The sequence below is a fragment of the Adlercreutzia agrestimuris genome (genome assembly GCF_943193125.1).
Classification (GTDB): Bacteria; Actinomycetota; Coriobacteriia; order Coriobacteriales; family Eggerthellaceae; genus Xiamenia; species Xiamenia agrestimuris.
The window spans coordinates 1-57,671 of sequence record NZ_CALPCX010000001.1 but is presented as its reverse complement, the minus strand read 5'-3'; the positions used below and the strand labels follow the sequence as shown (position 1 = coordinate 57,671).

Here is a 57,671-nt window from a genome sequence, read left to right as displayed (position 1 = left end):
GCGGCGGTGTAGCATTGTGGGTGGTGTGAGATATGCGAGGAGAAACGCGATTTGAATGAAGGGTGATATCCACGGACTAAACCTTTCCTCTGACAAGCATGCACGCTGGAGCGTGAGGGTTGCTCGCTATAATACACTTTCGTTTGGGAAAATTGCGCGAAAGGGAACGGTCACATGAATGTGAACAAGCACGCAAAGAAACAGTTGCCTGTTGATGTTGGATTGCGCATTTCTGAAGACGAGAGAAAATCGTGGGGCTCTATTGCACTGGTTCGAGCAGGTGCCATGTTTAGTGCGCCCACGCTTATGGTTGGTGCAGCCTTAGGGATTGGCATGGCGCTTTCAGGAGCAGCGCTTGCGGTGCTGTGCGGCTACGGGTTTGTTGTCTGTTATATGAGCTTTATTGCCATGCAAGCAAGCGATTTGGGTCTACCCACGGCGGTGTTGACCGCCCCTGGTCTTGGTAAGGCTGGTGCGCGCTATATAGTAGCGCTCATTGTGGGTGTTGTGACCATTGGGTGGTTTGGCGTACAGACAGCCGTTTGCGGCGCGTCGCTTTCGTTTATGCTCAATGATGTATGCGGGATATCGCTTGCTCCACAGATATGTTCAATAGCGCTTGGGGCACTTATGCTGATCACGGCGGTGATTGGTTTTGATGGCTTGAAATGGGTGAGCGCCATTGCGGCACCATTGCTTATGGCGGTGTGCATATATGGTGTGGCATATGCGCTAATACAAGCTGGTTCGGTAGATGTTCTTTTTGGTTATGTGGTAGCTCCCAGTGATGCCATCGGCTTTATAGCAGGGGTACAAATGGCAATTGGTCTCTACGCTTTTGCTGGATGTACTGCGGGCGACTTCGCTCGTTTTGCACCCTCTCGAAAGGCTGCGGTACTTTCTACGGTTTTAGGTGTGCTTCCCGCTGGCTTTGTCGCGCTTATGGCAGCTGCAGCATTGGCAATTGTGACAGGAATTGATGATGTAGCAGTTCTTATGAACTCAATTGGTTTGCCCTTGATTGGTCTCATTGCTCTGGTTCTTTCTGCTTGGACTGTTAACGCAGGTAATGTGTATTCGGCAGGTCTTGGTTTTGCGGTCATGTTGGGACAAGATGAGAGCGGCTCAAAAATAACTACGCTGGTGTCAGGTTTGGTGGGCATTGTCCTTGCAATTGGAGGAATTCTGGATCAGTTTCAAACATGGTTGTCCGTGCTCTCAGCAATTGCTCCGGCGTTGGCTGGTGTAATGATTGCTGATTACTGGATCATTCGCAAAGCTTGCCCAAGTCATGTGCAGGCGTGTGAGGGAGTGTCTTTGCCGGGTGTTTGTGCTTTGGTGCTCGGACTATTTGGCGCACTTGTTACAGGAGGCGCATTTGAGGCTTTCCCCGGTTTGGTGTGGCTCAGTCATCCATTTTTGATAGGGCCTGTTAATGGTCTCATAATTTCAATAGTTACCTATGTGGTGGTTTATAAGCTGAGTGGCCAAACCACCTATTCGGGCTCGGTGTGTATTCGCACGCCAAAACAATAAGAGCGACAAGCGAAAGGATTGCGCCATGCGCTTCATTGATTGCGAAGATGTGGTTGACATTGCTACTGGATCTGCACTTCTTGGTGCGGGCGGTGGTGGAGATCCTTACATGGGTAAGCTTGAAACCATAACGGCAATTCGCGAATGTGGACCGGTGCAACTTCTTGATGCTGAGGAGGTGCCAGATGAGTGGACGGTTGCCTCCATTGGAAGCGTCGGGGCGCCGTCGGTGGTGCTTGAGAAGGGTGTCAATGGAAAAGAGTATGCAATAGCGCATGACTTTTTGCAGCGTATTTTAGGCAAGAAAATTGATGCCTTTGTGCTTGCTGAAGCGGGCGGTCTTAATTCGCTCGTGCCAATTGCGGCAGCTGCGCGCGTTGGCATTCCGGTGGTAAATGTTGATGGAATGGGTCGTGCATTTCCAGGGCTGCAGCAGGACACTTACTGCTTAAACGGCGTTCCTACAACACCGATGGTTTTTGTGGACGAAAAGGGAAATAGAAGCGTTATTGAGACTATTGATAATGATTGGACCGAGACCATTGGCAGAGCTATAACATCAGCATCGGGTGGCGCAATTATCAATATGGGAGCGTCTATGACTGGCGCAAAAATGAAGCAATGCGCGGTGCGCGGAACGGTTGATTTAGCGCAGCGTTTAGGTGCAATTATTCGCCAAGCTAAAAGCGCATCGGAGGTGCATGGCTTAAGTCCAAGAGAGTATTTTTTGCGCGAATCGGGCGCTTATCTATTCATGCATGCCAAGATAGCTGATGTTTTGCGTCAAACACGAGATGGCTTCAATTTTGGGCAAGCAGTTCTTGAAGGCATTGGACAAGATAAGGGCAAAACGGGATCGGTCGTATATCAAAACGAGAATCTCTATGCCGAAATAGAAGGCGATGTGGTTATCAGTGTACCTGACTTGGTGTGCTTGGTGGATGCTGATACCTTCTTGCCAATTACTACTGAGTCACTGCATTACGGCAAGCGTGTTTTATTGATAGGGCTTGCGTGTGATGAAGCGTGGCGTACACCAGAAGGACTTGCCTTGGGCGGTCCTGGGTGGTTTGGGTTTGATATTGACTATGTTTCGGTAGAAGAGCAATGGAAGCGAAGGTTTTGCGCTACAATGCGCTGATACGTTTTGTAGTGAACGATCGTTGCGCAGGAAAGGGCAGGCATGCGTGAAATAGGAATAGAAGAGATTGAAGACATTGCCTTAGGTGCGGCATTGTTAGGTGCAGGTGGCGGTGGAGACCCATACGTGGGAAAGTTAACCGCTATTGGGGCTATCAAGGAATGTGGACCGGTGAAACTTATCAGTGCAGATGAGGTTCCCGATGGCGCCTTTATTATGCCCGCGGCATCCATGGGTGCGCCTACCATTTTGTCTGAAAAGGGCGTAGGGGCACATGAGTTTCGTCGCCTTTTTGACATGGTGGAACAATTTTTCGGCAAGCCGGTTTATGCAACGATGCCCGCTGAGGCTGGTGGCGTAAACTCTATGCTTCCGATAGCGGCTGCTGCCCGTTTGGGTATTCCGCTTGTAGATGCCGACGGAATGGGTCGCGCATTTCCAGAGTTGCAAATGGTCACTTTCTCAATTGGTGGCGTATCTGCAAGCCCTATGGCTTTCATTGATGAAAAGGGCAATGCGGGCATTTTGTCAACGGTGACAAACAAATGGACAGAAGACATCGCGCGCGCCGCCACAATGACGTGTGGTGGAACGCTTACTATTGCTTTGTTTTGCATGGATGCCGAGACGCTTAAGAAGTATGGCGTGCATGGCATTTTGACGCGCAGTCAAGAGCTTGGTGCAGCAATTCGCACCGCTAAGGATGGTGCGGCAGCTGCTGGGTTGACTCCCGAACAGCATTTCTTAGAGTTTACCGGCGGCCACAAGCTTTTTAAGGGCAAGATCGTAGACGTCTTACGCGAAACACGTGGTGCGTTTAATTTTGGTCGCGTGGTGCTTGAGGGGATCGGTCAGGATAAGGGCAGTCAGGCTTCTATTGCCTTCCAGAATGAAAACTTAAGCTGTGAGGTGGATGGCGAGATTTTAGCCACCGTTCCTGATCTTATCTGCTTGGTTGACGCTGAAACATTTACACCTGTTCCCACCGATGCGCTCAAATATGGCAAGCGCGTACTTGTCGTTGGGCTTGAGTGTTATTGGATGTGGCGTGAGCCTGCTGGTATTGAATTAGTAGGGCCGCGTTATTTTGGCTTAGATACTGACTATATTCCCGTTGAAGAGCGTTGCTTGCGAAAGGGTGCATCACATGTATAAATTGGGTATTGATGTTGGGGGTACAAACACTGATGCGGTACTCATTGATGACGAACTTAATGTAGTTGCTGCTATAAAGCATCCTACCTCTGAAGACATTTACGAAGGCATCATGGGTGCCATGGAAGCCGTGCTGAGCGAGAGTGGTATTGATCGCAATCAAGTTACGCAAGCTATGCTTGGCACCACGCAATGCACAAACGCTATCGTTGAGCGAAAGCATCTTGCGCCCATTGCAGTACTGCGTATTGGTGCTCCGGCAAGCGTTGGCATTCCTCCAATGGTTGACTGGGCAGATGACATTGCGGCGGTGTGCGTTGCTTCAACCATTGTCGAGGGTGGCTTTGAGTATGACGGCAAGCGTTTGGCTCCGCTTGACGAAGCTGCATGTCGCGAATTCTTTGCCAGCGTAAAAGGCAAGGTTGACTCGGTTGCTATCTCGTGTGTCTTTTCTACGGTGCGAAACGACGACGAAATCCGCGTTGCTGAGATAGCGCGTGAGGTCTTGGGCGAAGATGTTCGCGTATCAATCTCAAGTGAAATTGGCTCTATGGGGCTTATTGAGCGCGAAAATGCGACGATTCTGAATGCTGCACTCAACCACGTGGCTCAGCGTTTTACCGATGGGTTTGCGCAAAGCCTTGAAGATAAAGGCGTCACCAACGCTGAAGTATATCTGTCGCAAAACGATGGCACGCTCATGACTATGGAGCATGCACGTCGTTATCCCATTTTGACCATTGCCTGTGGTCCGACGAACTCTATTCGCGGTGCAAGCTACTTAACTCAGCAAAGCGATGCTATTGTTATTGACGTAGGTGGCACTACTACTGACCTGGGAGTTTTGGCACATGGCTTCCCGCGCGAAAGTGGTGTGGCGGTTACCATCGGTGGCGTGCGCACCAACTTCCGTATGCCCGATGTTATCTCTATTGGTCTGGGCGGCGGCTCAATTGTTCGCATTTTAGAAGATGATGGGCAAGGAAATGTGTCGGTAAGCGTTGGTCCTGATTCAGTAGGGTATGCCATTACTGAGCGCGCTTTGGTATTCGGTGGAGATACGCTTACGGCTACCGACATTGCAGTTCGTCTTGGTATGGCGCAGGTAGGAAATCCTGACTTTGTGAGCGAGATTCCCCTTGAAGTTGCGCAGGCAGCACTTGCTGAGATCAGAACGCTTGTGGAAGATGCCATTGATATGATGAAGGTCTCAAGCGATCCGATTGATGTTGTGCTTGTTGGTGGCGGCGCTATTGTTTTGCCGCAAGATCTGGCTGGTACTGCGCATGTTTTTGCTCCTGAGTTTGCGGGATGCGCAAATGCTATTGGCTCGGCCATCTCAAAGGTGTCGGGAACGTATGAAGCGCTTGTTGATTATGATGTTGTGCCACGCGATAAGGCCCTTGAGCAAGCGCGCGAGGCTGCCATTGAAGCTGCCGTTGCTGCGGGTGCGCAACCTGGCACGGTTGAAATTATTGATGCCGAAGACGTGCCGCTTGCTTATTATGCGGGGAACACGAACCGGGTAAAAGTAAAAGCCGCGGGAGATTTGATCTAAGAGCGTACAACCTAGACACTAAACTGTTACGCGGAACCTTCTTGCTGATCTGCTTTAATAGGGTGAGCAAGAAGGTTTTCTTTTATGCTGCTTGTCTCAAGTACAGTTGCAGAATATGCGTTGCAGAAAGTGGTGGTAATGCATGAAGAAGCACATGATGAAATCCGCGTTCTCAATAGTGGTGAGCGTGGCTTTGGTAACAACCCTTACACCGAGCGTGGCATTCGCACAAACCGAGGCACCTGAAAAGGCAGATGAAGCCACAGAGCCTCTTGTTGATGCAGAAGCTGCAGAAGATGAGCCTATTGTTCTTTTGGATCAAGGGGAGAAAGCAGCTTTTACTGCAACCTCTAACAGCTGGGATTCGTACGCAAATGCTACGTGGTTTCAAGGGCCGGGTCGGTATGCAATTTCCACTCCAGAGCAGCTTGCTTATATTTCTGCGGCGCTTTCCACGCAGTCTTTTGCGGGCTCTACGTTCTATCTTACCAATGACATTTACCTTAACCAAACAAACGCAAACGGCGAGCCGCTTTTGTGGGAAGCAAAGACAGATGGGGCTTTTGAAGGAACCATTGACGGCCAAGGCTTTGGTATTTATGGCATGACGTCAACCTCTTCGCGAGCTGCACTCTTTGGCAAGGTTGAAAACGCCGCTTTTTATAACTTGGAAATTGAGGGCAGCGCTACTGCTGGTGTTGCGGCAGCGTTTGCTGGATCTGCGAATAATTCAACATTTCAAAACTGCGTAAGTTCAGTAAGCGTTACGGGCACCAGTGCAACGGGTCTCGTTGGAGGCCTTGTTGGTTATGCAAGCAATTGCTCGTTTTTGGGATGCCAAAATGCGGGGCGCGTGTCTGGTCCTGCTCGTGCAGCGGGCGGCATTGTGGGTGAATCAGTTGGTTCTAACTTTGAGGTCTGTTTTAACGAACAGGCAGTACAAGGAGCTATTCGGTCTGGTGGCATTGTTGGCTCTATGGCACTACCAACGGGTGTTTCGGGCTATTCAACGTTTTTGCGTTGCGCAAACCAAGCCGCCATTTCAGCAGAGCAGTTTGCTGGTGGCTTGATTGGTGTGGCGGTGGCGCAAACAACGATGAGTCAATCGTATAATCGTTCATCGGTTGAGGGTGGAAGCTATAGCTTTACTGATGCAGCCTATGCAGGTGGCCTGATTGGTTATGTGGCGCAATCGGAAAGCACGCTTACAGTTGAACAGAGCTTTAATTCTGGTATGGCATGGGCAGTGGCAACAGGCGCTACGTCGCATGCTTTTGCTGGGGGCATTGTTGGTGGTACTGGCTCACGTTTTGCAATAGAGCAATCGTACAACACAGGAAACGCGAATGCGACAATGGCGCAAAGCTGTGCCTCAGGCGCCTTTGTGGGATATTCTCAGGCTCCTGGTCAGTCATCTGAACGCAATTGCTATTGGCTTAATACTGCCCCTAAACAGGCAAACGGCTCAAATGTGAGGGCTGTGCCTGTGGCTATCCCGGTTGCTCCTTCTGAACTGCGCACCATTGTGCCTTATCTTGGAACCTCATTTGCTTACAGTGCCTATGCCAATGGTGCGCCTGAACTTGCGTGGACCACGAATACTGCTGAACTCTGTTATCTTTCAAGCAATGGATCTACGGTTCTTGAGCGTGTTGGGATTCAAGAGGGTGCATCGGTGAGCGGATCTGATATTGCGCGTCTCTACTGTGGTGAAGTTCCAGCTAAATGGGTTGATGGACAAGCGCTGCGTTTTTTAGGATGGTCAACTTCATCGGGTGGGAAAGTTGGCGAAGCAATATCTCATGCAAGTGGTGTACTTTATGTCTATCCGGTATACGAAAAGCCGGCGGCTGAACCAACGCAGCCTGCACAGACCACACAACCAAACCAATGGATTTTGTCACACGGAAGCTGGTGGTATCGACACGGTGATGGCTCGTTTACGCGTAATGCTTGGGAGCACATCAATGGTGCATGGTATCACTTTGATGCTGATGGTTGGATGCAAACTGGATGGTTGAAGCTGGGATCAACTTGGTACTACCTCAATTCTAATGGCGCGATGGCAGAGGACTGGAAGAGCATTAATGGTGTTTGGTACTATTTCACGCCGTCGGATGGAGCTATGCGTACGGGTTGGTTGAAACTAGGTTCTACCTGGTATTACCTTCACGGTAACGGCGCAATGGCAACAGGCTGGGTCAAGGTTGGAGTAAAGTGGTATTACCTCAATTCTAACGGCGCTATGGCAGAGGGCTGGAAGCGTGTTGATGGCATCTGGTATTATTTGACGCCGTCAGATGGTGCCATGCATACCGGTTGGCTGAAATTAGGTTCAACCTGGTATTACTTGCGCTCGAATGGCGCCATGGCTACCGGATGGCTTAATATCGGAGGCGCGTGGTACTTCTTTAATGATTCGGGGGAATGGCGCGCATAGTAAGGACGCTTATCTCATCCATTATTTTTTAGGCAACATACGTCAAGATAAGCCATGCAAGGCTCGATACGGGTTATCGAGCCTTGTTTTTTGCGAAAGTGTTTGTATGTGGGCACTCTAGTGTGCTAAAGTATGCCAAGCTACTTTAGCGTGATAAAGTGCATCTTTGAGATGTGCTTAAAAGACAAGATGTGATGTCGCAGAGTTGTGCGGCAGGAGGGGATAGGTGTCATCTCATGAAGGAAAAGCTGGTTGCGGTTGTGGCAGGTGCTCTTTTGGCACTTTCGGCCACTGCGCTTTTTGGTTGTAGCAGTGCTGAGGAGCAGCCTACCGGAGACAACGTGTTGGTTGTTGGTTTTGATCAGGGCTATCCGCCTTATGGATATGTTGGTACCGATGGTGAGTTTACCGGCTTTGACCTTGATCTTGCGAAGGCGGTTTGCGATAAAAACGGCTGGACGTTAGAGCTTGAGCCCATTGATTGGGACACGAAAGACGTTTTGCTTGAGAGTGGTTCCATTAATTGCATCTGGAACGGCTTTACCGTTGAAGGGCGTGAAGACAAATATACGTTCTCAGATCCGTATATGCTCAATGAGCAAGTTGTCGTAGTTCGCGCTGATAGCGGCATTGATTCTCTTGAGGATTTGAATGGCAAAACAGTCATGACGCAAGTTGATTCAGCTGCTCTTGACGTGCTGACCAATGAAGATGCTGAAGAGGGCGGACAAGCCGAACTGGCTGCCACTTTTGCCGATTTGCAGCAAATTGGTGACTACAACAACGCGTTTATGCAGCTGGAGTCAGGTGCTGTTGATGCAGTAGCATGTGATCTTTCTATTGCCGCTTATCAGATGTCAGCAAAACCTGATATGTTTAAGCAAATTGGCACACTTTCAAGCGAGCATTATGCGGTAGGATTTGCAAAGGGTGATACCGAGCGCGCTGCTGCAGTAACTGAAACGCTCAAAGAGCTGAATGCTGACGGCACTGTCAAAGAGCTCTGCGACAAATACGCCGACCAGGGTCTGACCTATGACAATTGGGTGCTAGAATAGGCGCTCGTGATACATGAGCTTTTAGCTGATCGTAAAACGTGAAGTGTAACGGGCGAGAGGGACACCTTTCGCCCGTGTTTTCGAGAGGAGCAAACGTGGAGTTTGCAACCATGATGGGCATCTTGCTTTCTGGTTTGGTGCTGACAATTCAGATATTCTTTACAACGTTAGTGGGTGCTTTGCCTTTAGGCGTTGTCGTGGCGCTATGTCGGATGAGCAAGTGCAAACCACTTGCTATAGTGACACGTTTTTATATATCTGTTATGCGTGGTACGCCTCTTATGCTGCAGCTCATGGCGCTCATGTTTGGTCCTTATTATCTCTTTGGACTCCAAATGGGCTCTGACTGGAAATATATTGCCTGTTCGGTAGGGTTCATTCTTAATTATGCTGCGTATTTTGGCGAAATATACCGAAGCGGTATTCAATCAATTCCGCGGGGACAATACGAAGCGGCAGAGGTGCTCGGTTATTCGCGCTTGCAAACGTTTACCAAAATTGTGCTCCCTCAGGTTGTTAAGCGAATTTTGCCTGCTATGTCCAATGAAATAATCACGTTGGTCAAAGATACCTCTCTTGCATTTGTCTTGGGTATCATGGAAACGTTCTCCCAGGCAAAAGCGCTTGCGGCATCTGAAGTGTCGCTTGTGCCTTATATTATTGCGGGTGTGATTTATTGGATCTTTAACTTTATCGTTGAAGTGATTTTGACGCGCATTGAAAAGCGCCTTGATTACTATCACGATTAGTACCAATACGCGTTACGTTCATTACGTCTTTTAAATAGGTAAGGAATCACCATGTCGGATATGCCCCTTTTACGTCTTGAGCATGCACAGAAAAGCTTTGGCACAACGCCTGTCTTGCGCGATATTTCCCTCTCTGTTAAGCCAGGCGAAGTTGTTGGGGTTATCGGCCCGTCGGGTGGCGGCAAGTCAACGCTGCTTCGCTGCTGTACGCTTCTTGAAACGCTTGATAGTGGCAAATTGGCATACGGTGATCTTGTTGTTGCAGAGAACGACTCAGAAGGACACGCTCGCTACGCTGATGCGGCGGTGCAAAAAGAAGCCAAGTCACGTTTCGGTCTGGTGTTTCAGAACTTCAATCTCTTTCCACACTATAGTGTTATGAAAAACCTCACGGATGCGCCTTTGCATGTTCAGAAGCGCTCGGAAGAAGAGGTCATGCAGCAAGCGCGCGTCTTGCTTGCAAAAATGGGGCTTGAAGGAAAAGAAGACATGGTTCCTTGTGAACTTTCGGGAGGTCAGCAGCAACGAGTTGCTATTGCACGAGCGCTTGCGCTAAATCCCGATATTCTTTTCTTCGACGAGCCAACAAGCGCTCTTGATCCTGAACTAACTAAAGAAGTGCTGCGCGTTATTCGCAATCTTGCTGAAGAGCATATGACCATGGTAATTGTGACTCATGAGATGAGTTTTGCGCGTGATGTTGCCGATCATATTGTCTTTATGGATAACGGTGTGATCGTAGAAGAAGGCCCTGCCGCCGAGCTGATTAACCATCCTCAGCACGAACGAACAAAGGCCTTCTTGAATAACTATCAAGCTTAAATGACAGCTTTTGCGCCTACGCTTTTTCGGCAATAGCGCCTGTGTGATACGCCTCTAGGAGCTGTTCCAAATCAGCAATGCGTGATTTGAGCTTGGCTCCTGTATCGGTGTCTGCCACAAGTGTGCGTGTATCAACGCGCTCGACAACCCGACGAGATGAATGAATGTCCAATTCTTTTTCAACAGCTGCTTGTTTAGATTCAAGCGGTTCATGGGCAGCTAAGATAAATCCGTACGAATTAGAGATGAGGGTATAGCCAGCAATACCGGTGGTGGGCTGGTATGCGCGCGAGAACCCACCGTCAATTGTGAGCACGCGGCCATTGCATTTGACGGGGTCTTCGCCATCTTTCACCTTAACGGGAACATGCCCACAGATAATGCGGGAAAGGTGGGGGTCCATCCCGAAATCCTCAAAAATGTTGGCGAATACCTCTTCATTGTCCATGAGGGTGTAAAACGCGTTTTTGACCTCCTTGCGTGCGGCTTTGTCTGCAATAAGATAAAGCTCAAATGTTGCCATCTTGCTTTTGGCAAAAAGCGGTGATCCTTGCCCGAGCCACATATACCACATGAGATCTGCACCACGTTTGCGCATGTCGGGATCAGGATCAAAGAATGCCGCGCGAACATAAGATTCCATGACGTCATAGAGGGCGCGACCGGCATAGGTGTTACCAAAGACTTCCACTTCTTTTAAGGTGCCATCTTCGTTGAGGGGTACACACGCATGGAACATAAGATTATTGTTGTGAATCTTATAAAGGGAGCCATGCTCAAGGAAAAAGTGCATATGACGCTGAAGCTTTTCGCAATTGATAAAGGCTTGCTCCAGGCGTAGCATCACCTCTTCTTCTTCAGGTGTTAATGCGTAAGGATCATTCCAGTCAACAGTTGGAAAGACCGTGTCAGTAAGCTCGTATTCAATGCCATCAACTACGACGGTATTGCGAATTGGATCAATCTTGTCCAAAAGCTTTCTGTCTTCAAGACCAAACGAAGGATTGTCGTCAATGAGTTTAGCTTCAACCTTGAATTGAATAATGGCCATGGCTTTTTGGATCTTGATATTAAGCTCACGCTCAGCATCAGAGAGATCTGGGTTGCCCTTAAGACCGAACGCTACGCAAGGGTCGTCTTTGTAAGCTTCTTGGGCAAAAGATGCAAGTGGCAAGATGTTAATGCCGTAGGCGTCTTCTAAGATTGATAGGTTGCCATAGCGAGCGCAATTACGAACCACATGCGCAATGCAGCCGCGCTGACCAAGGGCAGCACCCATCCAGACTACGTCGTGGTTGCCCCATTGAACATCAACGTCGTGATAATCAATGAGTGTCTCCATGATGATGTCGGGCGCTGGTCCTCTGTCATAAATGTCTCCAATGATATGCAGCTGGTCAATAGCAAGCCACTGAATAAGCAAACAAAGCGACTCCACCAATTCAAGTGCGCGCCCTGTGCTGATGGTGGCTTCAATGATGGCAGCGTAATAAGCTTTTTTGTCAACGCCGTGATCGTCTTCATTCATGAGCTCTTCAATGAGATAGGCGAAGTCGTTAGGTAATGCACGACGAACGCGAGAGCGCGTATATTTTTGCGCTGCACGTTTACATACCGCCACCAGACGGGGAAGCGTTTCGTTGAACCATGCAACCTCATCATCGGTCTGGCTCAGAATCAGCTCCATTTTCTCGCGCGGATAGTAAATCAGCGTTGCAAGTGAGCGCTTCTCTGCGTCGGTAATATCTTCCCCAAAAACATCGTCAATCTTGAGGCGAATGGAGCCAGACCCGTTGCGCAAAATATGAGAAAAGGCATCAAATTCGCCATGAATATCGGAAGCGAAAAACTCCGTGCCTTTGGGCAAATTGAGAATTGCGCGCAAATTGATAATTTCGGCAGATGCCTTATTGGCGGTTGGAAAGAGTTGAGAGAGCAGTTCCAGGTAACGAACTTGCGTAGCGTCCATATGATCCCCCTAAGTCCTATATCGTGTGAGCAATATTTTATCGCAAGCAAGCGACTTGCCTAAACGCTGGTATGATTTGTGAGTAAGCAGATCGGTAAGACGAAAGGGGTAGACATGACTGCAGCTCAAACCTCCTCAAAGCAAGCTCCTGTCGTCTTTTATGTGGTGCGTCATGGGCAGACACTCTTTAATGTTGAGAATCGCGTGCAGGGATGGTGTGATTCGCCGCTCACTGATGAAGGTCGGCGTGTGGCGTCTGCCTTAGGTGCGGGGTTGGCAAACGTTGAATTTGTCAGTGCCTATGCAAGTGATTCGCAGCGTGCAAAAGATACCGCCACACTTATTTTGGATGCACAAGCAACTGCGCGTCATATGCAGCCTCATCAAAGGATTGCGTGTGTTGCAGATTCTCGTCTGCGCGAATGGTGCTATGGAGACCTTGAAGGCGGATCGGGGGATCGTCTTCGTGAAACATTAGCGCAAGGCTTTGGCGAAGTACTGCCTTTTTCTGAACTCAATGAGCGTCTCGTTGAGGTAGCAAACATATTGGCTTGTGCAGATACATCGGGGCGTGCAGAGGGTTTTGATGTCATCGAGCAACGTCTGCGGTCGTTTTTTATGCAAGTCGGATCTGAGATTCAGCAAAAGGGCGGCGGTAATGTCTTGGCTGTTACCCATGCGTTTATCGTTCGAACACTCGTATATTTATTGGATCGTGCTCGGGTGAATACGCCTCTCAAAATTCAGAATGCATCAGTGACAAGACTCGTATATGACCAGGGTATATTGCATCTTGAAGACATTGGCTCAGTGGAGTGGATACATCAAAGCAAAACGATAGAATAATGACGTTACGGCAACAGGAGTGCTTTCTTTGCCAAGAACTGTAACGGTTCGGATGACGCGCGACAACGGAGCTGTAGCAATAAAGCGATAACTAATCACCTGAGAGTTGACTTTCTTACAATGATTTAGGCAACGAGTCGTTGAGATGCAACTCTAGGAGGTTTCTATGGCTACAGCAACTGCTACCAACCAGACAACGGCGAACCTTACGGATGGCGCTCACTATTTGGTGGCTGCTCTTATAAAAAATGGTATCGATAAAATGTATGGTGTTGTTGGTATTCCGGTTACTGATTTCGCTCGCATTGCTCAAGCAAAAGGCATTCGCTATATTGGCATGCGCCACGAGGCCGATGCTGGCAACGCGGCTGCTGCGCAGGGCTTTTTGACGGGCAAGCCGGGTGTATTTTTGACGGTTTCAGCACCAGGCTTTCTAAACGGTTTGGCTCCGCTCAAAGAAGCAACCGAAAACGGTTTTCCTGTCATCATGATTTCAGGCGAATCATCACGTTCAACAGTTGACTTGTATGAAGGTCAATATGAAGGCCTTGATCAGCGCGCATATGCAGTACCTTTCTGTAAGGCTGCTTATCGTATTGACAACATGGAAGATATCCCGCTTGGTGTAGCGCGCGCTATTCGCACTGCTTGCTCAGGTCGTCCAGGCGGCGTTTATATCTCTATGCCCGATACTATGATTGGTCAGACCATGGATGCAGCTGCTGCTGAGGCTGCTTTGTATGCGGTTAACGATCCGGCACCTGCTATGATTCCTGCGCAGGAGTCGGTGGATGCGGCGTTACAGCTGTTGGCTCATGCGAAAAACCCACTAATTTTCTTAGGCAAAGGCGCCGCCTATGCTCAGTGCGACGAGGAAATCCAAAACTTTATTCATCAGACGGGTATTCCATATCAACCCATGTCAATGGCGAAGGGCTTATTGCCTGATACCGATCCGCAGTCAACTGCTTCGTGCCGCGGACTAGCAATGCGCACTGCCGATGTGGTGTTGATGATTGGTGCTCGTTTGAATTGGATGCTTAACTTTGGTAAAGGCAAGCATTGGAATAAGGATGTCAAGTTTATTCAGATTGACATTGACCCGACCGAAATTGACAACTCGCGCTATATTGCCTGCCCTGTTGTTGGCGACATCAAGTCCACAATGAAGCTTTTCAATGAAGGTTTGGCAAAATATGACATTCATGCTTCTCAGGACTGGATTGATTTGCTTGCGGCTGATACTGCCAAAAACAATGCTCGCTTTGGAGCGAAGACCCAAGAAGAAACACAACCGCTTAATCACTATAACGCACTTGGTGCAGTTAAAAAGGTTATGGATAAAAACCATGATGTGATCTTGGTAAACGAAGGCGCAAACACCCTTGATGATTGCCGTGACATTGTAGATATGTACCTTCCGCGCCATCGTCTTGACTGTGGCACTTGGGGCGTTATGGGTATTGGCACAGGCTATGCTATCGGTGCAGCAGTGACAACGGGCAAGTCGGTTTTGTCTATCCATGGTGATTCAGCCTTTGGCTTTGATGGCATGGAAATTGAGACAGCATGCCGCTTTAACCTGCCTATTACCTTTATGGTTTTAAATAATGGTGGTATTTATCGTGGCGACTTTGAAGATCTTGGTACGTCGGGAGATCCGTCTCCGTTGACACTGGACGCAACTGCTCACTACGAAAAGATGATTGAAGCATTTGGTGGCACGGGCTACTTCGCTACTACGATGGATGACGTGGAATCAATGCTTACTGAAGCGCTTGCTTCCAAAAAACCGTGCTTTATTAATGTGCAACTTTCAGTTCATGCTGGTGTTGAGAGCGGTCACATTTCGGATTTGAACCCCATTCCGGTTGTTGGACCGCTTGCTCATTCTGAGTGTGAGGACCTAAACGAAGAGGTCATTGACGGCAAGCTTGTTCAAACACAGGCAAAGTAAGCACGTTTTACCTGCGCATAGTTTGATTGGAGGTAACCATGGAGAAAATCCTCATTAATGACATTCTCCCCATTTTGGTCATTATGGTTTTGGGTTATATCTGCGGTAAATTGCGCTATTTTGACAACGATCAACGCCAGGGTCTGAACAAGGTTGTACTTGATATTGCTTTGCCGGCGGCACTCTTTGTCTCCATTGTTAAAGCAACAAGAGAAATGCTTGTCTCTGACTTAACGCTTACCATTTTGTCGGTGGTGGGTGTGGTTGGCATGTTTATGCTGAGCTTCTTTTTATGCAAGAAACTCTTCCATCATTCAACGCAAGAAGCTGCTATCTGTGCTTTGATTGCAGGTTCGCCAACTATTGGCTTTTTGGGATTTGCGGTGCTTGACCCTATTTATGGCAACTCAGTAGATACCAATTTAGTAATCGCAATTGTTTCAATTGTGGTAAACGCTATCACTATTCCTATTGGTTTTTATCTTATCAACCTTGGCCAAAGCAAAGATAAGGCAAAAGCGTTAGCTTCCGCAACAGCTCATACACCTCAAGGTGCAAGCGCACAAGCGCACACTACAGGCGAGGGCGTCAAAGCCGATGATCCTGCTCAAGCGAAAGGCAAGCTACACGATGTGCTAACGCCAAAAGGTGAAGTTGATGTTGCCGCTTCATCGAATCGAGGCAAACGTACACCCGATAAGCATATGAATCCTAATGTGAAGGCTATTCTTGATGCTTTGAAAAAGCCGGTATGCTGGTCTCCGCTTTTGGCTGTTTTGCTTGTTGTATTGGGAATTCATTTTCCGCCTGAGCTTGATCCGTGTTTTGATCTGATTGCAAAGGCTAATTCAGGTGTTGCTGTTTTGGCAGCTGGTCTGGCGCTTTCAACGGTTAAGTTCTCCATTGGCAAGGAGACAATTTGGAATACGTTTTTCCGTTTGATTTTAACGCCTGCTGTCTTTATTGTTGCAGGTATTTTATGCGGTATGGCCGGTGAAGGTGATAAGTTGTCAATGCTGGTTATGGCAGTTGCCCTTCCGCCTGCATTCTCGGGCATCATTATTTCGTCTCGCTACAACATCTATGTACGTGAAGGCGCATCAACAGTTGCAGTGTCAACCGTTGGATTTGCTGCAACTGCAATTCTCATCGTGTGGATTATGCCTATTATTCTTCACATGTTTGGTTAAAACGCACGAAAAGTTATCGAGAGCGGATTGGGCTGAGGCAAGCTCGCGCAATCCGCTCTCTTTTTGTAGGGTTGCAAGGGGTTATTATGACGCAAACTAAAAGAGCTTTGGATGGCATGACGGCTGCGGGCTATGCTGCCTATGCGCTTTCGGATGCTGCAATTATTTTTCCAATCACGCCTGCTTCTCATATGGCTGAGACAATTGAACAATGGTCATATGACGGGCAAAAAAACTTTTTTGGCCAGACGGTAGATGTCAAAGAAATGCAGTCAGAAAAGGGTGTGGCTGGTGCGTTGCACGGTGTTTTGGCTGGTGGTGCATTAGGAACAACTATCACTGACTCGCAAGGGCTTATGCTCATGATCCCTAACATGTATAAGATTTCGGGAGAAAACTTGCCCGGAGTTTTTCATGTTACGTGCAGGTCGCTTTCAACGCATGCCCTGTCAATTTTTGGAGATCATCAAGACATTATGGCGGTGCGCCAAACAGGCGTAGCTATGCTTGGTTCTGCGTCAGTGCAAGAGTGCATGGATTTATCGTGGGTCGCACATCTTTCAGCAATTGACGCTTCGCTTCCGTTTGTGCACTTCTTTGATGGATTTCGTACGTCAGATGAGATAGAAACCATTGATGCTTTAGATCCGCAAGACATGCTTGAGCTTGTCAATTGGGACAAGATCTCTCAATTTAGACAGCGTGCGTTAGATCCTGAGCACCCCGTTATGCATGGAACGGCACAAAATCCCGATATTTATTTCCAGAATCGCGAAGCTGCTAATCCTTTATACGATGCCCTGCCCGATATCGTACAAGCAAATATGGACAAAGTGGCACGCGTCAGTGGACGACAATACCATCTTTTTGATTATGTTGGCGCTCCTGATGCTGAGCGTGTGGTTGTGACCATGGCTTCATCTTGTGATGTCGTGGAAGAGGTGGTCAACTACTTGGTGGATAAGGGTGAAAAGGTCGGACTGGTAAAGGTTCGCTTGTATAGACCATTTTCTGCAAAGCATCTTATGGATGCACTGCCTGCAACAACGCGTGTAGTAAGCGTGTTAGATAGAACCAAAGAGCCTGGTAGCCAGGGTGAGCCGCTTTTCCAAGATGTCTGCATGGCGGTTTTGGATTCACAGCGTGCTATACGCGTATATGGTGGTCGGTATGGTTTATCTTCAAAGGATTTTTCGCCCACCATGGTAAAAGCGGTCTTCGATAACATGGCAGCGTCTTCGCCAAAAAAGCGTTTTACTGTAGGCATCATAGATGACGTGACACACACTTCGCTTGATCTGGGTGAGCCGATCTATACGTTTCCTGGAGAAGCAACACAGTGCATTTTTTATGGCTTTGGATCTGATGGTACGGTTGGCGCCAACAAGCAAGCAGCGCGTATCGTGGGAGATTATGGTGGCAAGTATGCCCAAGATTATGCTTGGTTTGATTCGCGCAAATCGGGTGGCTTGACTATCTCGTATCTCAGGTTTGCAGATGCTCCCATACATTCGCCTTATCTCATCAATCAAGCTGACTATGTGGCATGCCATAAGGATATTTATGCTTCGCGTAGACGCTACCATATGCTTGATGCGCTGAAGGAGGGTGGGGTGTTTGTTCTAAACTCGCCCTGGGAGTCAGCGCAAGAATTGCAAGCACATCTCCCGGCGGATTTGCTGAGTGATATTGCGAAGAAAAAGGCGCGATTTTATAACATCAATGCATCGCAACTTGCTGAAGAGTGTGGACTGGGTGCACGCATCAACATGATTATGCAGGTGGTCTTCTTCAAGCTTACGGGTGTTATGGATTTTGATGAAGCGCTGAAGCACCTTAAAAGCGACATTGCAAAGATGTATGCTTCTAAAGGAGCCGATGTTATACAACGCGACATTGAGGCTGTTGATAAAACGCTGGCATGCCTTAAAGAGATCAAGTATCCAACAGATTGGGCAACTTTGAGTGCGGGTGGGGATGCCGCGGGCGTACAAACTGCAATGGATGCGCTTGGCACCCATGAAGATGCTTATATTGAAGAAGTTTTTAAGCCCATGGAAGAGCTTAAAGGCAATGACCTTCCCGTTTCTAAATTCAATCCAAGTGGGGCGGTTCCCCTCGGAACGACAGCTCTTGAAAAGCGAAGCGTAGCTTTTGCGATTCCTGAATGGGATAGGCAAAAATGTGTGCAGTGCTATGAGTGTTCGCTTGTTTGTCCTCATGCGGCAATTCGTCCCTATCTTGCAACGGATGAGGAACTGAGCGGTGCCCCTGCGTCTTATGGCACGAAACAAGCAACGCTTAAAGACCATACAGACCTTCATTTCCGCATTCAGGTGTATCCTCAGGATTGCGTAGGATGTGGTTCGTGTGCAACTAACTGCCCTGGTCATGCGCTTAATATGAAGCCTTTGGCAACACAGCTTGAGACGCAGAAGACAAATCTTGCTTTTGCTCAAAACAACATTTCTCTCAAAGACGCTCTCGTGCCACCCACAACTGTGCCTGGAACGCAGCTTCAAAAACCGCTTCTTGAATTCTCCAGCTGCTGTGCGGGATGCGGTGAGACGCCCTATGTGAAATTGCTTACCCAGTTGTTTGGCGATCGCTTGGTGATAGCAAACGCGACCGGATGTTCATCCATCTGGGGTGCTTATATGCCCGCTATGCCCTATACCACCAACGCCAACGGGCATGGGCCTGCGTGGGCTAATTCTCTGTTTGAAGATAATGGCGAATATGGGTATGGCATTCATAAAGGCATTAAGATTCGCAGAGGTCATTTGGAAGCACTCGTGCAAGAGGCGCTTGCATCCAATCAGGTAAACCAGCCTCCAGCAGATCTAGCGGAGCTACTCAAGACGTGGCAAGTCGTCAAAAATGACGGCGATGCTTCGTATCGCGTTGGGCAGGCCATCCAAGAAAAAATTGTGGCAGCTCAGCTTTCAGGGGTTGCGCCTTATAAGGAGATGCTTGAATACGGCACTTCATTTGGAAAGAAGAGTGTTTGGGCTGTTGGTGGCGATGGCTGGGCATATGACATAGGTTATGGCGGCATCGATCATGTTCTTGCTAGTGGTGAAGATATCAACATGCTTGTTTTAGACACCGAAGGCTACTCAAACACCGGTGGCGAACTCTCTAAAGCAACGCAGCTTGGTAGTGTTTCGGGATTTGCGCTCAATGGCAAAGCAACGCCGAAGAAAAACCTCGGTCGCATGATGATGGCATATGGTTATGTCTATGTGGCGCATGTCTGTCTTGGCGCAAATATGCAACAAGTTATTACTGCCCTTCGTGAAGCAGAAAGCTATCCTGGTCCTTCTCTTGTTATTTGTTTATGTCCCTGTATTTCCTGGGGGCTTAAAGCGGGGATGCATTCTGTTGTGCCCGCACAAAAAGAAGCGGTGGCTTCGGGGTATTGGCCGCTCTGGCGTTTTAATCCTGCGCGCGCGGATGAAGGGGAAAACCCCTTCATATTAGATTCTGCGGCTCCTGATACCGAAGATGGACTTCCACCGTTTTTGGATGGACAAAACCGCTATGCGCGTCTTAAGGATGAAAAACCGCAGCTTTCAGCGCTTCTTCAAAGCGAATTAGCAAAAGACTGCGAGCAAAACTATGTTGAATTGAGCCGCACCAAAGAGGTATATAAACCTCAAAGTCCTGCAGCTTCTGCGAAATAAGACACGTGCTGTGGCGGTTGGTCACAGCACGTGTGCACAAAATGCTATTTACGCGTTTTCGCAGCTGCTTTGGCGCGCTGCTTGCAAAGTTCTGCCCAGCTTGGCATGCTGTCAAGAATTGCGGCAAGCTCACTAAGCTTGGTAGGGATGTCAATGCTTTGCGGGCACATGTGCGTGCATGCTCCACACTTCATGCAATCATCTGCACGCTGCCCAAAAGGAACTGCGTCCATCTGCATGCTTACAGTGAAGTTTTTATCAAAGGCTAAGTCATTGTAGGCTTGCATCATAAGGGGGATGTCAATATGCGCCGGGCATGACTCAGTGCAGTACCGACACGTCGTGCAGGCAACACCGCTTTTCAGCGATTCTGCCACTTTGAAGAGAAGCGCTTCTTGGTCAGGGGAGAGCTGTGTCTTGTAAGCAAAGGTGCTGCAGTTTTGCATCATTTGTTCAAGGTTTGACATACCGGACAAAATCACCTTGACATCCTCGAACTGCAACAGCCACTCAAATGCCCACTGAGCAGCACTTTTGCTTGGATCAGTCCGTGTTAGTGGCTGCATTTGATTCTCGTGCAATTGCGCAAGCTTACCTCCGCGCAAAGGCTCCATGACTACAATCGGGATGCCTGCATCATGAAGAAGACGATATTTTTCTTCACCACGCTGAAGCGACCAATCAAGGTAATTGAGCTGGATTTGACAAAATTCCATGATGTTGTTGCCCGCGAAGAGGGCGGCTGTTTGCGGGTCATGTTTGGCGAGTTCGCGATACTTCTTTTCGCCGTATGCTAAAAACGCCGCGAGATTATCAGGGCAGCCGTGGCATGAAAAGCCAAAATGGCGAATGCGTCCGCAGCGCTTTTGCTCAATAAAATAATCTGCAATGCCCCAGCGTTCATCAGTGTAGACATCAACGGATGCCTCATAGACATTATGAAGAAGGTAAAAGTCAAAGTATTCAACGGCGCACTTTTGCAGCTGTTCCTCAAATATGGCTGCTGGGTCATAAATCTCAGCAATTTGATGCCCCGGATACTTGCTCGCTAAGAAAAACTCTTCACGAGCATAGCGAGCAAGTGATTTTCCGAGGGCGATCTCTGACATATTTGCATGATAGGGGTACGCGGTGTCAAAGTAATTGACACCAGCCTGCAGTGCAACATCAACCAGAGCATCAAGGGCATGCTGATCAATATTTCCTTGGTCATCATTGATGATTGGCAACCGCATTGCGCCAAAACCAAGGCGGCTTACGGTATCTCCCAAGAAATTGTTTGTCAGCATGTTTACTCCTTTGTGCAGAGATGGTCGTTAGTGTTGTTTACGCCAGCTCATGAGTAAAGCCATACCAGCGCACAGGACTGCTAAGCCCAAGAAGACAAAGGTGTTGGCTGTTGTGTCACCTGTTTCGGCAAGCGCAGCCTTTGTTTTGTCCGCTTTGGGAAGGCCTTGCAAAGCAGCGTCTGGAGATTCTTCTGTTGAAGATGAACCACCTTCTTCGCCGCCCGTATTAGGAAGCGAAGTGCCATCTAGAATGCCACCGTTTGCATCAACGTTAGCAGAAGGATAGACGGGTTCACGGTTGGCTGCTCCAGGATGATTTGCAAGGTATTCATCCCAGCCTTCTTCGGGCGTAAAGGACTGACCTGGGGTAAAGCGTGAAGAGCCATTGGTGATAGTTGAAACATCAACACCAGCAGGCGTGGTGCCATGAGCGGTTGCAATATTGCCAACATCCTTGCCAATTGCATCTTTGCTTACCGTCACATCGAAAATGAGTGATGCTTCGGTGTTGCCCAGCAAATCACCAACTGTTGCTGCTAACACGCGATCTTGCGGATTATATGCGCTGTCGTCAACTACATATGTCTGACCCTTAGCGTCAATAACCTGAATTGAGCCAGGTACAAGTTCTAGACCCTGGGGAATCTCGTCGCGAATGATCGTTTCATACCAGGCGGTATGGAGACGTGTGTTTTTCACGGTTACGGTATAGCGAACGGTGTCACCTACATGAGTGTCTCCGTCATCTCGCGTGAGATTTTGAGCGGTTTTGCTGGTGACGATATCTGCCGGACCATTCTCGTCTTCTTGCTCTTTGGGAGAAGCGGGAAGCACGATTGGCATGTCAGGATCAGTGGTGGTAGGAGTGGAGATAAACTCCTCTTCTAGTTCGCTCCACGGTTTATCGGGAACATAGACAGAACCTGGCGTTGGCTTTTTGTGAGGCTTTGGATTATCGGGATCATCGTCTCCGTCTCCGGGAGTGTCTTCTCCGCTGCCGTCACCTGTACCGTCATCGTCGGGAGTATTGGTTCCAATCCACTCATCAGTGGGGTTTTGACCCAAAATGGAAACCTCAATACCAGGGCCTTCAGGGCGTTTGGGGGTATTGGGATCACTTGGTGTGCTTGGGTTGCTTGGATCTCCAGGGGTATCCGGGTTGTTTGGATCGCTGGGATCACTGGGGTTATTGGGATCGCTTGGATCATCCGGGTTGCTTGGATCATCCGGGTTGCTGCCACCAGGATTGTTCTTTTCAGCCTCGCGGGTCTCTTCGGTGGACAAGATGTCAACGTCAACGGAGAGTGAGACCTTTTCTCCGCCATAGATATCGCCAGCAACAACAGCAATGATGCCCGTTTCGGGGTCATATGCGCTGTCATCAACGGTGTAGCGATTGCCTTGTGCATCCACCAAGGTAATCGTGCCGGGTTTGGGCTCATAGCCAACAGGCAGTACAAGCTTTACGACGCCATCAACAAGTTTTGAATCGGGAGCGATGTTCTCAGTGGTGGAGGTTACGCGAATGGTGTCGCCAACCAAAATGCGGTCGTCGGTGTGCTGTTCGGTCTTGCCAATAATTTCGGTAGTGACTTTGGTGACAATGTCAGCAGCATTGGGGTCTTTGGGCAGAATGGGCGTAGGCTCGGGAATTACAGGCATACCCGGAGCTGGCGGCGTGGCGTCGTTATTAGGTACGACGACAATATCGGTGCCTACAACCAGATCCTCGGGCGGGTTAATTTCTTCGCCAGGATTGAGATTGTCAATCTCTTTGCCGAAGCCACCGCTGCCGCTTGGCGTATTGGTGATGGTGGGAAGCTCCCCGTCTGAGGGACGCGTGCCTAGTCCATCGGGGACGGTAGCCCTAAAGCGAACAGAGGTTGATTGACCACCAAAAACAGAGCCGACAACTTTAGACAGCGTTTGTGCGTTAAAGGTGTATTCGCCACTCTTCAGGTCAGACCAATCCAGGCTCTCCCAGTCAAAATCTTGGTAGAACGCATTGCTGCTTAAGGAAGTATCGCCATCAGGGGTGGGGTAGTTTGAGGCAAGTTCAACCGATGTTGCATCAAAGATGAGCTTGTCGTCAATAACGTCTTTTAATTCCGCTGCCTGCCATGATGAACCGGGCGTGAGGTTAAGGCCTGAAACAGTATATTCAATCGTGTCACCGGGACGCGGAGGCGTGAGTGCGCGCAGGGTGTTTGAATCATCTGCTTGAGTGATGATGCCTGCTTCAACAAATGGTGTCAGCAGCTCATTAAAGAGAGCACTTTGGGCTGCAGGAGCACTCTCAAGGGCAGTGATGTTTTTCCAAATAAGGCGAATTTGCACGCTCGGACGAAGCGAGGGATCCGGCAAGATGTTTACGGTTAGCTCGCGATGTTGACCAGTGTAGAGAGCGTTAGCGGGTTGATCCATAGTGATAACGCAGGTACCGCAGCTCAGTACGTTGATCTTGACGTTGCCATCTTCGTCATATACCGGATTGCCATTCTCGTCTCGAACAATGTCAGCAACGGCGGGGTTTGACGAGGTAAATGTCACAGGCGCAGCCGACGTTGAAACAAAGTTCATATTAAAGAAGTCTTGCGTGGCTGCATCTCCCTGGAAACTCGTATAGGTTCCCGTTACTGTCTTAGAGTCTGAGTCATATTTCAGATCATCTGGGCCGTCTACTTCAATGTTGTCGGTTGGAGCAACGGGCACAATGAAGGTGTCTTCAGTATCAGCGTTGGCAGGATTGTCCTCAACGCCTTTGATGTAGTTTTTATCTGCAATGTATTCAAGTGAAACCTTATGAACAGTGCCATCTGCTGTGGTGGTACCGGATTCCATAAGCTCGCCATCAAGGCGTGTAGGATCAAGGTAGTACACAACTTTGGTAGTTGCACGACCGCTTGGAGCAGATTCTGCGGGGATAATTTCAAAACTTGAGTATGCAGATGCTTCTATAACTTCTTTAGTAAGAGCGATGGGCTCACCAATAGGTTTACCATCTAAAGTTACCTGTACTGCTCCTGTTGGAGCTTCGCAAGTTTTTGCGGTGCTACTTGCAGGATGGATGTTGAAATCAAGCCGGATACGGTTGCCCGGGTTAGGCGAGTCTTTTGTAGTGGGTGTCCACGTACCATCCTCAGAAAGGGTGCCATATTGTGTTGAAGAGATATCCAAGATGGCAGGAACGCGATATACCTCCGCCCATCCAGTAATGCGGTGTCCCCAATAGTTAAATGAGAAGGGCTTGGTTTCTGAGTATTCACGCGAAACAATTTCAAACTTAAAGACACCAGAATCAGCAGGCATAACACCTTCGCGAATAACCTCACTGCCAGGTAAGGGGAGCTCGTCTCCACGCTTAGCGTATTGCTGGTAGCTTACATCAAGCTTGGTGGGGTCTTTGAGAAGCTTGCCCTGCTCTTCAAAGGGAGAGGTGTCAAGCGGGTTGCTTTCTGATACGGTAAACATTTCAAAGGGAAGGCCGTCGTAGTTTTTGGAGAGACCCGAGAAATATGCTTGCTGTTCTGCGGGAAGCTTATCGATATCAATATTGATGTAGCGCTTCAAAATTGAGCCCTGATCGCCGCCAACCTCTTCAACATACATTGGTTCTATGGAGTGTTCTACACCCTCATCGTCGCGATAGGACAAAGTTACGGTAACGTTTTTGCCGGTTGCTGATTCGGGAAGCCACAGATAAAGCTCGCCATTGTGCAAATAAGAGGGTGCACCATAGTTTTGAACTTGGTTGTCAATTTGAAGCTTCCACTTGGTGATAGGGACGGTTGAATTCTCATTTTCGTCAAATTCTGAACTCAAGTTAATGGTGAGCATCTGCACTTTGTCGCTGTCTGGCAGATACTTACGGTTTGCAACGACAGGATCGTTTGGATCGCCGCCTGCAATGGTCTTGATATCCTCCCAGTTTTCTACGCCTTGGGTATTAAATGCGGTATCGCCAATGCCTTGAAACATTGGCTTTCCTGTGAGGGGGTGATCCTCTACAAAGACAGAGCCGCCTGTTACGAGTGTGTAGCCATTGCGTGCTCCGATGCCATACAAATACGGGTCAGTGTTCTTTTTGTTCGGAACGGAGGTAATAAGCGTACCGCCAGTAATACGAATGACGTGGTTTTTGTTTGCAGCAGGACCATGTGCGCAGCACTGACCTACAGCATTTCCGTGATAAGCTGCGGTTACGTTAATGTAGCCGCCGTTAATAGAGATGTCACCTGCAACCGTATGGAAGTGCTTTGAACCGCCACTATGAATAGTGGGACCGCCATCATAAGGTACGCCATACCAGCTGTAGCCATATGAGACGCTTTCACTATTGTTGCCAGTGGGAACCTCAATAGCGTCTGGTTTGCAGACATTGCCATGATGTCCACTCATGTCATAGTATCCAAATCCTGCGCCAATGCCGGTTCCGCATGAACCGCCCACTGCGGTAACATTACCGCCATTGATGGTGATGATCGTTCCGGAGCCAGCAGCTCCGCCGCCAATGCCTGATCCGTTGGGATAACTCCAGTTGCTGCCATTGAATTCCGACACTTTTGCAGAAATGGTGCCGCCATTGATAATAATGGTACCTGCGTTTTCACGAGGACCCGAACCAATGCAGGCAGAGTGTCCGCCACCTTGAGCATCTAAAACGCCAGGGTTAGCGGAATCCATGTTGGTGATTGGGTCTCCCGCTTTTAAAGTTTGTCCTCCTATGAGGGTGACATCTTCACCAATCATGCCATCTTTTGGTGTCACAATTTGATTGTTGGTGTCAAGGTTGCGAATTGAGTCATCAATGACGAGGACAGAGCCCCATCCGCAGCGGATGGCAGGCCAGCCATTAGCGCCGGTAATAGTGTTTTGTAATTTATTGGTTGTACCGTCTGCTAAGGTCAAATGAAGCTTTGTTTTGTTGACGATATCGTAGGCGTTGGTGACTTTTACACCATCGCCGTCTTCGTCTGAGTTGGTGATCATATTAATAGGTGCACAGTTGGCCGTTACGATGTTAACGCCGGCAAGGGTAAGATCAGCTTGTGTACCTGCATCAATTTGAATAGTTTGTGCGGTTGTGGTTTTGTTCGGCGCCATTTTGACCGTTAATGGCGTGCTGGTCTTGATATGAAGGATATTGTTTGCAAATTCAAAATCCTTCGGAGATGATCCCCCTAATACCAGAAAATCTCCTGCAGTAGCTCCTGTGTCATCTGCTTGAGGTGAAGGAGCAACGCTTGTTGCGCTTTCTTCCGCCGTAGCTTCTTGTTCGGTTGCAAGCGCAGCGGTTGGTATCATCAACCCGCTTGCCAAAACGCCGGCAAGAAGCACACGGAGGAGTTTATGCGAAACAGTTTGTTTCTTCATGATGAGCACTCCTCATACTTGTTGGTGGATGCTTGAGGAAGCTCAATACGGCATGACACCACTTACCGGAGGCTCCCGTTATGCATTCGGCACCAAAACGTTACTAAACTGATACTAAATTATAGCGTCAAATGAACATAAGGGAAATGCCAAACAGGCTGATAAAAGACAAAAAAGAAGCGATGCCATATGCGACATCGCTTCCTGAATACAAAAACCCGGTTTTTAAGCTATGAGAGTGTTACTTTTTGATAACCTGCACTGCTGCGTTGTGCGGCGTTTGCGGCTCTTCTAGTGTGCCGTCCTTTTCCATGGCGGCAATTTGATCTGCGCTATAGCCGAGGCTCTCAAGAATCTCAGCATTGTTCTCACCAAGGTCTGGTGCACGTTTGTAGTCAGGCTTGAAGTTTGACATGGTAAAAGGTAAACCAATGGTCTTAAACTTGCCACGAGCGCCACCTTGATCAATTTCAGGAATTGTGCCATCAGAGAGCAACTCAGGATCGTTTTCAATCTCATACCAGTCGCACACTGGTCCAACAGGTACGCCAGCAGCACCGAGCTTTTCGGTTAGCTCATACTTGTCATATTGCTTGGTGTACTCTTCGATAAGCGGATAGAGATCCTTCTTGTGGAGTTGTCGTTGTTGCCACGGAGTGAATTTCGGATCAGAGGCCAGCTCGGGTTTGCCGATGGCATTACAAAGCGCTTCAAAACCTTTTTGCGAATTCTGGATAACGATATAGACATATGCGTTTGGATCTGTCTCCCAGCCCTTTGCTTTGTATGTCCATCCAATAACCTGACCGCCTTCGGTATTCTCGGCACGAGGAATTGCTTTACCCCAGTTGAAGTCAGGATATACCTCGTAGTGCGGCAACGCACCCAAGTTATCAAGCATGATCTGGTCACGTAATTTGATGCGACAGAGGTTTAGTACGGCGTTGCGCATTGATTGATAAACGTAGCAACCTTCGCCGGTATGTTGACGCTGAACAAGTGCGGCTAGAATGCCAATGGTTAAATGCATGCCAGTATTTGAGTCGCCCAAGGCGGCACCTGATTGAGTTGGTACGTTGAAGTCGCCCTCATTCCAACCTGTTGAGGAGGCGGCGCCACCGGCTGATTGAGCTACAGGCTCAAATGCTTTTACGTGAGCAAAGCGCGATCCTTGGTTAAAGCCTTTGAGCGAAGCCATGATCAATTTCGGATTGAGCTTGTGAACTTCTTCCCAACCAAAGCCCATCTTTTCCACGTCGCCCGGTCCGATGTTTTCAACAAAAATATCTGCTTCCTTGAGAAGCTTTGTCAAAATTGCTTTACCTTCATCAGTCTTGCAGTTAAGCGTTAATGACTTTTTATTAGCATTGAGCTGCAAGTAGTAGACGCTCCATGAATCAGCGATATCAAGCAGTTCGCTACGGGTAGGATCGCCTCCGCCAGGACGTTCAATCTTGATTACTTCTGCACCCATCCAAGCAAGCAATTGCGTGCAAGACGGACCTGATTGAACTTCGGTCCAGTCGATTACTTTAATACCTGCAAGGGGGGCAGTTGATGTTGATTCTGCGGCCATTGCGCACCTCCAAATAACTGATTACGTAACAATAACCGTCTTCAATAGTAAGGATATGACCAGATAAAACGCTCTACATGTGAGGTTTGAAAACGCTACGTAAGCACGCAGGTATCATTTTGTTAAGTTGACTGCTTAGGAAATACGAGCGGCGCTCTTCTTTAAAAGCTGGCGAATTGTTTCAGGATTGTTAGCCATAAAGGTTTCAAGTGCTATTGGTGGGGCAGGGTGAGAATCAAAGGCGCTCAGTTGTTTGACGAGCCATGCAACATCTCGCCATGATCCACACGTGTATCCTGCGTGTTGCTGGATGCCCATGGTGCTAAACCCGCGTGAGTGATGGAGGTTTTCGCTTGCGGGATTTGGCAGCGTCACGAGGGCATATGCCATCTTAAATCCCAACATTTGCAAAAGTTCAAGAAGCGTGTCGTACAAAACACCACCGTATCCATGTCCTTGAGTGTCCTGGTCAAGATAAATAGAAGTCTCTGCGTTCCATTGGTATGCCTTGCGCTCATGCTGAGGGTGGGCGTAGGCATATCCTAAAAGGCGACTGCTCGCGTGATCCTGGTGCTCTAAGACCAGCCAAGGAAAAAAGCGGCATGTTTGCTCATATCGCTCAAGAAACTCTTGTGTTGTAAGAGGGCATTCGTCAAAGGTGATAGGGGTAGAGGTGTAGGGAGCATAAATGCGCGCTATTTCGCCCATATCTTGTGCAGTGGCGAAGCGAATGAGGGTGGTGGTAGGAGTGGTCTCATCAATCATAGTTTCGCCAATCTTTTAATCTTTTGCGTTAATGCGGTAATTGCGCCTCGTTAGTGTAGCGCATTGTACGTAATTAACACGCTTTATCTAAACGTGAGGCACCGATCAGAAGTAAATGCGCTATACTTTCGCTTTACATGCGTTGAAGAAGACAGTACTAGTACTAAGTCGTGCTTCCAGAGACGGGTTTATATGCTGAGAGAACCCGAGCATGCGTGCTGGTTATTCCCTTCCGAGCAGTATCTTTGAATGCGGATGCAAAGATTGATGGCAAAATTGGTGATGGGTTTATTAAGATGCCCATGAGATCCCTTTCAAGCCGTTTCTTTGCAAGATGATTAGTAGAAGATGCCGGGTGCTCCCGTCATAGAGCTAATGAAGTGGATGAACTCCTCATCAACCAAGGTGGTACCGCGAGAGCCTCCTCCCGTCCTTGGAGCTGCGTTATGGCAACAATGCCTGCAGGTCACAAGAAGGGAAGGCTCTTTTTTTTGTGGCATATGCGGGTCTGGTAATAAGCTTGTGTACGCGTGAGGTGTGCACAGATGGTAAAGAAAGGCTGGATAGCATGGCACTGGCTGATGAGTTATGCGCTTTGCAGGCAGATACACTTGCCAGCATTGAGGCGGCTGTCGACACCTGTGCACTTGACCAGGTGCGCATTAGCGTTCTGGGCAAGTCGGGTTCACTGACGGCATATCTTCGCAATATGGGACAGGTTCCAAAAGAAGAACGTGCAGAGGTTGGCAAGACCCTCAATGCAGTTCGACAAACAATCGAACAAGCACTTGAGACGCGTAAAAGCGCGCTTGCGGCAGCTGAGCTTGAGGCTGCAATTGATGCGGCTGCTGTAGATGTTACTTTGCCGGGTCGCGCTCAACAAATGGGTACGCGTCATCTGATTAATCGCATTACCGATGAGATCTCTGAAGTCTTTTTTGGCTTAGGTTATTCGGTAGCCACTGGTCCTGAAGTTGAGACTGACTACTACAACTTTGAGGCGCTCAATGCGCCTGCTGACCATCCTTCGCGTTCTATGCAGGATACGTTTTACGTGCGCGATCTTTCCGGGGATGCTGCGGCAGTACGTGGTGAATCTGATGTGTTGTTGCGTACGCAAACTTCAGGTGTGCAGGTGCATGCTATGGAAGAGCAGCAACCACCCATTTATGTTATTGCACCTGGTAAAGTTTATCGTCGCGATGTGGCTGACCCTTCTCACTTGCCGCAGTTTACCCAGATTGAAGGCTTGGTAGTGGACAAGGGTATAACTTTTGGTGACCTGAAAGGTACGCTGGACTTTTTCTGTAAACAGATGTTTGGACCAGAGCGTAAGACCCGTTTTCGCGCGCATTATTTCCCCTTTACCGAACCCTCAGCAGAGGTTGATGTCAGCTGCGGAATTTGTCATGGCGAAGGATGCCGTTTTTGCAAAGGTACCGGCTGGCTTGAAATCTTAGGTTGCGGCATGGTTGATCCGAATGTGCTTCGCTATTCGGGCATTGATCCTGAAGTTTATTCGGGTTTTGCGTTTGGCATGGGTGTTGAGCGTATTGCCTGCCTGAAATATAACGTACCCGATCTGCGTATGCTGCTTGAAGGCGACATGCGTTTCTTGCGACAGTTCTAAAGGAGACCACGTATGAAAGTATCACTGAATTGGCTCTCTGAATATGTTGACGTTCCTGCTGACACGAAAGCATTTTGCGACAAGCTTGATTTGACGGGCACTGGTGTTGAGGGCGTTGAGACATTAGGTGAGTCTTTTGACAATATCGTGGTAGGGGAGACGCTTTCTTGTGAGGCGCATCCTGACAGCGATCATTTGCATGTGTTGAGCGTTAATGTGGGCGAAGATGAACCGCTGCAAATTGTTTGCGGCGCTCCTAATGCTTGTGCAGGCAAAAAAGTGGTTGTAGCAAAGATCGGTGCGGTTCTTCCCGGTGATTTCGTCATTAAAAAGTCAAAATTGCGTGGTGTTACGAGCTGCGGTATGTGCTGTTCAGAGCGCGAATTGGGCTTGAGCAACAACCATGAAGGCATCTGGATTCTTGCTGATGATACACCCGTTGGCACGCCAATTGCTCAGTATTTGTCAAACACTGATACCGTGCTTGACCTAGAGATTACTCCAAATCGCCCTGATTGCTTGTCCATGGTAGGTATGGCGCGCGAAGTGGGTGCAATGTATCAACACGACTACACGTCACCCCTTGCTGCAATGGCGGACCGTTTGTCTGAGTTTGAGCAAGGCGCAGATGTCTCTGACCTTGTGTCGGTTGACGTTGTGGATTTTGATCGTTGTCCGCGCTATACCGCCCGTGTTATTGACAACGTAAAGATCGGTCCGAGCCCTGCATGGCTTGCTGAGCGAGTCAGTGCGGCAGGTGCTCGATCAATCAACAATGTCGTAGATGTGACAAACTACATTATGTTTTTGTTTGGGCAGCCCTTGCACGCCTTTGACTACGACAAGCTTATGGAGCAAGACGGACGGGTGCGTATTGTGGTACGTCCTGCTCAAGAGGGTGAAAAGTTTACGACCCTTGATGGCGAAAACCGTGTTTTAACTTCCGATATGACCGTCATTGCTACGCCAGAGCGCGCAGTTGCTTTGGCCGGCGTTATGGGTGGTCTTGAAACCGAAGTTACCGAAGAGACTACCTCGGTGCTTTTGGAAGCCGCTGCATTTAATCGTGCGCATACTTCACGAACCAGCCGCAACTTAGGCTTAATAAGTGAATCTTCTATGCGCTATGAGCGCGGCGTAGATGATGTGCCCGTTGAGGTGATCAGCCAAGCGGCTTGTGCACTTTTGGCTGAGGTGTCAGGCGGTACGGTGCGACCGGGTGTTGTGGATGTGCATGACGTACTAAGCGCTCCGGTTAATCTTGAGTTTCGCATTGATCGTTTCTGCGCCATGATGGGTGCAGATATCCCTGAAGACTTTATTCGCGATATCTTAAAGCGTCTGGGGTGTGAGGTTTCCGCAACCGATGATCCTTGCGTGCTTGCAGTGGTAGCTCCAACGTTTCGTCCTGACCTTGAGCGAGAGATTGACTTATATGAGGAAGTTTTGCGTTTGTGGGGAATGGATAGAGTTGAAGCAACGCTTCCTGGTGGCCGTGGACGTTTTGGAGTTCGCAGCGATGTTGAGCTAGGGTTGGCAAAAATTAATGCAACGCTTCGGGCAAGCGGTTTGAATGAGACGATGACCTATTCGTTTGCTGAGCCTACTGAGCTTGATCGTTTGCGTATGCCCAAAGATGACCTAGGGCAACCAGTTGAACTGTTGAATCCGCTCAATGCCGAACAATCAGTTATGCGTCAGAGTATTATTCCAGGTCTTTTGCGCAGTGTGGCTTATAACCAAAGTCGTGGTGTGGCAAACATTCAGCTGTATGAGAGTGGCAAGGTGTTCTTTGCGCATGAAGGTAAAAAGAAGCCTAAGGAGCGCATGCGCGTAGCAGGTGTATTAGCGGGAGCTATGACCGAGAACGGTTGGAATGTATCGCCTGATCAGTTTGACTTCTTTGACGGTAAAGGTGTAATTGAAAACCTCATTCGTGAACTTGCTTTACCTAAGGTTCGCTTTAAGGCAGTTGATGCAGATCAAGCGCCGCACTTGCAACCAGGTCGCGCGGCTTCTGTTGTAAGCGAAGGTACGGTTCTTGGTTGGGTTGGTGAACTGCATCCGCTTGCTGTTCGCGACTTCGACATTACTGGACCTGTTGTGGCTTTTGAGCTTGATCTTGACGCACTCATTAAGGCCGCTCGTCCAGCTCGCGATTATCGTGATGTACCCGTATTTCCTGCTGTTGCCATTGACTTGGCGTTGGTGGTTGATGAGGGGGTAACTCATGAGAAGATCCTTCAATGCATGAATAGTGCTGGCGGCAAACTGCTAGAAGACGTGCAATTATTTGACGTATATCGTGATGAAGAGCGCGTAGGTAAGAACAAGAAATCTTTGGCATATGCGCTTACCTATCGTGCACCTGATCGCACCCTCACCAGCGAAGAAGTGGACAAGGCACATGAGCGCCTTGTCAAAAAAGTATGCGCTGCCGTTGGCGCGGAAATACGAGGCTAGATAGTTTCAGGTAGAGTAAAAGCAGGAGTTTGAGATGGTTATGGCGGCGGGATACCCCGCCGCCTCGCATGCGAAATGGGGATACGAAGTGGCTTCAAAGATTGCAGTTGTAACTGACACGAATAGTGGCGTTATGGTTGAGGACGCAAAGACCTTAGGCATTTTTGTGGCGCCGATGCCTTTTGTGGTTGATGGGCAAGAATGCTATGAAGGCGTCAATTTGGAATCGTCACATTTTTATGAGCGTCAAGCGCAAGGTGCAGTTATAGCTACGTCACAACCTTCTATCGCAAAGCTGCAAAACCTTTGGGATGAACTGCTGCAAACTTATGACGAAATAGTCTATATTCCCATGTCAAGTGGTTTATCTGGTTCATATGATACCGCCAAGCATCTTGCGAATCACTATCATGGTGCTATTGAGGTTGCTGATTGTATGCGCATTTCGGTAACGCAGCGCGAAGCAGCTCTTGATGCGCTTCGCTGGACGCAGGAGGGTCTCAGCGCCGCACAGATTCGCGAGCGCTTGGAAGCAAATCGGCTTGAGGCAAGCATTTATATTATGGTCGACACTATGGAGCATTTGCGCAAGGGAGGCCGAATTTCACCAGCAGCCGGTGCCATTGGTTCTCTTTTAAAGATTAAGCCGGTTCTTCAAATTCAAGGCGACAAGCTTGATGCATTTAGCGTGGTTAAATCAGTAAAAGCAGCAAAGCGCACCATGTTGACAGCCCTTGAAAAAGACATTCACGAACGCTTTGGAGGCGTAGATAAAGTGCATATGTATGTAGCTCATACCAACCGAGCAGCGGATGCATATGCGCTGGCGCAAGAGATGAAAGAGCGCTTTGCTAGTAGTGATGTTTTTGTTGATCAACTGCCGCTGAGCATTGCCTGCCATACAGGAGCAGGGGCTTTAGGTGTAGGATGTGCACGGATTCTGTCTTAGCAAGAGGAGTTTTACATGTACGATGGATTAGGCCGTCCTGGTCGTAACGATGAGTGTTGGTGTGGTAGCGGCAAGAAATACAAAAAATGTCATCTTACCTTCGATGATAAGCTGCAAGCTTTATACGATGAAGGCTATGAGGTCCCACCACGTGATCTTTTGAAAACCCCCGAAGATATTGAGGGCATTAAGCGTTCTGCGAAGATCAATATTGGTGTATTGGATATGGTCTCAGAGCGAATTGGTGAAGGCGTAAACACGCTTGAAATTGACCAATGGATTTATGATTACACAGTTGAGCATGGCGCAATTCCGGCCGACCTTGATTACGAAGGTTTCCCAAACAGTGTGTGCACATCCATCAATGAAGTAGTTTGTCACGGCATTCCAAGCAAGTCCGACGTGCTTACCTCGGGAGATATTGTTAATGTTGACTGCTCAACTATTCTGGATGGGTACTTTTCGGATTCATCGCGTATGTTCTGCATTGGCGAAGTGTCTCCAGAAAGAAAACGCCTGGTAGAAGAAACAAAAGCAGCGCTAGAAGCAGGACTTGCCGCCATTAAACCATGGGGCTTTTTAGGAGATATTGGTGCGGCTGTTAAGGCACATGCAGCATCATGCGGCTTTAGTGTTGTTCGTGAATTTGGCGGTCATGGTATTGGTTTTGAGTTCCATGAAGATCCGTTTGTGAGCCATGTATCTCAGGCGGGCACAGGTATGATTTTGGTACCTGGTTTAGTATTTACCATTGAACCCATGATCAATGCGGGTGGCCAGGCAATTGATATGTCTGATCCAAATGGTTGGACGGTGCGCACCAAAGATCGTTCAGATTCAGCTCAATGGGAAGTGCAGCTTGTTATTACTGAAGAGGGATATGAGCTTCTTTCTTGGTAGGGTAGATGCTGGTATGAGCGTGCGCCGCGTAAGGTTGATTCAGACATACCGATAAGTGAAAAGCAGTAGAGGAATTCAGAGAAAACGTCTCTTGCACAAGAGGCGTTTTCTTATGTTTTTCTTAAGCTTGCGAAAACAGCAAACAGATGTTCGCTATTTTGATATACTTGCACCATTATCAAAAGCGCACGAATGCACATCGCGTAATTTCCCGTCATGACACAACTGAATCGCAAAAAGCATGGTAGTTAACCTTGGTGTGGGTTTGTGCGCCTTCATCTTTCCACTTTGTGAAAGGAGTGGTGCTCTATGTTTATCTCCTCATTGAACTCTTCCTGTAAATCCTTTGATTGTGTGCCTATAGGCGCTGGCAGGAGAATGTTGTCTTTGCTTTCGTTAAAACAAGAAGAAGCAAGATTGCCCTTGCAGTCTCTGGTGCTTGTTGACGTATTGCCCCTTGAATGTCTTACGCCACAAGAAGTTGTTCAGTTCGAGCTTCTTGTGGCAGATTCTCCAACTCAAGAAGAAGCGCTGAGTGCAATAACTTCGGGGGAAGGCATCTCCTGCGCAGCAATGCTTGACAAGAGTCAGGTATCACGCGTGATTGCGGGGTTGTCTCATGAACCAATGCTATGAGCAAACTCCTACGATAAGAGCCAATCATGAATTATCTGCTACGCTGCTTGATGCTTTGCGTGTATGTGAACAAGATGATTTGGTTACTGCATTTTACACGTGGACCGCTCTTCAAGACCTCAATACCATACACAGAGATCTTCAAAGCGAACAAGGTATTTCTAACAAAGCTAGCCTCAATAAAAAGCTTCGCAAAAAATTGAGCTGTTTTCTTGCGGATATGATTGAGCGGTTTGATCAATCATTTGGGTCATTGCCAGATGAGAGTTTTACGCTTTTAGTGCCAAGTGCGGTGTTTTATCCGCAAACTCATGGGCGCATGCTTCGTATGGTGCAAGCTCAGTGTATAACCCTTCAGTCGTTTGATTTGAGAACATATTGTCCTCGTCTTGCACCAGCAAAGAGCTCTTGCCAATATCATCTTGCGCCGCACAGTGTTGTTTCGCTTGCGTTACTACCTTGGCAATATGCACTAACAAGTAGGTTGTGCATGCTTGATACTTTGTGCAGAGCCGAGCGTTATGAGTTCTTGGCAAGCGCAATTTGGCTTATGACCTACTTCGGACTAGATGAGCAGACAGTCCGGGAAGGGCAGAAACGCGAATACCAGCGCCGGATTAAACAAGGTATCCTCACACCTCTTTTACACGAAGATATTTGGATGGCTTATCGTGATCAGATTCGTGGCATTGAGGTTGGTTTTGATGTTGCTCGGGCGCTTGACCTTGATGGACCTGCGTGGCAAAAGCATATCCATCAAGCACATCTCTTACAAAGTGTTATTGACCTTAATGAAGCTCAAAAGAAGCAGTTTGCGAGTTGTATTGAAGATTTTGTTTGCCAAGAGCATTAAGGTATGTGCCGAGCTATGAGAGCGCATAATGGCACTTTAAGTCTTGGGGCTACATTAAGTAAAAAACTCTGGCAGAGACATAATGTCTCTGCCAGAGTAGAGAACTAAGAGCAGATACTTTGATGTGAAGAGTGCTAATCTGCTACTTCTTCAAGAGTGATTTCGAAGTTGAGATCCTCGCCAGCAAGCTTATGGTTCATGTCAAGTTCAACAACGCCATTTTCTGCAGAACGAATTACAACTGGAATCGGACGACCGCCCGGTCCAAGCAAATAGAGCTGTTCACCCACGGGGATGCTTTGGACAAGTGAGTCATCGTGCTCGCCATATGCATCCTTTGCAGGGATATGAACTTTTTTAGTTTCTCCAACAGTCATGTCTTCAACTGCTGCATCAAAGCCGGGGATCATTTGTCCGGCCATGCAGACAAATTCAATTGGCTCGCCACGATCAAGAGAGGAGTCAAACTTTGATCCATCGTCTAAGGTGCCAGTGTAGTGGACCTTAACCTTTTTACCTTTGTTGCTCATTGCGTTGTCCTTTCGGCTTATTTATTGAACTCACTGGTTTCAGCGAGTGTTTGACGTTGTTTTACCAAGTTGGCAAGAGGTGCAAGATAGGGTAGTTCATCTTGCGCTAAGCCCTTCTCAGCTAATGAGATGATAGTGTCGCATAACTCAGAGGCATTTCGCCCATAAACAGAAGCGTTATAGGCGTCTTGCATCAAAGCATCTTTCGCTGCCACAAAAGCGTTGCTATCTACATCAGCAAAAAGCGCCTCAAGTGCGTCAAGATTTGCTGGAGAATAGAACAGACCTTTGATGAGTGCTGCATAGGCAATTACATAGGGAATTGGCATGCTGTCAGCTGGGCGAATCTCTATATATGTCTTGAGGCGTACATCGGTGAAGAACATAGAAAGGGCATGTTCAACCTCTGCCTGTGTCATGGTTCTATCGGCATAGATTTCGCCAAAGGTGCGATCATCGTAGCACCAACTGTTTTGCGTACAAGGTACTAAGATGGCTGGAGTATCCAGCACGTATTCAGCGTATTTGCGTAAGGTGAAATCTGGGTTTAGTGCACCATGTACAAGACCACATCTGTCGGGGTCTACATGATTCCACATTGACGTCCTCATCATGTGATGGCTGCGAACTTGACCTTCGTAGATAGGGGTGTTATCGCAGATCAAAGAGAGGAGGGGAACGAGAGCAAACGCAATGCGTATTTTGCGTAAACAGTCCGCAACAGAAGTGTAGTCAATAGATATTTGTGTAGAAGCAGAACCTCTCATCATGCACGGACCGTCGGTGTCGCGCTCGCTCAAATACATGTTCATAAATTGATAGCGACGCTTTGGAATCAACTCAAGTGTACGTGCTTTTGCTGTGGGGTTGTATCCAACAGGCACAATTAGCTTGTCGTAAGGAGCAAGGATTGTGTTGACGTTGTCTTCAAAGGCATCAAAGCAATCCTTTGCTGTTGTCAAAGAAGCAAAAGGACCAGCGGAGAGCTCAAGTTGTGCGGCTGGCTCAATGGTAATTGCTTCACTTGGACGGCTGACACCTAAGATGTCGCCTCTGTCGTCTTGAGTGATGCGTGGGTAAGCGGTGCTCAGCTCGTGAAGTAACCACGCCACACCGTGATCATCGGAATAGCCAACAGGTGTCATATCTTTATTGAGTACAATATGCTCAAGCTCAATGCCTAAAGCATGTGGTGCATGTACCGATTTGATACCGCTTTCAAAATACGAGACGATAGCGTCAAGATTGCTTTGTCGTGCGGGTTGAGGTTTTGTTTGTTCTTTTCGCTCGTTAATTGTTTTATCCATGTAACACACTCTCTGTCAGCGTTATTAGTTAAAATCCTACGTTAGTTTGTATACAATAGTCCCAGGATTGCCGAGCTTGTCGGCAAAACGAAACCAATTCAAAACAATTTCTTCTGTATTGTATTAAGGCGAAACAGATATGAGTTTCACGGTAACTAAACGAACAGCACTCCTTCTTTTGCTGGACATTGTGGCAACGTATGCTGCCTACTGGCTTGCATCGCTTTTGACTGGTGTCGAAAATGAAGTCTTTATCAATAATGAGATCTTTTTCGTTATTGGAATTCTGGCATTTATTAATGTCTTTTTCTTAGCCCTTTTTCGCTTGTATAACAATCTTTGGGAATATGCCAGCATTGATGAGGCACTTCAGGTTGTATATGCTGTCGTGCTTTCAACGCTTGGCGGGGCTGTCTTCTTGTGGATTATTGGCATTCGCCTTCCTATTAGGGTTTTTGTTGGTGCAGCGTTGCTGCTGGTGTTTTTCATGGGTGGTACGCGCTTAGTATTTCGCGTTGCTCGTCAAAAGGGAAGAGCGCTTCGTGCGTCAAATCGCATGACGGATCGTCCTCGCACGCTGGTTGTTGGTGCAGGAGAAACTGGTTCATTAGCTATTGCTCGCATGGAATCAGCCGATCCGTTGATGCCAGGTATTCCCATAATTGCAACCGACGATGATCCTGCGAAACGCGGCCTGCGCATTCATGGGGTAAAGGTAGCAGGCACAACAGATGATATTCTGGATCTGGTTGGCAAATACGACATTCAACAGATTGTTGTTGCAATTCCCTCGTCAACACCCGATGAGCGCAAGCGCATTTATGGCATCTGTACGCAAACCGACTGCAAGCTTCGCACTTTGCCTAACGTTCGTGAATTATCTCTTGATGAGATTGGTGACGTTACTCTGCGCGATGTTGACGTCGCTGACCTTCTTGGTCGTGAAGAAATAATCTTAAACACTCGTGCGGTATCGGGATATATTGCAGGAGAATGTGTGTTGGTCACAGGCGGCGGCGGCTCTATTGGCTCTGAACTTGCACGCCAATTGTGCAAGGTGGCACCGGCACGTATCGTCATTTTTGATATTTACGAAAATGATGCATATATGCTTCGCAACGAACTACTTTCTGAGTATGACGACATTGAGGTTGTTATTGAAATTGGGAGCGTCTGCGATGAGGCTCGCATTAATGAAGTGTTCGCAAAGCATCGTCCTTCAGCGGTATTTCATGCGGCAGCTCATAAACATGTACCCTTAATGGAGTCTTGTCCGCGTGAAGCTTTACAGAACAACGTGTTTGGCACGCTCAATACCGTTCGTGCGGCTGATGCGTTTGGAGCTGATCGCTTTATCTTCATTTCAACTGACAAAGCAGTAAATCCTACCAGCGTTATGGGTGCAACGAAGCGTATGGGTGAGATGGTGATGCAATACTACGCCCGTACGTCAAAAACTATTTTCTCTGCGGTACGCTTTGGCAACGTGCTTGGTTCAAGTGGTTCGGTCATTCCGCTTTTTCAGCGTCAGATTGCAGCAGGTGGACCGGTAACGGTTACGCATCCCGATATAGAACGCTTTTTTATGACAATTCCTGAGGCGTCTCGTCTGGTTATTCAAGCTGGAGGCATGGCGCATGGTGGAGAGATTTTTATTCTTGATATGGGGGAGCCTGTTAAAATTGTAGACCTTGCACGCGGTCTTATTCAGTTGCAAGGACTGACGCCTGATGTTGATATTCCTATCGTGTTTACTGGGCTGCGTGAAGGCGAAAAGATGTATGAGGAGCTGCTCATGGAAGAAGAGAGCACCCTTCCTACCACTAACCAATCCATCATGATCTCAACCGGCCAAGAAATCAGCTATGAAGAGGTTGCAAAAAAGCTTGATGAATTGCGTGTAGCGTTGACGCTTTCCGATGAAGAAGCTGTGCACTTGCTCGAGCAAGCAGTTCCCACATATCACTACACTTCACATAAAGTGAGTTAAGTGCACGTTAAGCTAAGATTCTAAAAACCTATACACTTTGAGCATCTATTCGCATAGATGAATAATCATGCAAAACTTTTAGATAAAAATGCTGTTTTATTCTTGTCAAAGCCGTGTCATCTTTTTATGATGGAAGAGCGCGAACTGTTAGGAAATTTTTGTGCACTTGCACAAAAAGGTATGAAAGCCTCTATAAGATTAGAAGCGGAGGCTTTAGAAGGGAAGCGCTATGACCATGAGAGCTGCAATTGTTGGAGCTGCCGGATTTGCGGGTATTGAATTAACGCGCATTTTGTTAGCCCATCCTTCTTTTGAGCTTGCTGTTATTACTTCAAACGAGCTGGCGGGCACTCCTTTGGCAGTTGAGTATCCAGGTTTTAACGGCGCAAGCAACCTGGTTTTTAGTTCGCACGACAATCCTGAATTAGATACCTGCGATGTGGTATTTTTGGCAGTACCACACACTGCTGCTATGGCAATGGCGCCACGTCATGTTGCTCGCGGCGCGCTTGTGGTAGATCTTTCAGCTGATTTCCGTTTAAAAGATCCTGCCGTATATGAGCAATGGTATAAAACGCCTCATACTGAAGTTGAACTTCTTGCACGTGCAGCTTTTGGTTTGCCGGAGCTTTTTGCTGAAGGACTTACGGCTGCGGCAGCTGAGTATAGTGCTGGTTCGGGAGCTTTAGTTGGGTGTGCAGGTTGTTATCCAACAGCAACATCACTTGCTGCCGCTCCAGCCATGCGTTTAGGGTTTGTGGCTCCAGAAACACCAATTGTGGTTGATGCTATTTCTGGCGTAACCGGTGCAGGCAAGAAATGCACCCCCCGTACACATTTTTGCTTTGCTGATGAAAACCTTGAAGCATATGGCGTGGCAACTCATCGTCATACGCCTGAAATTGAGCAAATCCTTGGCATTGATGGGCGCCTTGTATTTACGCCGCATCTTGCTCCTGCTAACCGCGGATTGCTTTCAACTGTCAATTTGCCCTTGGCAAAAGATGCCCCAAGTTCAATTGCAGAAATCAGAGCGGCATACCAGCAGTTTTACGCTGAGCATGCATTTGTAACTGTTCTTGATGAAGGTCAAATGCCCAAAACTACCTCGGTTGTTGGCACAAATCGTGCACATATAGGATTGGCCCTCAATGAGCGAGCTCGTATGCTCATAGCGGTTGGAGCCATTGACAACCTTGGAAAAGGTGCGGCAAGTCAAGCGGTTCAGTGTGCCAATATTGTCTGCGGGCTTGCCGAGACATGTGGGTTAGATGGGTTTGCATTACCGGTTGTGTAGTCATATCAGGTAACCAAAAAGGAGAGCGTCGTATGCTGGAGCAACAAGACGATTCAAAAGCACCTTGTCCTCTTAATTTGCAAACATGCGCCACAAGAGATGACTGGCTTCATGATTGCGAAGGTGGCGTTACGGCTGCTTTAGGCTTTAAGGCTATCGGTGTTCATGCAGGTTTTCGAGCTGATCCCAACAGGCTTGATATGGCGCTAGTGGCAGCAGATGAACCGTGCGCCTGTGCCGCCACTTTTACGCGTAATGTGTTTTGTGCAGCTCCTATTACCATTTCACGGAGCCATCTTGATGAGGTTGGTTATGGTATTGCGCGCGGCATAGTCATCAACTCGGGCAACGCTAATGCTGCAACAGGTTCTATTGGCTTAGAAAATGCTCGCCGCACTACCGAGATTGTTGGTGAAGCGTTGGGGTGCCCTCCATCAGAAGTGCTTATTGCTTCCACTGGTGTGATTGGTCAGCATATTAATTTGGAGCCCTATATTGCTTCGCTTCCTCAAGCGGTTGTGAGTTTAAACGCCGAAGGCGGTCATAGCGCTGCGCAAGCCATCATGACAACCGACACGGTTCCCAAAGAAGCAGCTGTGCAGTTTGATGGTGGCGAAGTGGGTTATCCAGGGGCTACCTTTACGGTTGGAGGCATGGCAAAAGGCTCAGGCATGATCATGCCTAATATGGCAACGATGATTGCGGTAATAACTACCGATGCACCTCTTATGCCCGATGTCCTTCACACTGCGTTGGTTCGAGCGGTTAATAAGAGCTTCAATAAGGTCACGGTTGACTCTGACACTTCAACCAACGATTGCTGCTTTTTATTTGCAAGTGGTCAAGCGGCTCCAGGGTCTGCACCTTTTGCGCCTGATACGGCAGCATATGCTCGATTTGAATCAGCGCTTGATCATGTGTGTCAAACCCTTGCGCGCAAGATGGCTGCCGACGGAGAGGGTGCAACTCGTTTGGTGACCGTAACGGTTGCAGGTGCGGCTTCTGATGAAGATGCTGATTTGGCGGCGCGTGCTATTGCTAATTCGCCTTTGGTTAAAACAGCAATTTGTGGCCATGATGCAAATTGGGGTCGCATTGCTATGGCAATAGGCAAGTGCGGGGCTTCCTTCTCCCAAGAAAATGCTGCAATAGACATCATGGGTCTTCCCGTGTGCCGTGAAGGTCTAACGGTAGCTTTTGATGAGGATGAAGCGCTTAAAAGGTTTGAAAATCCCGAGATAACTATTGATGTTGACTTGGGTGCAGGTGATGCTCAGACAACGGTTTGGACGTGCGACTTCACGCACGATTACATAACGATTAACGGAGATTATCGATCATGAAATACGCTCGTGACACACGTTCTAAGGGAGTTGCAAGCAAAGAAGCAACTGTTTTGGTTGAGGCGCTTCCTTGGATCAAGAATATTACTGGTAAAACGGTTGTCATCAAATATGGTGGCTCGGCTATGGTTGACGAAAAGCTTCGCGCTGATGTTATGAATGACATCGTACTTCTCAAGCTTGTTGGTGTTAACCCGGTTATCGTTCATGGAGGCGGTAAGGCTATCACCGAGGCGATGGAGCGCATGGAGCTTCCTGTTGAATTTCGTGATGGGCAGCGCGTGACCACGCCCGAGGCAATGGACTTAGTTCGAACGGTTCTTATGGGTAAAGTCAACCAAGAGTTAGTTGCTGCGCTCAATGAACACGGCAACTTCGCCGTTGGCTTGAGTGGCGCCGACGGTGGCATTATTACAGCATCACAGAAAGATCCTCAGCTTGGCAGAGTAGGAAATGTCACCCGCATTAATCGCCCTTTGCTTGATGACCTGGTTGAAAGCGACTATATCCCCGTAGTTGCTTCGGTGGCACTTGGCGAAGACGGCGGGTTTTTTAATGTCAATGCCGATATGGTGGCGGGCCATATTGCTGCAGCAATAGGTGCGCATAAAGTGATTTTCTTAACCGATGTTGATGGTTTGTATGAAAACTTTGAAGACAAGGGCAGCTTGATTTCAAATTTGACTTTGTTCGAAGCTCAATATCTCGTTGAGAATAATATTGTTTCTACAGGCATGATTCCTAAGCTTCAAAGTTGTATTCAGGCGCTTGAAGCAGGTGTGTTCAGAGCGCACATTATCAATGGCACCACTCCGCATGCACTGCTGTTGGAGCTGCTGACCTCTACTGGTGTAGGCACCACCATGCATCCAACCGATGAGGCGTGCAAATATGACGCTCATCCATTAGGAAATTTTGCCGCAAAGCTTATTGAGAATCGCCACTAGAGCACATTTGCTCCACAAAGAGAAGAGAGAGACCATGAGCCTAGAACAACAACAAGAACTTGAATCTGAGTATGTGATGCATACCTTTGCTCGTAAGCCAGTAGAGCTTGTCTCGGGCAGTGGTATGCAGGTCAAGGACGCGCAGGGCAAAACCTACTTGGACTTTCTCTCAGGAATTGGCGTTATCAGTTTGGGTCATTGCAATCCTGTGCTTGTTGAGGCTTTGCAAAAGCAAACTGAAAAGCTTATGCATGTGAGCAACTATTATTATGTTGAAGGTAGGGGTGAGCTCGCAAAAACGCTTTCTGACCTGCTAAATGAGTGCGTATTGGAATCTGAGCGCACTCCATGGGAGAGCTTCTTTACAAATTCAGGTGCTGAATCTAACGAATGCGCTATTAAACTTGCACGCTTGTATGCTAAAACGCGCGCACATAAGCGCGTTTTAGCTGAAGGTGGGGATGAAGCTTGTGCTCATGCAGCCATGCTTTCAGCGCCGCAAGTTATCGTTACGCTTGATAAAAGCTTTCATGGAAGAACGCTTGCAACGCTTGCCGCTACAGCTCAACCAGGCAAGCAGGAGGCTTTCCAACCGTTGCCTGCAGGTTTTATTTCTACTCCAGCAAATGATATTGCAGCTTTGCGGGAACTCTTCGCCGCGCGAGGAAACGAGATCTGTGCAGTTATGGTTGAGTGTATACAGGGCGAAAGTGGTGTGCATCCATGCTCTCCGCAGTTTTTAGCAGAAATTCGCCGTTTAACTCAAGAAGCTGATGCGCTTTTCATCTGCGATGAGGTTCAGTGTGGCATATATCGCTGTGGTACCTATCCGTTTGGTTTCCAGCATTTCGATGTTGTGCCGGATGTGGTTACTATGGCGAAAGGTATTGGGTCAGGCTTTCCCATGGGTGTATGTGCCGCTCGTCAAGAGGTGGCTTTAGTGTTTGAGCCGGGAGATCATGGTACAACTTTCGGAGGAAGCTGCCTTGCGGTCACAGCAGGACGCACGGTGCTTGATTACATTAAGGCTCATGATTTAGCAATACATGTGCAAGAAGTTGGTGCATATTTGCAGTCTTCGCTTAAACAACTTGCAGGTGTAATAGAGGTGCGCGGATTAGGTCTTATGGTTGGTGTAGATTTGGCAGACGGCATTAGTGCACCAGAAGTAGTTAATGCAGGTCTTGAAGCAGGTCTTTTGTTGAACGCCCCCGGACCGCATACGTTGCGTTTTCTGCCGCCGCTCATTTGTACCAAGGCGGATGTGGATGAAATGATTGCCCGACTGAAAAACATTTTGTCGGCATAGGTTTAACTAACAACAAAAGAGGTACTGCTTGCAGTTGTTATTTCAGCAGAAGCGCTTAGTTTTAGTTGCAAGGTTTTTAGATAAGAAGAAGGTGTTTTCGTAAGTTTTTAATAAAAACACTGGAAAAATGAGTTACTATGGAAATGCATAAATCTGGTAGACATGGGTTAGATTTTGCATACTCTTCTGAAGTGATTCGGTTTGTTTTGAATATTTTCGCTTGTGCATTTTATGCTGATTTGAGGAGTTCTAAGGGATGAGAAAACGCCAGCAACGCCATGATATTATCCGAGATATTATTCGCGAACATAACGTAAAAACACAGCGTGATTTAGCCAACCAACTTCAAAGCGTTGGTTATGAGTGCACGCAAGCTACCATATCGCGCGATATCATGGACATGGGCCTGGTTAAGTCTCGTGATGGATACTATGTGTTGCCAGAAGAAGTACGTTTGCAGCGCATGGTGTCTGAGTTGGTAGAAGAGGTACATGTCGCAGGCAATCTGGTGGTTGTGAAGACCTTTTCGGGTGGTGCGGCCGGTGTTTCTGCTGCGCTTGATAAGGCTAGTTTGCGTGGTGCGCTTGGCACCGTTGCAGGAGACAACACCATTATGATTGCTGCTACTGATGAGGCTGCTGCCGTTGAAGTTGAGCGCGCAATTGAGCGCCTTCGTCGTCGATAGAGCGCCTTAAGTCATTTTAGCGAATGTGTGCAGATAGTCTGATACATGAAGCCTGATGGTACAATACCAAAAGTTTTCTTTGGAGGTGCCAGGTGGGTTCACGCTCAATAAAAAATAGACCCTCAGCAAAAAAGAAGCATCCCTTTGTTGGGGTGCTTGGTGTATTAACTGTTCTTTTCATTTGCTTGCTTGCAGGTGTTTTTGGTGCATATGCGGTAGGAAGTGCATGGATCGGAGATTTAACCGAATATGATGTAACCGCGGTTGAGACTCTTAACACCACGCAGCCTTCGCAGGTTTACGCTTCGGATGGGACGACGCTTTTAGCGCGTTTCCAATTAGAAAATCGTGATCCTGTGCGTTTTGATGATATTAGTGAATATGTCAAAGAAGGCACAGTTGCAACTGAGGACGAACGCTTTTATGATCATGGCGGTTTCGATGTTATGGGCATTGCCCGTGCGCTGGCTGTCACGGTGACAGGCTCTGGCAGGGAAGGCGCTTCAACCATTACTCAGCAGCTCGTTCGTAATACTATTCTCTCTGATGAGATGAATGATATTTCGCTCAAGCGTAAAGTTCGCGAGATTTATCTTTCAGTTAAAATTGAAGAGAACTATTCAAAAGATGCCATTCTGTTGATGTACCTCAATACTATCAACTACGGATCAGGCGCCTATGGTATCCAGGCGGCGTCACAGCGTTATTTCTCGAAAGATGCCAAGGATCTGACGTTGGCAGAGGCAGCTGCGCTTGTGGGCATTCCTCAATCACCTACCAACAATAATCCGCTTGATAACTACGATGCCTGCGTTGTTCGTAGAAATCTCGTGCTTGATCGTATGTGTACCAATGGCTATATTTCACAAGAACAGCGCGACGAAGCTCAAGCAGAGGAGCTTGTGCTAAATCCTTCACTGCCGGCAAATGATGGCATTTTGCAATATCCCTACTTCACAAGCTATGTGCGCGATGAAGTCATGAACTCTTATTCGCAATTTGATTTGTTCTCAGGCGGCCTTACTATCGTGACAACGCTTGATACTTCCATGCAACAAGCAGCTGAGCAGGCAATCGATGAAAAGGAAGAGAAGCTTGACCCCGCCATTTCTGGCGCGCTTGTTGCTATTGATCCGTCAAATGGATATGTAAAGGCGCTTGTAGGCGGTAAAGACTATTACGAGAATCAAACAAACCTCGCTACAGGTCAGGGCACGAATGGCGGACGCCCTTGCGGATCTGCTTTCAAAACTTTTACGCTCATTACTGCATTGGAGGAGGGCGTTTCTCCGCAAACACTTCTGGATTGCACTTCGCCTTCTGTTATCCCGAATACTGATTACAACGAAAACAATGCACTCAAAAATATCGACAACATCAATTACGGCACGCAGACCATGCAGGGAGCATTTGCTGTTTCGGCAAACACAGGGTTTGTGCGACTTCAGATGGCTCTTGGCACACAAAAGGTTATTGACACGGCAAAGAAGCTAGGCATCACCTCGCCCTTGATGGCTAACCCCTCGCTTACGCTTGGTCAAAGCAACGTGACCATGCTTGATATGGCTGATGCATATGCCACTATTGGAAATGGTGGCACGCACTACGCCCCGCAGCCAATCTTGGAGATTTACGATAGCAGCGGAAACCTTATCGTGGATAACTCGCGACCTTCCGGCGAGCGCGTTATTTCTGAAGAGATTGCTCATGCAGCTCTTGAAGTAATGAAAACAGTTGTGACGCAGGGCACAGGTACTGAGGCACGCTTAGCAAGCGGACAAGAGGTTGCAGCAAAAACTGGTACTTCATCGGACTATAAAGACATCACTTTTTGTGGCGTTACTCCACAGTTGTCGGTTGCTATATGGTTTGGAGATCCCAGTAATGTCGAAGCGCTTCCTGCTCATGTAAGTGCTGCAGATGTATTTAGAAACTTCATGACCGAGGTGCTTGATGGACAAGATAAGGAAGAGTTCTTTGAGGCTGATGATCCTCCATATAATCTGACATTCTCGAATTCAACATATCATGTAGGCAGTTATTGGTCTTCAGGATACAATGCGGCAGCCAATACACTCTATAACTCGACCACCGAGGATGCTAATTCTTCAAACACTGAGACCAATTCAAACGACCAGAAGACTGATAACTCGCAAAACAACAACTCCAATAATGCTTCTGGGGCGAATGGTGGCTCAACAACCCCAACTCAGCCCGAAGAGCCAAAAACGCCTTCAACGCCAGCTGAAACGCCTGTTACGCCCGAGACGCCAGCATCACCACAGCCAGAGGCAACGCCCGCACCAACACCTGAATCTCCTGGAACTGCTGCCAACGGACAAAGCGCTCAAAATAATTAGGGCGAATACCTAAGATGAAAGGTTTTTGTCGTATATCTCGTATGGAGTTGACGTTTCGTAAATCACATTGTTGCTAAATCAGGGTATGCTTACCTTAGGCAATTGTAAGGAGTTTTGTTTGATGAGAATTCAACAGCTGAAAAAATGGGGCGTGCTCATGTGCGCGCTTGCACTGGTAAGTGCTGTTTTGGTTGGTTGTGCTGGCGGAAATTCGCCCGAAGCTGAGCAGCAGGCGAAAAATAGGCAATTTATGGCACAGGTCAACCAGACCATGGAAGATCTTAATGAGAAGCTTGAGAGCTTTAATGACGCAGTAGCTTCTGGTGATATTGTCAATATGCGCACCCAGGCTGACAGCGCCTTTAAGGTATTAGGATCGCTTGATAACCTTGAGGCACCTGAGGGTCTTGAGGACATTAAGCAGGATTATATTGATGGCGCTACTGAGCTTGAAGGCGCACTCAATGCTTATATTGATCTGTACACTGAGATTAATAGTGCAACCGACGATGCTCCCTTTGACTGGTCAACGTATGACAGTCGTATGTCTGACATAAAGGCCAGCTATGATGATGGTATTGCGAAGTTGCAAGCGGGCGACGAGGCAGCCGCTAACAAGGAATAAGCGTTCGTTTAGATAGCGCAAATTCTGCAAGCGCATACGTACTTAACAAAGGTAAAACTTGCATATAACAAAAAAGAAGGTCGCAGAAATGCGACCTTCTTTTTTGTTATTAGATAGAGAGAGCGTCTTAAGGTTTTGGACCAAGCGAGATAACTAATACCACCATGCCATTTTCAACGCGCTGTGAGATGACAGTTCCGGCAGGAACGGAGTCTGAGTACTCCTCGTAATAGCCGGCATTGTAGTCGTTGAGTGCTTCTACAGCCTGATCAAACGTCTTTCCTACAACCGATGGGGCAGAGGCTGGGTCGTCGGGATTAGCAGACGTTTCTTCGTTATCTGAGTCTTCGTCGTCTTTATTCTCATCGTCTTTGTCTTCGTCTTCTTCATCTTTATCTTTATCTTCGTCGTCCTTATCCTTGTCTTTGTCGCCATCTTCTGCGCCAAGCTTCTTTTTCTGTGAAGCGTTAAACGGATTGTTGTACGTGGGATCTTTGGTTTCAGGGAAATTGACAATCTCATGATCAGCAATTGCTTGCGTCATGAAGTCTTGCCAAAGCGCGTTACAGGTAAGAGACGGGTCGGTGGCAATGTTGCCCGCCGGGTTGCCAATCCAGGTGGCGCAGGTGAGATAAGGTGTGTAGCCTACCAACCAATGGTCGGTGAAGTCAGATGCGGTACCTGTTTTGCCAGCAACTGGCTGACCTCCTGCGGGCGCGAATCCGTAAGCAGTGCCATTGGCAGTATCAAATACAGTGCGCAGCACTTTTGTGGTAGCGCCGGCCACCTCTTCGCTTAGAACACGATCGCTTGTGTCGGGCGCTTCGTAAATGATGTTTCCTTCACGATCTTCAATACGTGTCACCACAATGGCATCGCGTTTGATGCCATTAGAAGCAAGCGTTGAGTAAGCGCGCGCCATCTCAAGTGGGGTGACGTCAGCTGATCCAAGTGTTGTGGAAGCTACCGTATCAAACTCTGAATCTACGCCTAAACGATGAGCCATTTCTGTAATAGCGCCATCATCAAGCGCTTCGGAAAGGCGCATAAAGCCCGTGTTTGAAGAAAGCGCTGTGGCCACTTGGATGGTGCGCACACCATAGTTGGCGTTATTGAAGTTCTCAATTGTTTGCTTTTGTCCATCAATGTCGATGGTCATAGGCGAGGTGCAATCAATGCGTGTGCTTGGTGAGATGCCCTCTTCAATAGCAGCGGCAAGAGTAAACGCTTTAAAGGTTGAACCCGCTTGGCGACCAGATCCGCCGGTGCCTGTGGCAAGGTTTACCTTTGAAGCGACATAGTCACTACCACCAACCATTGCTTGAACTTGCCCAGTTTCCACATCAATTGCCACCAATGCCGCTTCCAAATCAGGTGACATACGCTCACGCTGTGCGGCACAAGCTGCTTCAGCTTTTTCTTGAAGGTTAACGTCGAGGGATGTGTAAATGGTTAATCCGCCGCGGAATAAATCTGCATATGAGCATCCGTAAGGGTTATCGGAGGCAAGCAGAAGCTCGCGAACATAACTGGTGAAATAAGGGTATGCGTAAATACCTTCTTCGGGCGCATCGGGAGCTGGGTTGAGCCCTAACTCCTGCGCTTTGGCTTCGTCGCATTCTTCTTGGGTAATATCTCCCGCACTAAGCATGCGCTCCAAAACAACATTTCTGCGTTTGAGGCAGTCGTCTGGATAAAGCTTTGGATCTAAATAGGTAGGAGATTGGGGAATACCCACCAGCGTGGCTGCTTGTGTCAGGGTAAGGTCTGCTGCCGAGACTTGGAAATAGTTTTGCGCAGCAGCTTCAATACCGTAGCAGCCATCACCATAATTGATGGTGTTGAGATACATGAGCAAGATTTCGTCTTTTGAATAGCGCTTTTCCATTTCAAGTGCCAATTCGGCTTCGCGAATTTTGCGCTCCATGGTAATGTCGTTAGCCTCTTGCGTCAGGATGGTATTGCGAACCAATTGTTGGGTGATGGTAGATGCACCTTCCAAATCACCGCCACGCAAGTTGTTAACGAATGCTCGCCCAATGCCAAAAAGGTCAACGCCGGTGTGTTCATAGAAACGAACATCCTCGGTGTCAACAGTGGCCTCAATGGCGTATTGGCTCACCTGATCAAGCTCAATAGGATCGCGTTTTTCCAATTGGAACTCTGCGAGCATGGTAGTACCGTCCGCGGCATACATCGTGGACTCTTTGGAGGTGTTGGTAAAGTCGACATCTTCAATGGAAGGCAGGTCGTCAGACCAGGTGCCTACAACTCGAAATGCCCCCTGCACACCCCAGTACATAACAAAACACAGCGACGCTACCAAAATAAGGAGCGCCCACTGCACTGCATGAGTGCGCTTTTCGCGCTGTTTTCTCCGTATTTTCATAATTGCACTATACTACCATAGCAATCGATCAACGATACACAATGTTGCAGGCTGCAAATGCGCATGCCACTGATTTTTATATTCACTATTCATAGTATGTAAGGGTAAGGAACTCACGATCATATGAATACTTCTGTTGAACTTCTTGCACCAGCGGGAAATCTGGCGTGCTTGCATGCTGCAGTTCGCGCAGGTGCTGATGCGGTCTACCTTGGGCTTGATTCATTTAATGCGCGTCGCGGTGCAGATAATTTCACGCTTGAAACCCTTGGTGATGCGTGTGACTATGCTCATTTGCGCGGTGTGTCGGTGTATCTCACCATGAATACTATTATTATGCCGTCGGAGTTTGACCGCGCTTTAGAAACTGCGCGTCAGGCATATCGGTGTGGAGTTGATGCTTTTATTGTTCAAGATATTGGTCTTGCGTCTGAGTTAGCTCGCACGTTGCCGCAAGCTCGTGTGCATGCTTCCACTCAGATGAATATTCATTCTGCTGACGGGGTGGAAGCCGCTGCGCTTTTAGGGGCTAAGCGAATTACGCTTGCTCGCGAGCTTTCGCTTACTGAAATTGCTCATCTTGCAGCTATAGCCTCTGAGCTTGATATTGAGGTTGAGACCTTTATTCATGGTGCAATTTGCGTTTGTTATTCAGGTCAGTGTCTTATGTCTTCGTTGATTGGCGGCCGCTCGGCAAACCGTGGTATGTGCGCACAAGCGTGTCGTTTGCCTTACGAGCTTCATAACAAGGCATTGCGGAAAAACCTGCCTTCTCCGGGAGATCATTTGCTTTCTCCTAAAGACCTTTGTGCTTTAGACAAATTGGATGAATTGGTGGCAGCCGGTGTATCTTCGCTCAAGATTGAAGGGCGCATGAAGTCACCTGAATATGTCTTTGCTGTCGTAAGTGTTTACCGTGAGGCGCTTGATGCGGTGTTGGCTAACAAAGCCGTTGCCGAACAAACCAAAGAAGCACAAAAGCTTCGCCTTTCAGAAGCGTTTTCGCGCGGATTCACCACAGCCTATATGGACAACGAGCGCGGCAACGACATGATGAGCTATGCGCGACCTAACAACCGCGGTGTGTTTATTGGTCGCGTTGAGCGCGTTGCGGGCAAAAGAGTGACGCTAGCCTCTGAGCAAGAGCTGTGCATTGGTGATGTGCTTGAGTTTTGGACGAATAAGGGGCATTTTGCTCAGACTGTTACTACACTGTCTCAAGAAAAAGAGCCTCGTCAAAAAGAGACGCTTTATACCATTGAGGTAGACAAGAATGTCAAAAAAGGAGATCGCGTATTCCGCGTGCGTAGTGCGCAAGCTGCTTTTGAAGAGAGCGAATTTGAACCGCGCGTTGCTGTAGACGGTCGCGTAATCATGCGCCTTGGACAGCCGCTGACTATCTCGTTTTGGCCAGCCCAGCATCAAGAGGGTAATGGCGGTGCTCCTTTGCAGTGTGAAGGGGTTGCTGTAGGGGATGTTGTTGAGGCCGCGCGTACTAAAGCGGTGAGCGAAGATGATGTTGCCTTACATGTGGACAGGCTTGGACAAACACCCTTTACTATTAATAAGCTAGATATTGAACTTGATGATGGTGTCGGCGTGGGCTTTTCTCAGCTGCATCGTTTACGCGCCGCTGCGCTTGATGATCTTGCTGGAGCACTTCTTGCGCCATATCATGAGCGCACACTGCCTCGCATACAAAAAGATGAGCACATAAAGGATGCCTCCGCGCGTGGTATGCGCATTGTGGCGTGGGCAACAAACCCTGCATGTGCACGTGCGGCAAAGCGCGCCGGCGCCGATGAAATTATCGTGCCTATTCTCAACTATAAGCGTGGCGAAGCAGTCATTGCTGGACAGCGCAGTCAGACTGTTGAGCAGGCGGGTTACCCTAACAAGATCACGCTTGCGGTTCCTACAGTTGTTCATGATCCTGTTGAAGGCACGCGAGAGGAGGCGCTTGATTTCGATGCATGGCGCCCAGTTCGCGCTCAAAAGCCGTTATTTGTGGAGAGCATTGGAGCGCTTGTTCATGCGCAAGAAATTGGTGCAGTACCCGAAGTTGGCCCACACCTGCCGCTCGTGAATTCATGCGCATGCAAGGCAGCTGCTCGTCTTGGCGCCACCCGTGTATGGCTTTCACCTGAGCTTACGTTGGGCCAGATTGCTGATATTGCTGAGCATTCGCCTGTTGAACTTGGACTCACTATTATGGGCGCTCAAGAGCTTATGATCACCGAGCATTGCTTGCTTATGAGTCAAGGACCGTGCGATGAGAATTGTGAGGAGTGTCCTCGTCGCAAGAGTCCGCACTATCTCAAAGATAGAAAAGACTTTGAGTTTCCGGTGATTACTGATGCACTTGGTCGCAGTCATCTCTTTAATGGGGTTGAGTTAGATGTAGCTCATACGATGAGTGATCTTATGAGTGCAGGTATAACTGCGGTTATGGTTGACACAACGCTCATGAACGTCGAACAAACAACGCAAGCAGTTGCTCGAGCAGTGCGTGCCCGAAGTGTGGCGCATGCAAGCGGCAACAATATTGCCAAAACTCCATCGACAACCAGCGGTCACTTATTCCGCGGAGTCTCGTAAATGTTTGCAAACGTTTGCTATGGTAGAATGCCAAAACGCGCAACAATCGCGTGTGCAACAACCGAAGCATCCAATAATCAAAAAGGGCGGCAGTCGCACAATGATTAAACGCCTGTAATGTGATAAATGAGATAAAGAGGTTTCAATGTTATCTGCAGAAGAACAGCTCCATATTATTAGTTCTGGTGCCGCACAGATCGTTCCCGAAGCGGCATTGCTTGAAAAACTCAAGCGCGGTATTCCGCTCAATATTAAGCTTGGCGTTGATCCGACTGCTCCTGATATTCATTTGGGACATGCGGTGCCTTTGCGCAAGCTTCGCCAATTCCAAGACTTAGGACATGAAGTCACTCTTATTATTGGTGATGGCACTGCGCTTATTGGAGATCCGTCAGGACGCAATTCTACGCGCCCACAACTAACTCCTGAACAAATTAAGGCAAATGCACAAACCTACGTAGATCAGGCCTTTAAGGTGCTTGATCCAAAAAAGACAACTTTGCGCTACAACTCTGAGTGGCTTATGGAGCTTGATATGGAGGGCTTACTCAAGTTGACGGCAAACTTCACGGTGGCACGCATTCTTGAGCGTGATGACTTCCATAACCGTTACACGTCGGGTCAATCTATTAGTCTGCATGAGTTTTTGTATCCGGTTATGCAAGCATACGATTCGGTTGTTATTAAGGCAGATGTCGAATTGGGTGGCACCGACCAGCTGTTCAACTTGCTTGCTGGACGCGAGCTCATGGAGAAAATGGGTATGGAGCCGCAGGTATGCTTGACGCTGCCGCTGCTTGAAGGCACCGATGGCGAGAAGAAGATGTCAAAGAGCTATGGCAACTATATTGGTCTTACCGATGAGCCCGCTGACATGTTTGGCAAAGTAATGTCTATCCCTGACGAGCTTATGGTGAAGTACTATCGTCTTGCTTCTACCGCCGATGTTACCGAGATTGATGAAATTGAAGCAGGACTTGCGGCAGATTCGTTGCATCCTAACAAGGTTAAGCGCGCACTTGCTCGCAATATTGTTGCAGCTTACTACGACGAAGTAGCAGCTAATCAGGCTGAAGCGGCCTTCGATAAGGTATTTAAGCAACACGAGATTCCTGAGGATATCCCCACTTTTGAGGCAGATTTGACGCCCAATGAAGAGGGTACGGTGTATTTGGCAAAGATCATAAACGATGCCGGTCTTGCACAATCTGCTGGCGAAGCACGTCGACTCATTGACGGTGGCGGCGTAAAAATCAACGGCGAAGCAGTTGCAGCGAAATCATATAATGTTGATCCAGCGCTTCTGCATGATGCTGTTGTGCAAGTAGGCAAGCGTAAGTTTGTGAAACTGGTCTAATACGCTTAATAGTACATACGCGTCTTTAATGAAGTACACGTACAAAAGGACATCTTATAAGGTGTCCTTTTGTTGTCTTGTACGAGGCGCCTTTTCGCTTTTTGCTCGTGGGATGCATTTGTTTATGAAATTTGTCAAAATTGTTGCAAGGATTTGGTCTTGTCAATCGTTTTCTTTATAGAAGGTTTTTCAAGCAGAACAGTTTGAGAGGGTTCAATATGAAAAAGGTTGCTGCAATTATTACTACCGGCATGCTCGTTGCTTTGCTGGCGTTTCCCTTGCAGGGGTATGCTTCGCCCCATCGTTTGCATATGATGCACTCAACGTTTCGTACCTGCATGACGCACGTGCTGAGTACTTGTGAGCAATATTGCCCGCGTTATCAATTGGGCGACTGTCCCCTTGGACAAGCTTGTCAGATTCCGCAAGATTGCCCCCGCTTCAACGATGAAGCAGTCCCGCAAGATTGTCCTCGTTTCAACGACGAGGAAGACTCAACGTCGGCATATGGACGCGGCTATGGACATCATGGGGGATGTGCAAATACCGGTGCATATGTGGGTGCGTCCGGGCGACATCATGGTTGCAATCGTTGGTAGGTAGCAGATTTCGGTGTAGGTGTGATGTGTATGCGTCCTCAAAGCGACATAGAGCAGGCGCTTACTTTGCATGGTGATGCTGTATGGCGAGCATGTAGCTTGCATGTTGCCACCTATGCCGATGCTCAAGATATTTATCAGGATACCTTTTTGCGTTATGCGCTTGCCGATGAACAATCGTTTAATAGTGAAGAGCATCGCAAGGCATGGCTTGTGCGTGTGGCGCTCAATAAGTGCAAAGACTTCAATAAAGCGGCTGCGCGAAAGAGCGAGTCGCTTGACGAGTGTATTTCTACCAAGCAAACCAATGATCTGTTAGTTAAACCAGGATCAATAGCCTATGAGGTGGTTGATGCATTTGCTCGCATGGCTGATCCACCTAAGACGCCCGCATATCTTGCATTGTACGAAGGATATACCGCCCCTGAGATTGCTGAGATTATTGATGCGCCCGTCAATAGTGTGTACTCATGGATTTCGCGCGGACGTGCGCTTTTGAAGGAGGCGCTCTTATGACCACTCCCGATAAACTCAACGAACGTGTGCGTGATGCATTCGATAGCATTCATGTTCCCGACGAAGTAAACCAAGCCACCCTTGCTGCACTTCAAGCCTATGCCGAACAGAATGCGTCTTTGCCATCTCATGATCAAACACATCTGGGGCACTCTGTGCCAATGGCAACACCTGTACCTACAACGCAACGCAAGAAGACTTCTTCGCATATATGGCTTACCCTTGCTGCCTGTCTTGTTTTCGCAGTTATGTTGGTTGGCGGTTTAGGGGTATGGAACAATCCTACAGCGTTGCTTGATATTGATATCAACCCGTCGCTTTCGCTCAAAGTAAATTGCTTCAACTATGTTATTGGAGCTGAGGCTCTCAATGACGATGCACAAGCAGTGCTTGAGGAGACTTCGGTTGTTGGTATGCCTTGCGAAGAGGCGCTGGCAACCCTTGCGAGTTCCCAGGCTTTCGCGCGCTATGTTTCTGAGCACGCAAGCGCAGAGGTAAGTATTGCATCAGAAGATGAAAGTCAATCGAATCAGTTGTGTTCTTGGGCTCAAGAGGTATTTGCTCCGCTTTTTAGCAATGTGACAAATACTCATGTGACATTTGAAGAGATGCAAGTTGCACATGGGCATTGCATGGGGGCGGGGAAGTACCGAGCAGCCTGCCAGCTTATGGAACTTGATGATGCAGCCACGCTTGAATCTTGCTCTCAAATGAGTATGAGTGAGCTTCACGAGTGCATTAATCAATGCGAGCGGCGTCGCGCTGGATGGGGCGCAGATGATCTTGCCGAGAATCAAGATGCAACCCAAGATAGCTCTTCTGGTGCTGAGGGTACAGCTTGTGAAAATGGTGGGCATGGCGAAGGCGATGGGCAAGGTATGCGCCACCAAAACGGTCAGGGACGTCATCATCGCGAAAATACGTCAGGCTAAGTGTCTGCAAATAGAACTCTCATATTAGAGGAGCGCGAGGGGCAAGCGCGCAGGTTTACGGTGTGCAAACGTGAAATGTGTACGTCTTGTGAACATGAAAATACTTCTTGCAACACCCCAGAAGTGCGCGTAATATATCTCCTCGCCCTTTGAGGAGATTCGTCTTCAAGGAAACCTTCAAAACATGACGGAAATCGTTAAAAATGATGCGAAGGATTCGTGAAACGATCAGGGCATTTACCGCTTACAGGTGAAATCAAGAAACTTAAAATTTCTTAAAAAAAGTTCTTGACAGCCCGGAAGCATTCAAGTAAAGTATCTCCTTGCGCGTCACGCCACAGCGAGA

At 48.1% G+C, this 57,671-nt stretch carries 40 protein-coding genes (1 of these 40 running past the window's edge); 31 read left to right on the top strand and 9 right to left on the bottom strand.

Annotated features, from left to right (window positions below; all coding sequences use genetic code 11):
- Positions 1-73, bottom strand: partial view of an alpha/beta fold hydrolase gene (locus NFR28_RS00200; RefSeq protein ID WP_251177825.1) — the beginning only. 611 nt of this gene lie to the left of the window's left edge; the window shows 73 of its 684 coding nt (coding positions 1-73); its start codon is at positions 71-73; its stop codon lies off the left edge, out of view.
- Positions 74-174: 101 nt separating this feature from the next.
- On the opposite strand from NFR28_RS00200, the gene NFR28_RS00195 reads away from it, so the two are divergent.
- The 8 genes from NFR28_RS00195 (at position 175) to NFR28_RS00160 (ending at position 10,459) form a co-directional block, all read left to right on the top strand.
- Positions 175-1,536: a cytosine permease gene (locus tag NFR28_RS00195; RefSeq protein ID WP_251177824.1), complete on the top strand. Its 1,362-nt coding sequence runs from the start codon at positions 175-177 to the stop codon at positions 1,534-1,536.
- 25 nt (positions 1,537-1,561) lie between these two features.
- On the top strand, positions 1,562-2,677 hold the full coding sequence (locus NFR28_RS00190) for a DUF917 domain-containing protein (RefSeq protein ID WP_251177823.1): 1,116 nt from the start codon (positions 1,562-1,564) through the stop codon (positions 2,675-2,677).
- A 42-nt stretch (positions 2,678-2,719) separates the two neighbouring features.
- Positions 2,720-3,832 (top strand): DUF917 domain-containing protein, encoded by a 1,113-nt coding sequence (locus NFR28_RS00185; RefSeq protein ID WP_251177822.1) that lies wholly within the window; start codon positions 2,720-2,722, stop codon positions 3,830-3,832.
- The gene (locus tag NFR28_RS00180) at positions 3,825-5,390 is read left to right on the top strand and encodes a hydantoinase/oxoprolinase family protein (RefSeq protein WP_251177821.1); all 1,566 of its coding nucleotides are present in this window, start codon (positions 3,825-3,827) and stop codon (positions 5,388-5,390) included. The genes NFR28_RS00185 and NFR28_RS00180 overlap by 8 nt, the downstream gene beginning before the upstream one ends.
- A gap of 154 nt (positions 5,391-5,544) precedes the next feature.
- Positions 5,545-7,830 carry a PspC-like choline-binding domain-containing protein gene (locus NFR28_RS00175; RefSeq protein ID WP_251177820.1) on the top strand — a complete coding sequence of 762 codons (2,286 nt, stop codon included), beginning with the start codon at positions 5,545-5,547 and terminating at the stop codon, positions 7,828-7,830.
- 236 nt (positions 7,831-8,066) lie between these two features.
- The gene (locus tag NFR28_RS00170; RefSeq protein ID WP_251177819.1) at positions 8,067-8,888 is read left to right on the top strand and encodes a transporter substrate-binding domain-containing protein; all 822 of its coding nucleotides are present in this window, start codon (positions 8,067-8,069) and stop codon (positions 8,886-8,888) included.
- Positions 8,889-8,983: 95 nt separating this feature from the next.
- Positions 8,984-9,637, top strand: coding sequence for an amino acid ABC transporter permease (locus NFR28_RS00165; protein WP_251177818.1), 654 nt, complete (start codon positions 8,984-8,986; stop codon positions 9,635-9,637).
- Positions 9,638-9,688: 51 nt separating this feature from the next.
- A complete protein-coding gene (locus NFR28_RS00160; RefSeq protein ID WP_251177817.1) occupies positions 9,689-10,459 on the top strand; it encodes an amino acid ABC transporter ATP-binding protein in 771 nt (256 codons plus the stop codon).
- Positions 10,460-10,475: 16 nt separating this feature from the next.
- On the opposite strand, the gene NFR28_RS00155 is transcribed toward NFR28_RS00160, so the two are convergent.
- Complete coding sequence (locus NFR28_RS00155; protein WP_251177816.1) at positions 10,476-12,428, bottom strand: fructose-1,6-bisphosphatase; 1,953 nt, start codon at positions 12,426-12,428, stop codon at positions 10,476-10,478.
- A gap of 114 nt (positions 12,429-12,542) precedes the next feature.
- Between NFR28_RS00155 and NFR28_RS00150 the strand changes: the two genes are divergently transcribed.
- The 4 genes from NFR28_RS00150 to nifJ all read left to right on the top strand — a co-directional run bounded on the left by NFR28_RS00150 (position 12,543) and on the right by nifJ (position 20,107).
- Positions 12,543-13,274 (top strand): histidine phosphatase family protein, encoded by a 732-nt coding sequence (locus NFR28_RS00150; RefSeq protein ID WP_251177815.1) that lies wholly within the window; start codon positions 12,543-12,545, stop codon positions 13,272-13,274.
- Positions 13,275-13,440: 166 nt separating this feature from the next.
- Positions 13,441-15,231 (top strand): oxalyl-CoA decarboxylase, encoded by a 1,791-nt coding sequence (gene oxc, locus NFR28_RS00145; RefSeq protein WP_251177814.1) that lies wholly within the window; start codon positions 13,441-13,443, stop codon positions 15,229-15,231.
- 38 nt (positions 15,232-15,269) lie between these two features.
- A complete protein-coding gene (locus tag NFR28_RS00140; RefSeq protein ID WP_251177813.1) occupies positions 15,270-16,421 on the top strand; it encodes an AEC family transporter in 1,152 nt (383 codons plus the stop codon).
- A gap of 86 nt (positions 16,422-16,507) precedes the next feature.
- Positions 16,508-20,107 carry a pyruvate:ferredoxin (flavodoxin) oxidoreductase gene (gene nifJ, locus NFR28_RS00135; protein ID WP_251177812.1) on the top strand — a complete coding sequence of 1,200 codons (3,600 nt, stop codon included), beginning with the start codon at positions 16,508-16,510 and terminating at the stop codon, positions 20,105-20,107.
- Between the two features lie 44 nt (positions 20,108-20,151).
- On the opposite strand, the gene NFR28_RS00130 is transcribed toward nifJ, so the two are convergent.
- From NFR28_RS00130 to NFR28_RS00115, 4 genes are all read right to left on the bottom strand, one after another.
- Positions 20,152-21,396 carry an aldo/keto reductase gene (locus NFR28_RS00130; protein ID WP_251177811.1) on the bottom strand — a complete coding sequence of 415 codons (1,245 nt, stop codon included), beginning with the start codon at positions 21,394-21,396 and terminating at the stop codon, positions 20,152-20,154.
- 27 nt (positions 21,397-21,423) lie between these two features.
- Positions 21,424-26,769, bottom strand: coding sequence for an LPXTG cell wall anchor domain-containing protein (locus NFR28_RS00125; RefSeq protein WP_251177810.1), 5,346 nt, complete (start codon positions 26,767-26,769; stop codon positions 21,424-21,426).
- 241 nt (positions 26,770-27,010) lie between these two features.
- Entirely contained in the window at positions 27,011-28,345 is a 1,335-nt protein-coding gene (gene frc / locus NFR28_RS00120; RefSeq protein WP_251177809.1) for a formyl-CoA transferase, read from the bottom strand.
- Positions 28,346-28,480: 135 nt separating this feature from the next.
- The gene (locus NFR28_RS00115; protein WP_251177808.1) at positions 28,481-29,110 is read right to left on the bottom strand and encodes a GNAT family N-acetyltransferase; all 630 of its coding nucleotides are present in this window, start codon (positions 29,108-29,110) and stop codon (positions 28,481-28,483) included.
- Positions 29,111-29,678: 568 nt separating this feature from the next.
- Here NFR28_RS00115 and pheS point away from each other — a divergent pair.
- The 6 genes from pheS to NFR28_RS00085 all read left to right on the top strand — a co-directional run bounded on the left by pheS (position 29,679) and on the right by NFR28_RS00085 (position 36,541).
- Positions 29,679-30,740, top strand: a complete 1,062-nt coding sequence (gene pheS, locus NFR28_RS00110; RefSeq protein WP_251177807.1) for a phenylalanine--tRNA ligase subunit alpha — start codon at positions 29,679-29,681, stop codon at positions 30,738-30,740.
- A gap of 12 nt (positions 30,741-30,752) precedes the next feature.
- A complete protein-coding gene (gene pheT, locus NFR28_RS00105; protein ID WP_251177806.1) occupies positions 30,753-33,203 on the top strand; it encodes a phenylalanine--tRNA ligase subunit beta in 2,451 nt (816 codons plus the stop codon).
- Between the two features lie 34 nt (positions 33,204-33,237).
- Positions 33,238-34,152: a DegV family protein gene (locus tag NFR28_RS00100; protein WP_251177805.1), complete on the top strand. Its 915-nt coding sequence runs from the start codon at positions 33,238-33,240 to the stop codon at positions 34,150-34,152.
- A 15-nt stretch (positions 34,153-34,167) separates the two neighbouring features.
- Entirely contained in the window at positions 34,168-35,052 is an 885-nt protein-coding gene (locus NFR28_RS00095; protein ID WP_251177804.1) for a methionyl aminopeptidase, read from the top strand.
- 309 nt (positions 35,053-35,361) lie between these two features.
- A complete protein-coding gene (locus NFR28_RS00090) occupies positions 35,362-35,688 on the top strand; it encodes a hypothetical protein (RefSeq protein ID WP_251177803.1) in 327 nt (108 codons plus the stop codon).
- Positions 35,672-36,541 (top strand): hypothetical protein, encoded by an 870-nt coding sequence (locus NFR28_RS00085; protein ID WP_251177802.1) that lies wholly within the window; start codon positions 35,672-35,674, stop codon positions 36,539-36,541. Before NFR28_RS00090 ends, NFR28_RS00085 begins: the two co-directional genes overlap by 17 nt.
- 134 nt (positions 36,542-36,675) lie before the next feature.
- Here the strand turns inward: NFR28_RS00085 and NFR28_RS00080 are convergent, their stop codons facing one another.
- A complete protein-coding gene (locus NFR28_RS00080) occupies positions 36,676-37,071 on the bottom strand; it encodes an FKBP-type peptidyl-prolyl cis-trans isomerase (RefSeq protein ID WP_251177801.1) in 396 nt (131 codons plus the stop codon).
- Positions 37,072-37,088: 17 nt separating this feature from the next.
- Positions 37,089-38,378: a glutamate-cysteine ligase family protein gene (locus tag NFR28_RS00075; protein WP_251177800.1), complete on the bottom strand. Its 1,290-nt coding sequence runs from the start codon at positions 38,376-38,378 to the stop codon at positions 37,089-37,091.
- Between the two features lie 139 nt (positions 38,379-38,517).
- On the opposite strand from NFR28_RS00075, the gene NFR28_RS00070 reads away from it, so the two are divergent.
- The 8 genes from NFR28_RS00070 (at position 38,518) to NFR28_RS00035 (ending at position 48,934) form a co-directional block, all read left to right on the top strand.
- Entirely contained in the window at positions 38,518-40,368 is a 1,851-nt protein-coding gene (locus NFR28_RS00070) for a polysaccharide biosynthesis protein (RefSeq protein ID WP_251177799.1), read from the top strand.
- Positions 40,369-40,597: 229 nt separating this feature from the next.
- Positions 40,598-41,665, top strand: coding sequence for an N-acetyl-gamma-glutamyl-phosphate reductase (argC, locus tag NFR28_RS00065; RefSeq protein ID WP_251177798.1), 1,068 nt, complete (start codon positions 40,598-40,600; stop codon positions 41,663-41,665).
- A 32-nt stretch (positions 41,666-41,697) separates the two neighbouring features.
- Entirely contained in the window at positions 41,698-43,008 is a 1,311-nt protein-coding gene (argJ, locus tag NFR28_RS00060) for a bifunctional glutamate N-acetyltransferase/amino-acid acetyltransferase ArgJ (RefSeq protein ID WP_251177797.1), read from the top strand.
- Positions 43,005-43,955 (top strand): acetylglutamate kinase, encoded by a 951-nt coding sequence (argB, locus tag NFR28_RS00055; protein ID WP_251177796.1) that lies wholly within the window; start codon positions 43,005-43,007, stop codon positions 43,953-43,955. Before argJ ends, argB begins: the two co-directional genes overlap by 4 nt.
- Positions 43,956-43,989: 34 nt before the next feature.
- Positions 43,990-45,264, top strand: coding sequence for an aspartate aminotransferase family protein (locus NFR28_RS00050; RefSeq protein WP_251177795.1), 1,275 nt, complete (start codon positions 43,990-43,992; stop codon positions 45,262-45,264).
- Positions 45,265-45,520: 256 nt separating this feature from the next.
- Complete coding sequence (locus NFR28_RS00045; RefSeq protein ID WP_251177794.1) at positions 45,521-45,949, top strand: arginine repressor; 429 nt, start codon at positions 45,521-45,523, stop codon at positions 45,947-45,949.
- A 92-nt stretch (positions 45,950-46,041) separates the two neighbouring features.
- Positions 46,042-48,309, top strand: a complete 2,268-nt coding sequence (locus NFR28_RS00040) for a transglycosylase domain-containing protein (RefSeq protein ID WP_251177793.1) — start codon at positions 46,042-46,044, stop codon at positions 48,307-48,309.
- Between the two features lie 121 nt (positions 48,310-48,430).
- On the top strand, positions 48,431-48,934 hold the full coding sequence (locus tag NFR28_RS00035; RefSeq protein ID WP_251177792.1) for a hypothetical protein: 504 nt from the start codon (positions 48,431-48,433) through the stop codon (positions 48,932-48,934).
- Between the two features lie 127 nt (positions 48,935-49,061).
- Here NFR28_RS00035 and NFR28_RS00030 read toward each other — a convergent pair whose 3' ends face one another.
- Positions 49,062-51,323 (bottom strand): penicillin-binding protein, encoded by a 2,262-nt coding sequence (locus NFR28_RS00030; protein ID WP_251177791.1) that lies wholly within the window; start codon positions 51,321-51,323, stop codon positions 49,062-49,064.
- 123 nt (positions 51,324-51,446) lie between these two features.
- On the opposite strand from NFR28_RS00030, the gene NFR28_RS00025 reads away from it, so the two are divergent.
- From NFR28_RS00025 to NFR28_RS00005, 5 genes are all read left to right on the top strand, one after another.
- On the top strand, positions 51,447-53,921 hold the full coding sequence (locus NFR28_RS00025; RefSeq protein WP_251177790.1) for a U32 family peptidase: 2,475 nt from the start codon (positions 51,447-51,449) through the stop codon (positions 53,919-53,921).
- Between the two features lie 145 nt (positions 53,922-54,066).
- On the top strand, positions 54,067-55,278 hold the full coding sequence (gene tyrS / locus NFR28_RS00020) for a tyrosine--tRNA ligase (protein ID WP_251177789.1): 1,212 nt from the start codon (positions 54,067-54,069) through the stop codon (positions 55,276-55,278).
- Positions 55,279-55,496: 218 nt separating this feature from the next.
- Positions 55,497-55,877, top strand: a complete 381-nt coding sequence (locus tag NFR28_RS00015) for a hypothetical protein (protein WP_251177788.1) — start codon at positions 55,497-55,499, stop codon at positions 55,875-55,877.
- 30 nt (positions 55,878-55,907) lie between these two features.
- A complete protein-coding gene (locus NFR28_RS00010) occupies positions 55,908-56,393 on the top strand; it encodes an RNA polymerase sigma factor (RefSeq protein WP_251177787.1) in 486 nt (161 codons plus the stop codon).
- The gene (locus tag NFR28_RS00005; RefSeq protein ID WP_251177786.1) at positions 56,390-57,325 is read left to right on the top strand and encodes an anti-sigma-I factor RsgI family protein; all 936 of its coding nucleotides are present in this window, start codon (positions 56,390-56,392) and stop codon (positions 57,323-57,325) included. The genes NFR28_RS00010 and NFR28_RS00005 overlap by 4 nt, the downstream gene beginning before the upstream one ends.
- Positions 57,326-57,671 lie beyond the last annotated feature (346 nt).

What these genes read in the sequence shown, in the direction of transcription:
- NFR28_RS00195 (WP_251177824.1), top strand. Translation starts at nt 175, where the DNA reads ATGAATGTGAACAAGCACGCAAAGAAACAGTTGCCTGTTGATGTTGGA.
- NFR28_RS00190 (WP_251177823.1), top strand. Translation starts at nt 1,562, where the DNA reads ATGCGCTTCATTGATTGCGAAGATGTGGTTGACATTGCTACTGGATCT.
- NFR28_RS00185 (WP_251177822.1), top strand. Translation starts at nt 2,720, where the DNA reads ATGCGTGAAATAGGAATAGAAGAGATTGAAGACATTGCCTTAGGTGCG.
- NFR28_RS00180 (WP_251177821.1), top strand. Translation starts at nt 3,825, where the DNA reads ATGTATAAATTGGGTATTGATGTTGGGGGTACAAACACTGATGCGGTA.
- NFR28_RS00175 (WP_251177820.1), top strand. Translation starts at nt 5,545, where the DNA reads ATGATGAAATCCGCGTTCTCAATAGTGGTGAGCGTGGCTTTGGTAACA.
- NFR28_RS00170 (WP_251177819.1), top strand. Translation starts at nt 8,067, where the DNA reads ATGAAGGAAAAGCTGGTTGCGGTTGTGGCAGGTGCTCTTTTGGCACTT.
- NFR28_RS00160 (WP_251177817.1), top strand. Translation starts at nt 9,689, where the DNA reads ATGTCGGATATGCCCCTTTTACGTCTTGAGCATGCACAGAAAAGCTTT.
- NFR28_RS00155 (WP_251177816.1), bottom strand. Translation starts at nt 12,428, where the DNA reads ATGGACGCTACGCAAGTTCGTTACCTGGAACTGCTCTCTCAACTCTTT.
- NFR28_RS00150 (WP_251177815.1), top strand. Translation starts at nt 12,543, where the DNA reads ATGACTGCAGCTCAAACCTCCTCAAAGCAAGCTCCTGTCGTCTTTTAT.
- oxc (WP_251177814.1), top strand. Translation starts at nt 13,441, where the DNA reads ATGGCTACAGCAACTGCTACCAACCAGACAACGGCGAACCTTACGGAT.
- NFR28_RS00140 (WP_251177813.1), top strand. Translation starts at nt 15,270, where the DNA reads ATGGAGAAAATCCTCATTAATGACATTCTCCCCATTTTGGTCATTATG.
- nifJ (WP_251177812.1), top strand. Translation starts at nt 16,508, where the DNA reads ATGACGCAAACTAAAAGAGCTTTGGATGGCATGACGGCTGCGGGCTAT.
- NFR28_RS00130 (WP_251177811.1), bottom strand. Translation starts at nt 21,396, where the DNA reads ATGCTGACAAACAATTTCTTGGGAGATACCGTAAGCCGCCTTGGTTTT.
- NFR28_RS00125 (WP_251177810.1), bottom strand. Translation starts at nt 26,769, where the DNA reads ATGAAGAAACAAACTGTTTCGCATAAACTCCTCCGTGTGCTTCTTGCC.
- frc (WP_251177809.1), bottom strand. Translation starts at nt 28,345, where the DNA reads ATGGCCGCAGAATCAACATCAACTGCCCCCCTTGCAGGTATTAAAGTA.
- NFR28_RS00115 (WP_251177808.1), bottom strand. Translation starts at nt 29,110, where the DNA reads ATGATTGATGAGACCACTCCTACCACCACCCTCATTCGCTTCGCCACT.
- pheS (WP_251177807.1), top strand. Translation starts at nt 29,679, where the DNA reads ATGGCACTGGCTGATGAGTTATGCGCTTTGCAGGCAGATACACTTGCC.
- pheT (WP_251177806.1), top strand. Translation starts at nt 30,753, where the DNA reads ATGAAAGTATCACTGAATTGGCTCTCTGAATATGTTGACGTTCCTGCT.
- NFR28_RS00100 (WP_251177805.1), top strand. Translation starts at nt 33,238, where the DNA reads ATGGTTATGGCGGCGGGATACCCCGCCGCCTCGCATGCGAAATGGGGA.
- NFR28_RS00095 (WP_251177804.1), top strand. Translation starts at nt 34,168, where the DNA reads ATGTACGATGGATTAGGCCGTCCTGGTCGTAACGATGAGTGTTGGTGT.
- NFR28_RS00090 (WP_251177803.1), top strand. Translation starts at nt 35,362, where the DNA reads ATGTTTATCTCCTCATTGAACTCTTCCTGTAAATCCTTTGATTGTGTG.
- NFR28_RS00085 (WP_251177802.1), top strand. Translation starts at nt 35,672, where the DNA reads ATGAACCAATGCTATGAGCAAACTCCTACGATAAGAGCCAATCATGAA.
- NFR28_RS00080 (WP_251177801.1), bottom strand. Translation starts at nt 37,071, where the DNA reads ATGAGCAACAAAGGTAAAAAGGTTAAGGTCCACTACACTGGCACCTTA.
- NFR28_RS00075 (WP_251177800.1), bottom strand. Translation starts at nt 38,378, where the DNA reads ATGGATAAAACAATTAACGAGCGAAAAGAACAAACAAAACCTCAACCC.
- NFR28_RS00070 (WP_251177799.1), top strand. Translation starts at nt 38,518, where the DNA reads ATGAGTTTCACGGTAACTAAACGAACAGCACTCCTTCTTTTGCTGGAC.
- argC (WP_251177798.1), top strand. Translation starts at nt 40,598, where the DNA reads ATGACCATGAGAGCTGCAATTGTTGGAGCTGCCGGATTTGCGGGTATT.
- argJ (WP_251177797.1), top strand. Translation starts at nt 41,698, where the DNA reads ATGCTGGAGCAACAAGACGATTCAAAAGCACCTTGTCCTCTTAATTTG.
- argB (WP_251177796.1), top strand. Translation starts at nt 43,005, where the DNA reads ATGAAATACGCTCGTGACACACGTTCTAAGGGAGTTGCAAGCAAAGAA.
- NFR28_RS00050 (WP_251177795.1), top strand. Translation starts at nt 43,990, where the DNA reads ATGAGCCTAGAACAACAACAAGAACTTGAATCTGAGTATGTGATGCAT.
- NFR28_RS00045 (WP_251177794.1), top strand. Translation starts at nt 45,521, where the DNA reads ATGAGAAAACGCCAGCAACGCCATGATATTATCCGAGATATTATTCGC.
- NFR28_RS00035 (WP_251177792.1), top strand. Translation starts at nt 48,431, where the DNA reads ATGAGAATTCAACAGCTGAAAAAATGGGGCGTGCTCATGTGCGCGCTT.
- NFR28_RS00030 (WP_251177791.1), bottom strand. Translation starts at nt 51,323, where the DNA reads ATGAAAATACGGAGAAAACAGCGCGAAAAGCGCACTCATGCAGTGCAG.
- NFR28_RS00025 (WP_251177790.1), top strand. Translation starts at nt 51,447, where the DNA reads ATGAATACTTCTGTTGAACTTCTTGCACCAGCGGGAAATCTGGCGTGC.
- tyrS (WP_251177789.1), top strand. Translation starts at nt 54,067, where the DNA reads ATGTTATCTGCAGAAGAACAGCTCCATATTATTAGTTCTGGTGCCGCA.
- NFR28_RS00015 (WP_251177788.1), top strand. Translation starts at nt 55,497, where the DNA reads ATGAAAAAGGTTGCTGCAATTATTACTACCGGCATGCTCGTTGCTTTG.
- NFR28_RS00010 (WP_251177787.1), top strand. Translation starts at nt 55,908, where the DNA reads ATGCGTCCTCAAAGCGACATAGAGCAGGCGCTTACTTTGCATGGTGAT.
- NFR28_RS00005 (WP_251177786.1), top strand. Translation starts at nt 56,390, where the DNA reads ATGACCACTCCCGATAAACTCAACGAACGTGTGCGTGATGCATTCGAT.